At 69.1% G+C, this 57233-nt stretch carries 55 protein-coding genes, 1 tRNA gene and 1 pseudogene (1 of these 57 running past the window's edge); 35 read left to right on the forward strand and 22 right to left on the reverse strand.

Annotated elements, in window-relative coordinates; genetic code table 11:
- Window positions 1-281 precede the first annotated feature (281 nt).
- The 11 genes from D3230_RS05840 to D3230_RS05890 all read left to right on the forward strand — a co-directional run bounded on the left by D3230_RS05840 (window position 282) and on the right by D3230_RS05890 (window position 11585).
- Window positions 282-1055: a hypothetical protein gene (locus D3230_RS05840; RefSeq protein WP_202344105.1), complete on the forward strand. Its 774-nt coding sequence runs from the start codon at window positions 282-284 to the stop codon at window positions 1053-1055.
- Window positions 998-1972, forward strand: a complete 975-nt coding sequence (locus tag D3230_RS05845; RefSeq protein WP_337249110.1) for a hypothetical protein — start codon at window positions 998-1000, stop codon at window positions 1970-1972. The genes D3230_RS05840 and D3230_RS05845 overlap by 58 nt, the downstream gene beginning before the upstream one ends.
- Entirely contained in the window at window positions 1969-3009 is a 1041-nt protein-coding gene (locus D3230_RS05850) for an HAD-IIA family hydrolase (RefSeq protein ID WP_202344106.1), read from the forward strand. The genes D3230_RS05845 and D3230_RS05850 overlap by 4 nt, the downstream gene beginning before the upstream one ends.
- A 100-nt stretch (window positions 3010-3109) precedes the next feature.
- Window positions 3110-3295, forward strand: coding sequence for a hypothetical protein (locus tag D3230_RS05855; protein WP_202344511.1), 186 nt, complete (start codon window positions 3110-3112; stop codon window positions 3293-3295).
- Window positions 3282-4151 (forward strand): TlyA family RNA methyltransferase, encoded by an 870-nt coding sequence (locus D3230_RS05860; protein ID WP_202344107.1) that lies wholly within the window; start codon window positions 3282-3284, stop codon window positions 4149-4151. The genes D3230_RS05855 and D3230_RS05860 overlap by 14 nt, the downstream gene beginning before the upstream one ends.
- Window positions 4148-5074, forward strand: a complete 927-nt coding sequence (locus D3230_RS05865; protein WP_202344108.1) for an NAD kinase — start codon at window positions 4148-4150, stop codon at window positions 5072-5074. Before D3230_RS05860 ends, D3230_RS05865 begins: the two co-directional genes overlap by 4 nt.
- A complete protein-coding gene (gene recN / locus D3230_RS05870) occupies window positions 5071-6774 on the forward strand; it encodes a DNA repair protein RecN (RefSeq protein ID WP_202344109.1) in 1704 nt (567 codons plus the stop codon). Before D3230_RS05865 ends, recN begins: the two co-directional genes overlap by 4 nt.
- A gap of 112 nt (window positions 6775-6886) precedes the next feature.
- Complete coding sequence (locus D3230_RS05875; protein WP_202344110.1) at window positions 6887-8152, forward strand: AI-2E family transporter; 1266 nt, start codon at window positions 6887-6889, stop codon at window positions 8150-8152.
- Window positions 8153-8207: 55 nt separating this feature from the next.
- On the forward strand, window positions 8208-9902 hold the full coding sequence (locus D3230_RS05880) for a CTP synthase (protein WP_202344111.1): 1695 nt from the start codon (window positions 8208-8210) through the stop codon (window positions 9900-9902).
- On the forward strand, window positions 9895-10554 hold the full coding sequence (locus D3230_RS05885) for an NUDIX domain-containing protein (protein ID WP_202344112.1): 660 nt from the start codon (window positions 9895-9897) through the stop codon (window positions 10552-10554). The genes D3230_RS05880 and D3230_RS05885 overlap by 8 nt, the downstream gene beginning before the upstream one ends.
- Window positions 10555-10559: 5 nt before the next feature.
- On the forward strand, window positions 10560-11585 hold the full coding sequence (locus tag D3230_RS05890; RefSeq protein ID WP_420029018.1) for a site-specific tyrosine recombinase XerD: 1026 nt from the start codon (window positions 10560-10562) through the stop codon (window positions 11583-11585).
- Between the two features lie 174 nt (window positions 11586-11759).
- On the opposite strand, the gene D3230_RS05895 is transcribed toward D3230_RS05890, so the two are convergent.
- A complete protein-coding gene (locus tag D3230_RS05895) occupies window positions 11760-12296 on the reverse strand; it encodes a YbhB/YbcL family Raf kinase inhibitor-like protein (RefSeq protein WP_420029023.1) in 537 nt (178 codons plus the stop codon).
- Between the two features lie 242 nt (window positions 12297-12538).
- On the opposite strand from D3230_RS05895, the gene D3230_RS05900 reads away from it, so the two are divergent.
- From D3230_RS05900 to D3230_RS05935, 8 genes and pseudogenes are all read left to right on the forward strand, one after another.
- A complete protein-coding gene (locus D3230_RS05900; protein ID WP_202344113.1) occupies window positions 12539-13393 on the forward strand; it encodes a ParA family protein in 855 nt (284 codons plus the stop codon).
- A gap of 9 nt (window positions 13394-13402) precedes the next feature.
- Entirely contained in the window at window positions 13403-14257 is an 855-nt protein-coding gene (locus tag D3230_RS05905; protein ID WP_202344114.1) for a segregation and condensation protein A, read from the forward strand.
- Complete coding sequence (scpB, locus tag D3230_RS05910) at window positions 14250-15044, forward strand: SMC-Scp complex subunit ScpB (RefSeq protein WP_237467111.1); 795 nt, start codon at window positions 14250-14252, stop codon at window positions 15042-15044. Before D3230_RS05905 ends, scpB begins: the two co-directional genes overlap by 8 nt.
- Before the next feature lie 136 nt (window positions 15045-15180).
- Window positions 15181-15918: pseudogene (locus tag D3230_RS15895) on the forward strand (pseudouridine synthase); the annotation flags it as partial.
- A 1457-nt stretch (window positions 15919-17375) separates the two neighbouring features.
- Window positions 17376-18485, forward strand: a complete 1110-nt coding sequence (locus D3230_RS05920) for a prephenate dehydrogenase (protein ID WP_202344116.1) — start codon at window positions 17376-17378, stop codon at window positions 18483-18485.
- Complete coding sequence (gene cmk, locus D3230_RS05925; protein ID WP_202344117.1) at window positions 18485-19249, forward strand: (d)CMP kinase; 765 nt, start codon at window positions 18485-18487, stop codon at window positions 19247-19249. Before D3230_RS05920 ends, cmk begins: the two co-directional genes overlap by 1 nt.
- Before the next feature lie 152 nt (window positions 19250-19401).
- Window positions 19402-20817: a ribosome biogenesis GTPase Der gene (gene der / locus D3230_RS05930; protein WP_474197894.1), complete on the forward strand. Its 1416-nt coding sequence runs from the start codon at window positions 19402-19404 to the stop codon at window positions 20815-20817.
- Between the two features lie 273 nt (window positions 20818-21090).
- Window positions 21091-22095: a DUF817 domain-containing protein gene (locus tag D3230_RS05935; protein WP_202344119.1), complete on the forward strand. Its 1005-nt coding sequence runs from the start codon at window positions 21091-21093 to the stop codon at window positions 22093-22095.
- Here the strand turns inward: D3230_RS05935 and D3230_RS15900 are convergent.
- The 3 genes from D3230_RS15900 to D3230_RS05950 form a co-directional block, all read right to left on the reverse strand.
- Window positions 22019-22477 (reverse strand): DUF4190 domain-containing protein, encoded by a 459-nt coding sequence (locus D3230_RS15900; RefSeq protein WP_237467113.1) that lies wholly within the window; start codon window positions 22475-22477, stop codon window positions 22019-22021. The genes D3230_RS05935 and D3230_RS15900 overlap by 77 nt on opposite strands.
- Window positions 22478-22919: 442 nt before the next feature.
- The gene (locus D3230_RS05945; RefSeq protein WP_202344120.1) at window positions 22920-24467 is read right to left on the reverse strand and encodes an MFS transporter; all 1548 of its coding nucleotides are present in this window, start codon (window positions 24465-24467) and stop codon (window positions 22920-22922) included.
- A gap of 276 nt (window positions 24468-24743) precedes the next feature.
- Window positions 24744-25412, reverse strand: coding sequence for a TetR/AcrR family transcriptional regulator (locus D3230_RS05950; RefSeq protein WP_202344121.1), 669 nt, complete (start codon window positions 25410-25412; stop codon window positions 24744-24746).
- A 181-nt stretch (window positions 25413-25593) separates the two neighbouring features.
- On the opposite strand from D3230_RS05950, the gene rraA reads away from it, so the two are divergent.
- Window positions 25594-26064 (forward strand): ribonuclease E activity regulator RraA, encoded by a 471-nt coding sequence (gene rraA, locus D3230_RS05955; protein ID WP_202344122.1) that lies wholly within the window; start codon window positions 25594-25596, stop codon window positions 26062-26064.
- A gap of 293 nt (window positions 26065-26357) precedes the next feature.
- The gene (locus tag D3230_RS05960; protein ID WP_337249111.1) at window positions 26358-27071 is read left to right on the forward strand and encodes a lysoplasmalogenase family protein; all 714 of its coding nucleotides are present in this window, start codon (window positions 26358-26360) and stop codon (window positions 27069-27071) included.
- On the opposite strand, the gene D3230_RS05965 is transcribed toward D3230_RS05960, so the two are convergent.
- Window positions 27001-27918 (reverse strand): NUDIX domain-containing protein, encoded by a 918-nt coding sequence (locus D3230_RS05965; protein WP_202344123.1) that lies wholly within the window; start codon window positions 27916-27918, stop codon window positions 27001-27003. The genes D3230_RS05960 and D3230_RS05965 overlap by 71 nt on opposite strands.
- Before the next feature lie 148 nt (window positions 27919-28066).
- Between D3230_RS05965 and D3230_RS05970 the strand changes: the two genes are divergently transcribed.
- On the forward strand, window positions 28067-28504 hold the full coding sequence (locus D3230_RS05970; protein ID WP_202344124.1) for a pyridoxamine 5'-phosphate oxidase family protein: 438 nt from the start codon (window positions 28067-28069) through the stop codon (window positions 28502-28504).
- A gap of 230 nt (window positions 28505-28734) precedes the next feature.
- Window positions 28735-28808, forward strand: a tRNA-Pro gene (locus D3230_RS05975).
- Between the two features lie 231 nt (window positions 28809-29039).
- Here the strand turns inward: D3230_RS05975 and D3230_RS05980 are convergent.
- The 7 genes from D3230_RS05980 to D3230_RS06010 all read right to left on the reverse strand — a co-directional run bounded on the left by D3230_RS05980 (window position 29040) and on the right by D3230_RS06010 (window position 37715).
- On the reverse strand, window positions 29040-30230 hold the full coding sequence (locus tag D3230_RS05980) for a tyrosine-type recombinase/integrase (RefSeq protein WP_337249112.1): 1191 nt from the start codon (window positions 30228-30230) through the stop codon (window positions 29040-29042).
- A gap of 173 nt (window positions 30231-30403) precedes the next feature.
- Window positions 30404-31012 carry a hypothetical protein gene (locus D3230_RS05985; protein ID WP_202344125.1) on the reverse strand — a complete coding sequence of 203 codons (609 nt, stop codon included), beginning with the start codon at window positions 31010-31012 and terminating at the stop codon, window positions 30404-30406.
- 5 nt (window positions 31013-31017) lie between these two features.
- The gene (locus D3230_RS05990) at window positions 31018-31473 is read right to left on the reverse strand and encodes a single-stranded DNA-binding protein (RefSeq protein WP_202344126.1); all 456 of its coding nucleotides are present in this window, start codon (window positions 31471-31473) and stop codon (window positions 31018-31020) included.
- A gap of 43 nt (window positions 31474-31516) precedes the next feature.
- Entirely contained in the window at window positions 31517-33322 is a 1806-nt protein-coding gene (locus D3230_RS05995; RefSeq protein WP_202344127.1) for a TraM recognition domain-containing protein, read from the reverse strand.
- A complete protein-coding gene (locus tag D3230_RS06000) occupies window positions 33319-33858 on the reverse strand; it encodes a hypothetical protein (RefSeq protein ID WP_202344128.1) in 540 nt (179 codons plus the stop codon). Before D3230_RS06000 ends, D3230_RS05995 begins: the two co-directional genes overlap by 4 nt.
- Before the next feature lie 82 nt (window positions 33859-33940).
- Window positions 33941-34948: a DNA-processing protein DprA gene (locus tag D3230_RS06005; protein WP_202344129.1), complete on the reverse strand. Its 1008-nt coding sequence runs from the start codon at window positions 34946-34948 to the stop codon at window positions 33941-33943.
- A 121-nt stretch (window positions 34949-35069) separates the two neighbouring features.
- Window positions 35070-37715 carry a hypothetical protein gene (locus tag D3230_RS06010; protein WP_237467114.1) on the reverse strand — a complete coding sequence of 882 codons (2646 nt, stop codon included), beginning with the start codon at window positions 37713-37715 and terminating at the stop codon, window positions 35070-35072.
- Window positions 37716-38356: 641 nt separating this feature from the next.
- Here D3230_RS06010 and D3230_RS06015 point away from each other — a divergent pair.
- From D3230_RS06015 to D3230_RS06050, 8 genes are all read left to right on the forward strand, one after another.
- Window positions 38357-39436: a tyrosine-type recombinase/integrase gene (locus tag D3230_RS06015; protein WP_202344130.1), complete on the forward strand. Its 1080-nt coding sequence runs from the start codon at window positions 38357-38359 to the stop codon at window positions 39434-39436.
- Window positions 39437-39443: 7 nt separating this feature from the next.
- Entirely contained in the window at window positions 39444-39770 is a 327-nt protein-coding gene (locus D3230_RS06020) for a helix-turn-helix domain-containing protein (RefSeq protein ID WP_202344131.1), read from the forward strand.
- Window positions 39771-39829: 59 nt separating this feature from the next.
- The gene (locus D3230_RS06025; RefSeq protein ID WP_202344132.1) at window positions 39830-41542 is read left to right on the forward strand and encodes a hypothetical protein; all 1713 of its coding nucleotides are present in this window, start codon (window positions 39830-39832) and stop codon (window positions 41540-41542) included.
- A gap of 104 nt (window positions 41543-41646) precedes the next feature.
- Window positions 41647-42621, forward strand: coding sequence for a thioredoxin-disulfide reductase (gene trxB / locus D3230_RS06030; RefSeq protein ID WP_202344133.1), 975 nt, complete (start codon window positions 41647-41649; stop codon window positions 42619-42621).
- Entirely contained in the window at window positions 42618-42944 is a 327-nt protein-coding gene (trxA, locus tag D3230_RS06035; RefSeq protein WP_202344134.1) for a thioredoxin, read from the forward strand. Before trxB ends, trxA begins: the two co-directional genes overlap by 4 nt.
- Window positions 42941-44053, forward strand: coding sequence for an ACR3 family arsenite efflux transporter (gene arsB / locus D3230_RS06040; protein ID WP_202344135.1), 1113 nt, complete (start codon window positions 42941-42943; stop codon window positions 44051-44053). Before trxA ends, arsB begins: the two co-directional genes overlap by 4 nt.
- Window positions 44050-45051: a metalloregulator ArsR/SmtB family transcription factor gene (locus D3230_RS06045; protein ID WP_202344136.1), complete on the forward strand. Its 1002-nt coding sequence runs from the start codon at window positions 44050-44052 to the stop codon at window positions 45049-45051. Before arsB ends, D3230_RS06045 begins: the two co-directional genes overlap by 4 nt.
- 20 nt (window positions 45052-45071) lie before the next feature.
- Window positions 45072-45488 (forward strand): arsenate reductase ArsC, encoded by a 417-nt coding sequence (locus D3230_RS06050; protein ID WP_202344137.1) that lies wholly within the window; start codon window positions 45072-45074, stop codon window positions 45486-45488.
- A 63-nt stretch (window positions 45489-45551) separates the two neighbouring features.
- On the opposite strand, the gene D3230_RS06055 is transcribed toward D3230_RS06050, so the two are convergent.
- Window positions 45552-45872: a thioredoxin family protein gene (locus tag D3230_RS06055; RefSeq protein WP_202344138.1), complete on the reverse strand. Its 321-nt coding sequence runs from the start codon at window positions 45870-45872 to the stop codon at window positions 45552-45554.
- A gap of 81 nt (window positions 45873-45953) precedes the next feature.
- On the opposite strand from D3230_RS06055, the gene cmtR reads away from it, so the two are divergent.
- Window positions 45954-46328, forward strand: coding sequence for a Cd(II)/Pb(II)-sensing metalloregulatory transcriptional regulator CmtR (gene cmtR, locus D3230_RS06060; RefSeq protein ID WP_202344139.1), 375 nt, complete (start codon window positions 45954-45956; stop codon window positions 46326-46328).
- Window positions 46325-48298, forward strand: coding sequence for a heavy metal translocating P-type ATPase (locus D3230_RS06065; protein ID WP_202344140.1), 1974 nt, complete (start codon window positions 46325-46327; stop codon window positions 48296-48298). Before cmtR ends, D3230_RS06065 begins: the two co-directional genes overlap by 4 nt.
- Here D3230_RS06065 and D3230_RS16495 read toward each other — a convergent pair.
- Both D3230_RS16495 and D3230_RS06075 read right to left on the reverse strand, forming a co-directional pair.
- Window positions 48192-48869, reverse strand: coding sequence for an NAD(P)/FAD-dependent oxidoreductase (locus D3230_RS16495; protein WP_420029019.1), 678 nt, complete (start codon window positions 48867-48869; stop codon window positions 48192-48194). The two genes, D3230_RS06065 and D3230_RS16495, sit on opposite strands and share 107 nt — an antisense overlap.
- A gap of 53 nt (window positions 48870-48922) precedes the next feature.
- Entirely contained in the window at window positions 48923-50242 is a 1320-nt protein-coding gene (locus D3230_RS06075; RefSeq protein WP_202344142.1) for an FAD-dependent oxidoreductase, read from the reverse strand.
- Window positions 50243-50328: 86 nt separating this feature from the next.
- On the opposite strand from D3230_RS06075, the gene D3230_RS06080 reads away from it, so the two are divergent.
- Both D3230_RS06080 and D3230_RS06085 read left to right on the forward strand, forming a co-directional pair.
- On the forward strand, window positions 50329-50682 hold the full coding sequence (locus D3230_RS06080) for an ArsR/SmtB family transcription factor (RefSeq protein ID WP_202344143.1): 354 nt from the start codon (window positions 50329-50331) through the stop codon (window positions 50680-50682).
- Window positions 50682-51296 carry a GNAT family N-acetyltransferase gene (locus tag D3230_RS06085; RefSeq protein WP_202344144.1) on the forward strand — a complete coding sequence of 205 codons (615 nt, stop codon included), beginning with the start codon at window positions 50682-50684 and terminating at the stop codon, window positions 51294-51296. Before D3230_RS06080 ends, D3230_RS06085 begins: the two co-directional genes overlap by 1 nt.
- Window positions 51297-51309: 13 nt before the next feature.
- Here the strand turns inward: D3230_RS06085 and D3230_RS06090 are convergent, their stop codons facing one another.
- The 7 genes from D3230_RS06090 to D3230_RS06120 all read right to left on the reverse strand — a co-directional run.
- Window positions 51310-52803: an ATP-binding protein gene (locus D3230_RS06090; RefSeq protein ID WP_202344145.1), complete on the reverse strand. Its 1494-nt coding sequence runs from the start codon at window positions 52801-52803 to the stop codon at window positions 51310-51312.
- Window positions 52800-53615, reverse strand: coding sequence for a hypothetical protein (locus D3230_RS06095; protein WP_202344146.1), 816 nt, complete (start codon window positions 53613-53615; stop codon window positions 52800-52802). The genes D3230_RS06090 and D3230_RS06095 overlap by 4 nt, the downstream gene beginning before the upstream one ends.
- Before the next feature lie 31 nt (window positions 53616-53646).
- A complete protein-coding gene (locus D3230_RS06100; protein WP_202344147.1) occupies window positions 53647-55122 on the reverse strand; it encodes an SCO6880 family protein in 1476 nt (491 codons plus the stop codon).
- Window positions 55123-55126: 4 nt separating this feature from the next.
- Window positions 55127-56437 (reverse strand): TrbL/VirB6 family protein, encoded by a 1311-nt coding sequence (locus tag D3230_RS06105; protein ID WP_202344148.1) that lies wholly within the window; start codon window positions 56435-56437, stop codon window positions 55127-55129.
- 16 nt (window positions 56438-56453) lie between these two features.
- Window positions 56454-56726 (reverse strand): DUF6112 family protein, encoded by a 273-nt coding sequence (locus tag D3230_RS06110; RefSeq protein WP_202344149.1) that lies wholly within the window; start codon window positions 56724-56726, stop codon window positions 56454-56456.
- 83 nt (window positions 56727-56809) lie between these two features.
- Complete coding sequence (locus D3230_RS06115) at window positions 56810-57076, reverse strand: DUF6112 family protein (protein ID WP_202344150.1); 267 nt, start codon at window positions 57074-57076, stop codon at window positions 56810-56812.
- On the reverse strand, window positions 57073-57233 hold the 3' portion of the coding sequence (locus D3230_RS06120) for a M23 family metallopeptidase (protein WP_202344151.1). It continues 1012 nt past the right edge of the window; the window shows 161 of its 1173 coding nt (coding positions 1013-1173); its start codon lies off the right edge, out of view — the gene reads right to left on this strand; it ends in the stop codon at window positions 57073-57075. The genes D3230_RS06115 and D3230_RS06120 overlap by 4 nt, the downstream gene beginning before the upstream one ends.

The following is a 57233-nucleotide window of genomic DNA, read 5'->3' on the forward strand; positions in this document are numbered from 1 at the left end:
GAAGCTAAGACTGACTGCGCCGATGGTACTGCACTCGGGAGGGTGTGGGAGAGTAGGACACCGCCGGACACCTTTTATCGAGGGTCGTATCCTGGACACCAGTGATGGTGCCGGGATGCGGCCCTCGACTCATTTCAGGACCCTTTTTGAATAGCGTATTGCGGGAGGCACCAGTATGAACGAACGGGATCGACGAGAGCGCCCGGACGACGGCGCACCCCGGAAGAAGCGCGAAGGGTCCCCCTACCGGGGCGATCGCTCGGGCAACTCGCGACCGCAGCGTGACGACCGGTCGAGCCGGCCGGAGCGCCGCGATCGTGGTGACGAGCGTGGCGGTTACGCTCCGCGTGGCGGCAGCGATCGCCGGCCGCAGCGCGACGGTGATTCGCGCCCGCCGTACCGGGGCAACCGTGATGATCGTCCGTCCTACCGTGGCGGCGATGACCGTCGTCCGCAGCGCGATGGTGATTCGCGTCCCCCGTTCCGTGGCAACCGCGACGACCGTCGCCCCCAGCGCGATGGTGACTCGCGTCCTCCGTTCCGTGGGTACCGGGATGATCGTCCGTCCCACCGTGGCGGCGATGATCGTCGACCGCAGCGTGACGGGGATTCACGCCCGCCCTACCGTGGCGGAGATGACCGTCGTCCGCAGCGTGATGGTGATTCGCGTCCCCCGTTCCGTGGGAACCGCGACGACCGTCGTCCGCAGCGTGACGGTGATTCCCGTGCGCCGTTCCGTGGGAACCGGGATGCTCGTCCCTCGTACCGTGGCGGTGATGATCGCCGTCCGCAGCGCGATGGCGATTCGCGCCCCCCGTACCGCGGGAACCGTGACGACCGTTCCGAGCGCCCCCAGCGCGATCCTCGCGCCAACTACGGTCGCGGCGGCACCCGTGGCGGCGGGCGCAGCGACCGGGGCGGCAGCGACCGTGAGTTCACCGAGGCAGAGCGGCTCCAGCACGAGCTGCGTCCCGTTCGTGCCGAGCACCAGGACCCGGTGCTTCCGGACGAGGTCGAACCGCGCGATCTGCACCCGTCGGCCCGCAACGAGCTGAAGACGCTGCAGGCAGACGTCCAGGAGCGCGTCTCCCGGCACCTCGCTATGGTCGCGTTCCTCATCGATGACGACCCCGAGCTGGCGCACCAGCACGCGCTGTCGGCAAGCCGTCGGGCCGGACGGATCCCGGTCGCTCGGGAGACGCTCGCGATCACGGCGTACCGCACGGGCGATTTCGCCCTCGCGTTGCGCGAACTCCGCACCTACCGTCGCCTGAGTGGACTCGACGGCCACCTCGCACTGATGGTCGACTGCGAGCGTGGCTTGGGCCGCCCCGAGAAGGCGATCGAGACCGGCCTCGAGGCGGATCCGAAGACGCTCGAGACGGACCAGCGGGTGCACCTCGCGATCGCGATGTCCGGCGCGCGTCTGGACCTGGGACAGACCCAGCAGGCGCTCTTCGAACTCGAGATCCCCGAGCTGAACCCAAACAAGGCCTTCTCCTGGAGCCCTGACCTGTTCGCGGCCTACGCCGCCGTTCTGGAGGATCTGGGCCGTACCTCAGAGGCAGCGACCTGGCAGAAGCACGCCGATCGTGCCTTGGCCGCGCTCGCGGATCACCATGGTTCTCAGGACGAACTCGAAGTCTTCGAGATTTTGGAGTCCGAGCCGCTTGCGGAGCCGGTTGAGATGCAGGATCCTGCGTCAGATGCTGATGCTGATGCTGATGCTGATGCTGATGCTGATGCTGATGCTGATGCTGATGCTGATGCTGATGCTGATGCCTCGGGCGAACCGAGTGACGCCGCGGTCCAGCAACCGGCCGCAGACGCGCCGGGCGCAGACGCGCCGGGCGAGAATTCCGACGATGCACCGCTCTCCTTCGCGGAGTCCGTGGCCGCGGAGGTTGATGAGTTGCTGGCCGAGGCCGGTATCACCGAGACGTCGACGGAGGCGGAGGAGGAGTCCAAGTGAGTCTGTTCGGGCGGAAGGCAACACCGTTGGGCGCGGCGCCGATCGCAGATCGCGAGCTTCTGCTCGCGGATCTCGACGGTGTCGTGTACCGCGGCCTGGGCGCGATCCCGGGTGCCGTGGCGGAGCTGAACCGTGCGGCCGAGTCGGTGCGGCTCGGTTACATCACGAACAACGCCTCCCGCACGGACCGGGACGTCGCCGCTCACCTGAGCGAACTGGGTCTCCGAGCCGCCGCGGACGACGTCGTGACGTCTCCGCAGGCCGCGGTGACGCTGCTGCGTGAGACCGTGGCCCCCGGGGCTCGGGTGCTCGTGATTGGCGGCGAGGGGCTGACTGACGAACTGACGAAGGCGGGCTACGCGGTGACGCGTAGCGCGGAGGACGATCCGGCCGCCGTGGTGCAGGGGTTCGCCCCCGAAGTGGGGTGGGTGCATCTCGCGGAGGCCGCGTTCGCCCTCGCTGAGCAGCCGGGCCAGCCACCGCTGCCCTGGATCGCAACCAACACGGACTGGACGATCCCGGTCGCCCGTGGTCTCGCGCCGGGCAACGGGACGCTCGTGTCCGCGGTCCACACCGCCGTGCAGCGGCTTCCCGTGTTTGCCGGGAAGCCCGAGACGCCCATCTTTGAGGCCGCGTTCGAACGCTTCGGTACGCGAAACGCACTCATGATCGGCGATCGCTTGGATACCGACATGAAGGGCGCTCGTGCCGCGGGGATCCCGTCGCTGCATGTGCTGACCGGCGTCGATCGCCCGAAGCAGCTCGTCGCCGCGTCGAAGGACATGCACCCGGACTACATTGTTGCGTCGCTCGCGGAACTCCACGAACCGTACCCGGAGACCGTGCAGCGCAAGGATGGCAGTATGCAGGTGGGCACTGCGCGGGTGGGGATGGATGGGCACATCGTGCGCATCGACGCCGAAGGCGATTCGCCGATCAACCTGTTGCGTGCCGGCTGCGCCGCGATCTGGGGTTCAGGGCTTGCGATCTATGGATTGAAGGTTCCGGAGCGGTTGTACGAGGATCACTGGAACTAACGCACCGCCCACGCCCGCGGTCCCGATCCGCTCGCCCAGCGTGCGGATCGGGACCGCGGGCGTTCCTGGCTGTGTCAGGGGTCACGGATAAGCTGGGGACATGGAACGCCAGGACCCGCCCCCGAGCACTCAGCCGCGCGATGCGTCAGCTGACCCCGAGGCGAGCCTGCTGAGCCGCGTCGACGTGATCGAGGCGCAGCCGCTCGCGGAGCGGGCCGCCGGCTTCGAGCAGCTCCACGACGAGCTGCTCGCGGAACTCCAACGGGGTGACCATGGCGACGCCTAGCGCGGTGTGGGGCGGTGCCCCGGAGCGTCTCGATCGGGTGCTTCCCGAGCTCGGACTCGCGCGGTCGAGGAGCCGAGCGAGTGAGCTCATCGCCGCGGGCGGTGTGGTGGTGAACGGTGCCATCGCGGGAAAGCCCGGAGTCCGCGTGGCGACGGGTGCCCGCGTGGAGGTGTCGGGGGACGACCACTACGTTGGCCGGGCCGCGCACAAGCTGATCGCGGCGCTCGACACCTTCGGCATCGACCCGGCGGATCGCCTCGCCCTCGATCTGGGGGCGTCGACGGGCGGCTTTACGCAGGTCCTGCTCGAGCGTGGCGCGCGACTCGTGCAGGCGATCGACGTGGGACGCGATCAGCTGGCATCGCAGCTGCGCGCGGACCCTCGAGTGCGGCTCGTCGAGGGCCGCAACGCGCGCGAGCTGACCGCGGAGAACCTTGCCGTGGACACCGGCGAAGCGGCGTCGCCACAACTGGTGGTGGCGGATCTGTCGTTCATCTCGCTCTCCCTAGTTTTCCCCGCGATCGTCCGGGTCGCCGCGGCGGATGCTGAGCTGGTGCTGCTGATCAAACCGCAGTTCGAGGTCGGCCGGGTCCGCGATGGCGTCGTCACGAGTCCCGAATTGTGGGCGGACGCGATCCGGATCGTGCTGCGCGCCGCCGCCGAGAACGGCTTTGCCGCGTGCGGCCTGGCCCCGTCGCCGATCGCGGGCGGGAGCGGGAATCGTGAGTTCCTGGGATACTTCTCGCGCGCCGCGTCGCCGCATCCGACAGAATGGGAGGGGCGGATCACGGAGCTTATCGGCGCCCCGACGCGGCAGCACGGGGCGGATCCGGAGCGAGACGAGGGAGCGCGATGACAGCGGTGCACGAGGGGGAGCCCCGGCGGTTCCTCATTGTTTCTCACACGCACCGTGAGGAGGCGATCGCGGCGACGATCGCTGCGGTGTCGGCGCTGCAGAACGCCGGAGTGGTCCCCGTGTTTGTCGCGGAGGACCGTGACGAGTTCGCGCCGCATCTTGATGTCTCCCGAATCGGGGTGCTCGGCACCGACGCGGCGATCGCGGACCTCGAGGTCGCGATCGTGCTCGGCGGTGACGGCACGATCCTGCGGGCCGCGGAGGTGCTGCGCGGATCGGCATGCCCGATCGTCGGGGTCAACCTGGGGCACGTCGGGTTCCTCGCCGAGATGGAGAGCTTCGACCTTGCGTCGACGATCCATCGCGTGCTGCGGCGCGACTACACCGTCGAGGAACGCCTCACGCTCGAGGTCAGCGCGAGCTGCGACGGCGAGATGATCGCGGACACGTGGGCGCTGAATGAGGCGAGCGTGGAAAAGCGTCGCCGCATGCTCGAGGTCGAGATCGGCGTGGACGGGCTGCCGGTCTCGTCGTTCGCCTGCGACGGCATGGTCGTCGCCACTCCGACGGGGTCGACCGCCTACGCCTTCTCCGCGGGCGGTCCCGTGGTGTGGCCGGGAGTGCAGGCCATGCTGATGGTGCCGATCGCCGCGCACGCCCTCTTCAACCGGCCGCTCGTGACGGGCACCGACTCGGAGCTCAGCGTGCGGATCCTCCCCGAAAACATTGGGCCGGGCGTGCTGTGGTGCGATGGCCGCCGCCGCACGGAGCTGCCCGCCGGGTCGATCGTGCGCGTGCGGCGCTCCCCGCTGTCGGTGCGCCTGGCGCGGCTCAGCGCGGCCCCGTTCTCGGATCGGCTGGTGCGTAAGTTCCACCTCCCGGTGTCCGGGTGGCGTGGCAACGGACGGGAGGTGCGTGCATGATCGAGGAGATGCGGATCCGCGATCTCGGGGTGATCGCAGACGCGACGCTGCCGCTCGGCCCCGGCTTCACCGCGATTACGGGTGAGACGGGCGCTGGCAAGACGATGGTCGTGAGCGCGCTCGGCCTGCTCATGGGCGAACGCAGCGACGCGGGGGCGGTGCGCACGGGCGCACGCCAGGCGCGCGTCAACGGGGTCGTGCACACGGCGGATCCGGCGGTGGTGGATCTCGTTGATGAGCTCGGCGGCGACGTCGAAGACGGGGTGCTGATCCTCGGCCGCACCGTCAGTGCGGAGGGGCGCAGCCGCGCGAGCGTCGGCGGATCGAGCGCTCCCGTCGGGAGCCTGACCCGCTTGGCCGAGCGGCTCTTTGCCGTACACGGCCAGTCCGAGCAGCTGCGGCTGCGCTCGGCCGCCGCGCAGCGCGAGACGCTCGACCGCTTCGCCGGGGCCGAGCTCGCGGCCACCCTTGCCGAGTATCGCGACGCGCACCGCGCCCGGCGCGAGCTGGGGGAGCGCGTCGCGGAGCTCACAGCGGCCCGCGACGAGCGCGCCGCCGAGGCGGTGCGGCTGCGCGCGGAGCTCGACGAGATCGCCGAAGTCGATCCGCAGCCCGGCGAGGAGGCTGAGCTCGCGGCGCGGATCGAGCTGCTGAGCAACGTGGAGGCGCTGCGCTCCGCCACTGCGGGCGCGCATGAGGCGCTCGTGACCGAGTCTGACGATCCCATGAGCCAGGACGCGGCGAGCCTGGTCGACACCGCCGTGCGCGAGCTGGAGCGGGTTGCCGCACACGATGCACGGCTCAGCGGCGTGCTGGAAACGCTGCGCAGCGTGAGCTTCCAGCTCGCCGATACCGCGCGCGAACTCGCCGCCTATGTGGGAGATCTCGACGTGGAGGGCCCCGGGGAACTGGCCCGGGCCAACGAGCGGCTTGCGGCGTTGAACGGGCTCTTCCGCCTGTACGGGGTCGACTCTGCCGCGGTGATCGAGCACTCCGGCACCTCGGCGGCCCGGCTGACGGAGCTTGAAGGGGACGACGAGCTGATCGACCAGCTCGCCGCGGAGCTCGACGAGACGGGTGTCCGCGAGCGTACGCTCGCGGACCAGCTGAGCGCGCAGCGGGCCGCGGCCGCCGAGCGGCTCTCTGAGCTGGTCACGGTCGAGCTGCGGCAGCTCGCGCTGCCCGACGCCGACTTCATGGTGCGGGTGCTCCCGCTCGAGTCCCTGGGTGGATCCGGCGGCGACGAGGTGCAACTGCTCCTCAGCCCGCACCCGGGTGCCACGCCCCGCCCCATCGCGAAGAGCGCCTCCGGCGGCGAGTTGTCCCGCGTCATGCTTGCCCTCGAGGTCGTGGTCGCCGGCGTCGATCCGGTGCCGACGTTCGTATTCGACGAGGTCGACGCGGGCGTGGGTGGCGCGGCCGCCATCGAGATCGGCCGCCGGCTCGCCCGTCTCGCGCAGAGCTCGCAGGTGATCGTGGTGACCCACCTCGCGCAGGTTGCGGCGTTTGCCGGGAACCACCTGCGCGTCGTCAAAGACTCGGCGGGCGGCTTCACCGAGTCCAGCTGCCAGCGCCTCAACGGCGACGACCGGCTCGCCGAGATGGCCCGCCTGCTCTCCGGGCTCAGCGACTCCTCCAGCGCACTCGAACACGCTGCGGAGCTGCTAGAGCTCGGTGACGCCGCACGCGCCACCGGGTAACCCCAGCTCGGCTCGGGATTTCGGGCCGCAAGGCCGGGGTGTGTGACGCGCCGACGCGAATCGCACAAGCTTTCTCGCCGGTCACGCGCACCCGGGTGCTACGCTCCAACACATGGTGAAGATCTTCCGACGGCGTCGGCAGCAGGGGGTCCCCGCGATACCGGATGTGGGAGACGACGAGCAGACGAAAGCCGCCTACCTCGACAATCACCCGGACGTGGTGCACGCCGACGTGGAGCAGATGGACGCGGACACGCGCGAAATGTACCGCGACGCCCGTGAGGCGGCCTTCGACGCGCACGAGGAACGATCCAAGACGTCCGCGCGTGAGTTCGTCGTGCGCGCGCCGTTCCAGCTCGGCTTCACCGTGACGCTCGGCGTTCTCGTCGCCCTGCTGTTCGGCGACATCGTCGGACAGCTCTCCACCATCATCATGTACGTCGTGGCCGCGCTGTTTGTGGCGCTCGGCCTCGACCCGGTGGTGCGCTGGCTGGAACGCAAGGGCCTGAAGCGCGGCCTCGGCATCGGCGTGGTGTTCGGCGGATTCGTCGTCCTGATCGCGGCGCTGCTCGCCATCGTGATCCCGATGATCGCGAACCAGATCTCCCTGCTCGTGAAGAGCGCGCCCGCGCTGTTCCGAGACGTCACCACGCAGCAGTGGTTCATGGATCTGAACGAGAACTTCGGCCGCTTCGTCGACTTCGACGGCCTCCTCAAAATGGGGCAGGATCTCGTCAGCAAGCCGGAGAACTGGGCGCAGGTCGCGGGCGGCGTGTGGCAGGCGGGCATCGGCATCGCGAACGGACTCACGGCCGGGCTGATCGTGCTGATCCTCACCCTGTACTTCCTCGCCTCGCTGCGCACCATCAAGCGCGCGTTCTACTCGCTCGTGCCGCGCACCGGCCGCGCGAAGGTGATGGACATCACGGAGCAGGTCACGAAGTCCGTGGGTGGCTACGTGAGCGGCATGGTCGTGCTCGCCTTCATCAACGCGGTGCTCGGCTTCGTCATGATGACGATCGTCGGCGTCCCGTTCGCGGGCCTGGTCGCGGTCGGCGTGTTCCTCCTCGCGATGATCCCGCTGATCGGATCCGTCGTCGCGACGGTGCTCGTGTCCGCGGTCGCGCTGTTCGACTCGCCGATGACCGCGATTATCGCGGCGGGCTACTACCTCGTCTACATGCAGGTCGAGTCGTACCTGCTCACGCCGCGCATCATGAACCGCGTGGTGTCTGTGCCCGGGGCGCTGGTCGTGATCGGCGCGCTGGCGGGCGGCACGCTGCTCGGACTCCTGGGAGCCCTGATCTCGATCCCGGTGACCGCCATGGTCCTCATGATCGTCAAGCAGGTGTGGGTGCCACGGCAAGAACTCCGCTGAGCGCGAGCTGAAACCCGTCCCCCGCACCCCAACACTACTGATAGGATCGAAGCCCGTGGGAACAGAGCAGAGCACGGACCAGACCCGGACAACTAAGCACATCTTCGTGACCGGAGGTGTCGTCTCCTCGCTGGGCAAGGGATTGACCGCCGCGAGCCTCGGAAACCTCCTGACCGCGCGTGGGCTCCACGTCGTGATGCAGAAGTTGGATCCGTACCTGAACGTCGATCCCGGCACGATGAACCCGTTCGAGCACGGCGAAGTTTTCGTGACGGACGACGGCGCGGAGACCGACCTCGACATCGGACACTACGAGCGCTTCCTCGGCATCAACCTGTCGCAGGCCGCGAACGTGACGACCGGCCAGATCTACCAGCAGGTCATCGCCAAGGAGCGCCGCGGCGAGTACCTCGGCCAGACCGTGCAGGTGATCCCGCACATCACGAACGAGATCAAGCGCCGCATGCGCCTGCAGGCCGAGCAGGATCCGCAGCCCGACGTGATCATCACCGAAGTCGGCGGCACGGTCGGCGACATCGAGTCGCAGCCCTTCCTCGAGGCCGCACGCCAGGTGCGCCACGAGCTCGGCCGCGGCAACGTGTTCTTCGTGCACGTGTCGCTCGTGCCCTTCATGGGTGCCTCGGGCGAGCAGAAGACGAAGCCCACGCAGCACTCGGTTGCGGCGCTGCGCTCGATTGGCATTCAGCCCGACGCGCTCGTGCTGCGCAGCGATCGCCCCGTCACGGACGACAACCTCCGCAAGATCGCGCTCATGTGCGACGTCGAGGAGCGCGCGGTCGTGAACGCGATCGATGTGCCGAGCATCTACGACCTGCCGACCCTGCTCAACGACCAGGGGCTCGACAAGATCATCACCGAGAACCTTGGGCTCGAGGAGCGTGCGCACGACGTCGACTGGACCGGCTGGCAGCCGGTGCTCGACGCGGTGCACCACCCGAAGGGCGAGATCACTCTCGCGCTCGTCGGGAAGTACATCGACCTGCCCGACGCGTACCTCTCGGTCACTGAGGCGCTGCGCGCCGGTGGCTTCGCGCACTCGACCAAGGTGAACATCCGCTGGGTGCCGTCCGACGACTGCGAGACCCCCGAGGGTGCGCTTGCGGCGCTCGGCGACGTGCACGGCATCTGCGTGCCCGGCGGCTTCGGGATTCGCGGCATCGAGGGCAAGCTGGGCGCGCTGCGCTTTGCCCGCGAGAACGGGATCCCCACCCTGGGCCTGTGCCTCGGCCTGCAGTGCATGGTCATCGAGTACGCGCGCAACGTCGCCGGACTCGAGGGCGCCTCGTCGACCGAGTTCGACCCGGAGACCCCGGTCCCCGTTATCGCGACGATGGCCGAGCAGGTCGACATCATCGACGGCGGCGACCTGGGCGGCACCATGCGCCTCGGTCTCTACGAGGCCGCGCTGGCCGAGGGATCCCTCGCCGCGCAGCTGTACGGGGCCCCGACCGCGACCGAGCGCCACCGCCACCGCTACGAGGTGAACAACCAGTACCGCGAACAGATCGCTGCCGCGGGCCTGGCCTTCTCGGGCACCAGCCCGGACGGCGCCCTCGTCGAGTACGTGGAACTGCCGCGCGAGAAGCACCCGTTCTACATCGCCACGCAGGCGCACCCCGAGCTGCGTTCGCGCCCCGGCACCCCGCACCCGCTGTTCGCGGGGCTCGCGGGTGCCGCGATCGAGCGCCGCGACGCCGCACGCCTCTTCGAGGTCAACGGCGGTGAGTAACGAGCCCGGTTCGGCTGGCGCGCCCCTCGCGGACGCGCCAGCCGAGGTCGAGGTGCTCGACACTGAGCTGCTCGTGCGCGGCCACGTCTGGGACGTGCGCCGCGACCGGTTCCGCTTCGGCGACACCGAGCTCGTGCGCGACTACCTCGACCATCCCGGGGCGGTCGCGGTGCTCGCGATCGACGCCGACGATCGCGTCCTGCTGATCCAGCAGTACCGCCACGCGATCGGGCACCGCGACTGGGAGATCCCGGCGGGCCTGATGGACATGCCCGGCGAGTCCGGCCTCGCCGGCGCGCAGCGCGAGCTGGCCGAGGAAGCCGACCTCCGGGCCGAATCCTGGGGCCTGCTGCTCGACCTGTACCTCTCACCCGGCGGGACGAGCGAGGCGATGCGCATCTTCCTCGCGCGGGACGTGCACGCCGTCGAACACGACTACGTGCGCTCCGAGGAGGAGGCCGAGCTCGTGCCGCACTGGGTACCGCTCGACGAGGCCGTCGCTGCCGCGCTCGACGGCCGGATCCAGAACGCCGTCACGGTGAGCGCCGTGCTGGCCGCCGCCGTTGCCCGGGCCCAGGACTGGGCCTCGCTGCGCGATCCGGAACTGCCGTGGACGGCGCGCGCCGCCGCCCGGGGAGAGCGCTCGGCCTGATGGTGATGAGCGCGGCCCAGGGGGCGCAGCGCTTCCTGCGCCACGTCGCCCTCGAGCTCGGCCTGTCCGAGAACAGCCAGGCGGCCTACCGACGGGACCTCGTCGCCTACTCCGCGTGGCTTGCGGCGCGCGGGATCGAAGATCTTGCGGCGGTCACGCCCGAGACGCTCTCCGCCTATGTGGCCGAGCTGAGCGGAGCGGAGCCTCCGCTCGCGCCCGCATCGATCACGCGCCGCCTGTCCACGGTGCGCGGGATGCACCGCTACCTCTTCGAAGAGGGGCTGCTCGAGACCCACGCCGGCAGCGGGGTGCGCACCCCGAAGCGCGCGCAGCGCCTCCCCAAGGCGCTCTCCGTGGAGGACGTGGAAGCGCTCCTCGCCGCGGCCGGGGGGACCGTCGAGAGTGCCGGATCCGGCGCTGCGGCCGGCCCTGCCGCTGCGGCTGGATCCGGCGCGGCGGGTTCCGACGATCCGGTCGCGCTGCGGGATCGGGCCCTGCTCGAACTGCTCTACGCCAGCGGGGCGCGCATCAGCGAGGTGACGGCGCTCGATCTCGACGACCTGCTCGCGGGCACCGGCCAGGGGGAAGCCTGGCGGGCACCCGAGCAGGCGCTCGGCGAGGGCGGATTCCTGCAGGTCACGGGCAAGGGGTCGCGGCAGCGGATCGTGCCCTATGGGAGTTATGCGGGGCGCGCGCTTGCGGCGTACCTGGTGCGGGCCCGGCCCGTGATGGTGGCGGCGGGGAAGGGCACTCCGGCACTGTTCGTCGGGCCCCGCGGGGCGCGGCTCTCCCGGCAGAGCGCGTGGCTCGTGATCCGCGCCGCCGCGGAACGTGCCGGGATCACGGCGGAGGTGTCGCCGCACACGCTCCGGCACTCCTTCGCCACCCACCTGCTGTCCGGCGGGGCGGACGTGCGCACGGTGCAGGAACTGCTGGGCCACGCCTCGGTGACGACGACCCAGATCTACACGCAGGTCACCGCGGACACGCTCCGCGAGCACTACCTGCTCGCCCACCCCCGGGCCCGGTAGCCCCCGGGTGCCCAAACGCCGCCCAACCGTCGCCCAACCGTCGCCCAAGCTCCGCCCAATCGTCGCCCAACCTTAGGCAAATTATCCTGCCCGAGTGTTTTATCGCGGAGAATGACTCGGGCAGGATAATTTGCATCGGTTTGGGCGGCGGGCGTGGGCGGCGCCGGGGCCGCGCTAGTGCCCGAAGATGCCCGTGAGGCGGGCGCGGCCGAGCGTGTGGCCGAACATGTTGAAGCCCAGGAACGCGGGCGACGCCAGCTCGTCGAGCTCGAGCGCGTCCACGTCGAGCGCGTGCACCACGAACATGTAGCGGTGGTCGCCGTGACCCTCCGGTGGAGCGGACCCCATGTACCCGCGCACCCCGCCGTCGTTGCGGAGCAGGGAGAACGCTGACGCGTACTCGGGCGCGACCGAGTCGAGCATGATGGCACCTTCGGGCAGCGAGGTGAGTTCGGGGGACAGGTTGTAGGCCGCGAGATGCCAGAAGCCGCTCGCCGTGGGGGCGTCGGGATCGAAGCAGGTCAGCGCGAAGCTGCGCGTGCCCGCGGGAGCACCGCTCCAGCTCAACTGGGGAGTGCGGTCTCCGCCGCCCGTGCCGAGCATGGCGGAGATCTGGGGCAGGGGCATCCGTTCGCCGTCGGCGAGGGTGTCCGACGTCAGCGTGAACTCGGGAACCGCGGGCAGTGCCGCGTAGGGGTCGGTGCTCAAGATCGTCCTTTCCTGGCGGTGAGACGCGGATCGTGGCGCACACTGGTGCGGCGATCCGCGCGGCGGTACCGGCGGAGGCCGGTACCGCTCTGTGGATGATACCGGCGCGAGGTGAGCGCCCGACAAAGCGCGGTGTGCACCGCCGCCCCCGGCGATCCGCCCCCGCGCCGCAGCGCGCCCAGAGACCTACCCAAAGCCGCGATAGGATGGAGCGTTAGCGAGCACCTGCAGGAGGAGAATCGGGAATGGCGAACACACAGGTCGAGATCGGTCCCACCGGCCGACCCGAGCGCATCATTCCCGCGCCCCCGAAGCTGGACCGGCACGGCCCCGCGCGCATCATCGCGATGTGCAATCAGAAGGGCGGCGTCGGCAAGACGACGAGCACGATCAACCTGGCGGCCGCGCTCGCCCGCTACGGTCGGCGCGTGCTCGCCGTGGACTTCGACCCGCAGGGGGCGCTGTCCGCGGGCCTCGGCGTCCCCGCCCACGACGTCGTCACGATCTACGACCTGATGCTCGGCAAGTCGAAGGATCCCCACGAGGCGATCCAGCAGACGGGCACACCGGGACTCGACGTGATCCCCGCGAACATCGATCTCTCCGCCGCCGAAGTGCACCTGGTCTCCGAGGTGGCCCGCGAGCAGATCCTCGCCGGCGTGCTGCGCAAGGTCGCCGCCGACTACGACGTGATCCTCGTCGACTGCCAGCCCTCGCTCGGCCTCCTCACCGTGAACGCGCTCACCGCGAGCCACGGCGTGCTGATCCCGCTTGCCTGCGAGTACTTCGCGCTGCGCGGCGTCGCGCTCCTCGTCGAGACCGTCGACAAGGTGCGGGATCGCCTGAACCCGGCGCTCGAACTCGACGGCATCCTCGCCACGATGTATGACGCGCGCACGTTGCACGCCCGCGAGGTACTGGAGCGCGTCGTCGATACCTTCGGCGACAAGGTGTTCGACACCGTGATCGGCCGGACGGTGAAGCTCCCGGACGCGCAGATCGCGGCGCAGCCGGTGCTCGACTACGCCCCCACCAATGCCGCATCCGAGGCGTATCTGAAGCTTGCGCGGGAGCTCGTGCAGCGGGGTGTGGTCGCCTAAGTTCCGATCATGGCAGCGCTCGACACGAACCAGGAGCCGGGCGTGCGCGATGCGTCGTCCGGTGCTGCGGGCGCGCCCGAAACCGGGTTCCACGTCACCCTGGAAGTGTTCGACGGGCCGTTCGACCTGCTCCTCAACCTGATCGGCAAGCACGAACTCGACATCACCGAGGTTTCGTTGAGCCTCGTCACCGACGAGTTCATCTCGTACCTCGCGTCGATCGAGGGGCAGGGGCTCATCGAGCTGGATCGCGCCTCCGAGTTTCTCGTGGTCGCCGCGACCCTCCTCGACCTGAAGATCGCGAGCCTGCTGCCGCAGGGCGAGGTCGTCGACGCGGAGGACATCGCGCTGCTCGAGGCGCGGGATCTGCTCTTCGCCCGGCTCTTGCAGTACCGGGCCTTCAAGCAGGCCACGGCCTGGTTCCGGGAGCGCCTGGCCGCCGAGGAATCCCGGCATCCGCGGCTCGTGCCGCTCGACGCGAAGTACCGTGAGCGTGGACCGGAACTCGTGTGGACGCTTTCCGCCGCCGATTTTGGGGCGATCGCTGCGCTCGCGTTTGCGCCCCGGGAGCTCCCGACCGTGGGGCTCGACCACCTGCACGCACCGCTCGTGTCGATCCGCGAGCAGGCCGCGATCGTTGTTGCTCAACTGCGCGGCGACGGGGTGCGCAGCTTCCGCGAACTCATCGTTGGCGTGTCCGAGCGCGGCGTGATCGTGGCGCGCTTCCTCGCGATCCTCGAGCTGTATCGTCGCGCCGCGGTCACCTTTGAACAGGCCGAGCCGCTGGGCGAGCTGCTGGTGCAGTGGACCGGGGAGAGCTGGTCGGACGATGAACTTGCCACACTGGGGAATGACTATGACTGAGACTGATCCGGCACCCGCCGAGGCGCGCGCGGTACCCGAGGTGCCCGCGGTACCCGAGGTGCCCGCGGTACCCGAGGTGCCCGCGGATTCGCCGACCTTCGCGCCGGACGAGACCGCCAGCGAGGCCGCCAGCGAGGCCGCCAGCGAGGCCGCCAGCGCGGCCGACGCGCTCGCCGAGGTGCGCGCCGCGCACACGCTCGCGCAGCAGCTCGAGGCGCTGCTGCTCGTGGCCGATGAACCGCTGAGCGCGGTCGGCCTCGCCACGGCCACGGACCGCCCGGTGCGCGAGGTGCGCGCGGCGCTGACCGCGCTCGCCGCCGACTACGACGGCACGGACGTCGGTGCCGGATCCAGCGCGAGCGGTGCCGGATCCGGCACTCCCGCGCGTACCCCGCGCGGCTTCGAACTGCGCGAGGTCGCGGGCGGCTACCGCTTCTACGTGCGCGAGAGCCTGGACCCGCTGATCGCGGACTTCGTGCAGCAGCAGACCCCCGCACGGCTCTCGCAGGCCGCGCTCGAAACGCTCGCGGTGATCGCGTATCGCCAGCCCATCGCGCGCGGTGCGATCGCGTCGATCCGCGCCGTCAACGTGGACTCCGTGGTGCGCACCCTGCTCGCGCGTGGCCTGATCACCGAGGTCGGCCACGACCCTGAAACCACCGCAACGCTGTACGGCACGTCCGACGCGTTGCTCGGGCACCTGGGGATCGGAGACATCTCCGAGCTTCCCCCGATCGCCCCACTCCTTGATGATCCAGCAGAAGGGTTCGACCATGAGTCGCTCTGAGTCCGGGTTCGGCGGATCGTTTTCCGTCGACGGTTCCGATGTCGAGGTGGACCTCGCCGAGTTTGGCTGGCCGGGCGACCGCTCGCGCGCCGAGGACGCGTCGGATGATGCGCCCGAAGACGACGGCCGCGTCCGCCTGCAGAAGGCGCTTGCTCACGCTGGGATCGCCTCGCGCCGTGCGTGCGAAACGCTGATCACGAGCGGCCGGGTCACCGTCAACGGCGAGCCGCAGCTTGAGCTGGGCTCGCGGATCGACCCGGCCACCGACGAGGTGCGCGTGGACGGCGTCGTGGTGCAGCTCGACGCGAGCAAGCGGTACTTCGTGCTGAATAAGCCGACCGGGGTGGTCTCCACCATGAGCGACGAGCACGGACGCCCCGATCTGCGGGAATTCACCGACCGGGTCGAGGATCGGCTCTACAACGTTGGCCGCCTCGACACGGACACGAGCGGGCTGCTCATCCTCACGAACGACGGCGAGCTCGCCCACAAGCTGGCGCACCCGAGCTTCGGCGTGCAGAAGACGTACATCGCGAAGGTGCGCGGCCGGGTGACGGCCGCCGTGATCCAACAGCTGAAGGACGGGGTCGAGCTCTCGGACGGGCCGATTCACGCCGACCGGGCCAAGCTCCTGCCGGGCGGATCGGGCAAGTCGCACTCGCTTGTCGAGCTCACCATTCACTCCGGCCGCAACCGCATTGTGCGCCGCATGCTCGCCGAGGTGGGGCACCCCGTTGTTGAACTGGTGCGCCGCCAGTTTGGTCCGCTGCACCTCGGGACGCTCCGCGTGGGGGAGATGCGGGAGCTCGCGCCCGCCGAACGCGGCGCGCTGCTCTCCGCGGACTCCGTGGATGACACCACCGCGAACGGTGACGGTGCCGGGTCGGGGGAGCGTGGCCGGGGGACTGCCGGCGCACGCGGCGCACGCCGGACCGTCACCTCGGGGCGTCCGGGCGATGGCAAGGGCGCGCGCGGGATGCGCGGGATCGCCGCAAAGGGCAACCCGCACGGCCGCAGAAGCGCCGAGTCATCGGGCGACGACCGGGTCGGCGGGCCCCGCAGCGCGGGATCCCGCCCGGGCACTTCGCGCTCCGGCGGACCCCGCGAGGCCCGCGGCGGGCGCGGTGAGTGGGACGCACGCGGCGGGCGGGAAGACCGCGACGAGCGTGGTGGTCGCCCTGACCGTGACGAGCGTGGTGGTCGCGGCGGGCGCGGTGATCATTTCGACCGTGAGGAGCGCGGCGGTCGCCCCGTCCGTGACGTGCGCGGCAGTCGGGACGTGCGTGACGCTCGTGCCGGGCACGGCGATCGTTACGACCGTGATGCTCGGAGTGAGCGCGGCGAGCGATCGGCTCGCGATGGCCGTTCTGGCCGCGATGATCGTGGCGAGCGTAGCGAGCGTAGCGATCGCTTCGGCCGTGGCGGCGCTTCGGCCCGCGACGAACGTTCGACCCGTGATGCTCGCGGCGGCCGCGACGAACACTACGGCCGCGACGAGCGTTTCGGTCGCGAAGAGCGCCCGGGCCGGGAGCGTCGATCCGACGACCGTCGATTCGAGGCGGGCCGCGGGGGCCGGGGCGACGCGACGGCCGGCGGCCGCTCCGCGCGTGCGAATAATTCGCGCGCTCGCGGTGGGCGCGATGCGGGCCGCGAGGGCGGATTCCGCGGCGGCCGCGACGGTGGTTTCGACCGTGCGCGTGGTTTCCGTGAGGGTGGTTTCGACCGCTCGCGTGGCGAGCGCGAGGCTGGCCGTGATGGTGGTTTCGACCGTGCGCGTGGTTTCCGTGAGGGTGGTTTCGACCGCTCGCGTGGCGAGCGCGAGGCTGGCCGTGCCGGCGGGTTCGACCGCTCTCGTGGTTCCCGTGATGGCGGCTTCGACCGCTCGCGTGGCGAGCGCGAGGCTGGCCGTGCCGGCGGTTTCGACCGCTCGCGTGGTTCCCGCGACGGCGGCTTCGACCGTGCGCGCGGCGGGCGCGATGGCACGTCGTCCTCCGGCCGGCGTGATCTGGGGGCCCGCGGGTTCCGCGAGGGCGACCGCGACGGCGGGTTCCGCGGCGGCCGCGACCGTGGGTTCGACCGCTCGTACGGCGACCGCTCGCGTGACGACCGCGCGCATGGCTCGCGCGACCACGGCGACCGTTCGGGCCGATCCCGCACCGACGGATCTCGCACCGACGGATCCGGCAACACCCGTGACGAACACTTCCGCGGATCCCGGGACGGCGGCACCGCGCGCGGCCGCGGCAATGATTTCCGTACCGGTCGTGACGGGGTCCGCGATGGCGACCGTCACCGCGGACCCCGCGGCGGACAGCAGAAACGAGGCGACTGGTGACTGAACTCGCATCCCCGCAGCCTGCGAAGGCCGCCCGTACGCAGGGGCTCGTGCACATTATTGGCTCGGGCCTGTTGGGCGCGAGCGTGGGCCTCGGCCTGCGCGAGCGCGGCGTCGACGTGACCCTCGAGGACCTCTCGCCGACCACGGTCGCGCTCGCCGCCGACTACGGGGCCGGCCGCGTGCGCACGGCCGAGGATCCCGCGCCCGCGCTGGTAGTCGTGGCGACGCCGCCCGACGTCGCGGCCGACGCCGTCGAACGCGCGCTGCACGCATTCCCGGACGCGGTGGTCACCGATGTGACGAGCGTGAAGCTCGCCCCCTACCTGGAACTCACCCGTCGCGGCGTCGACCTCACGAACTACGTCGGTTCGCACCCGATGGCCGGGCGTGAGCGCGGGGGCGCGATCATGGCGCGCGCGGATCTGTTCACGGCACGCCCCTGGGTGATCTGCCGGGACGAGGCGACGCCCGCGTCCGCGCTCGCCCTCGTCGAGGACGTGGCGCTGGATCTCGGCGGCGTACTCATCGAGATGACCCCCGAGGAACACGACCGGGCGGTGGGGCTGGTCTCGCATCTGCCACAGGTCGTGTCGAGTCTGCTCGCAGCCCGGCTGGTGCCCGCCGCCGAGCAGGCCATCGGGCTCGCGGGCGCGGGGCTGCGTGACACGACGCGCGTCGCCGCGAGCGATCCCGAACTGTGGATGCAGATCCTCGATGCCAACCGGGAGCCCGTCGTCGAGCTGCTCGACGCGATCGGGGCGGACATCGCGGCGTTCGCTGATGCGTTGCGCGATCCGGCGCAACCGGGCGCGAAGCGGCGCATCGCCGACCTCCTCGCCGCGGGCAACAGCGGGGTCGGGCGGATCCCGGGCAAGCACGGCTCCTCGGAACGATTCACCACGATCACGGTGCTCATCGACGATACGCCGGGCCAGCTCGGCCTGCTGCTCACCGAACTCGGAGAACTGGGCATTAACATGGAAGACTTGCGTCTTGAGCACTCGCCGGGCGCACAAATAGGCTTTGCGGAGATCGCGGTGCTGCCGGAGGTCGCGGAGCGCGCGATTTCCGATCTCACCGGACGGGGATGGAGGACACTGTGATGCACGCTGCAACCGAGGAGAACCGGGACCACGGCGCCGCCGCCCCGATCCTCGTCGCGATCGACGGGCCCGCGGGCAGCGGCAAGTCGAGCGTGTCTCGCACCGCCGCCGAGCAGCTCGGCTTCGGGATCCTCGACACCGGTGCCGCATACCGCTCACTCGCGTGGGCGGCGCGCCGCCTCGGCCTCGACCTCGATAACGCTGCCGCGATGGAGAACCTCCTTGACGCGTGGGAGTACCGGATCACGTTGCGCGGCACCCAGCAGGTGACTGTCGCGGTGGCCGGGGGACTGGCCGCGGCCGATCCCGAGCTCGAGTCACCGGTGGATGTCACCGCCGCGATCCGCGAGCACGAGGTCAGCGGGCAAGTCAGCCGAGTCTCCAAGCACCCCGCGGTGCGGGATCGCCTGAACGCGATGTTCCGGACCATCGTCGCGGAGTCCGGCCTGCCGGGCGTCGTGATCGAGGGCCGCGACATCACCACGGTGGTCGCCCCGGACGCCCCGGTGCGGATCCTCCTCACCGCCTCACCCGAGGTGCGCGCCGCCCGCCGGGCCGGGGAACTGCCCGGGCTCACCCCCGAGCAGGTCCTCGCGGATCTGCAGGCACGCGACGCGAAGGACGCCCTCGTGGTGGACTTCATCACCCCCGCCCCGGGGGTCACGCTCGTAGACACGAGCGATCTGAACTTCGAGCAGTCGGTGCAGGCTGTTATCGATATCGTACGAGCGGCGCAGAACGCTGCGGAAGAGAGCACAGTATGAGCACGGAGCAGAACGGCGCAGTGAACGCCGACGCGAACGAGGCGGAGGTGTTCGATCCCGCAGCGGTCGAAGCGTCCGAGGTGATCACGGGCGAGGGTTTCAGCCCCGAGGGAGACGACTTCACCCTGAGCGACGAGGAGCGGATGCGCGCCATGCGCTCCAACCTCGACGGCTTCGACCTCGAAGAGGACGACCTGGTCATCGTGAACGAGGACGGCGAGTTCCTCGGCTTCTCGGAGACCCCCGCCGAGGCGCTGCCGGTCGTCGCGATCGTGGGACGCCCGAACGTCGGCAAATCCGCGCTCGTGAACCGCATCCTGGGCCGGCGCGAGGCCGTCGTCGAAGACCTCCCCGGAGTGACCCGCGACCGTGTCAGCTACCCGGCCGAGTGGACGGGGAAGCGCTTCACGCTCGTCGACACCGGCGGCTGGGAGCCCGACGCGAAGGGGCTCGACGCGTCCGTCGCGCTGCAGGCCGAGGTCGCCATCGAGCTCTGCGACGTCGTGATGTTCGTGGTCGACTCCCGCGTGGGCCCGACCGCGACCGACGAGCGCGTGGTGCAGCTGCTGCGCAGCACGAAGAAGCCCGTCTTCCTCGTCGCCAACAAGGTGGACGACATCGTCCAGGAGCCCGAGGCGGCGCAGCTGTGGTCGCTCGGCCTGGGCGAGCCGCACCCCGTCTCCGCGCTGCACGGCCGGGGCGTTGCCGACCTGCTCGACCAGGTCATCGCCGCCCTGCCCGACGAGTCCGCCGTGGCACAGCCGAAGCTGCAGGGACCCCGCCGCGTGGCGCTGCTCGGCCGCCCGAACGTGGGCAAGTCGAGCCTGCTGAACAAGGCTGCCGGCGAAGAGCGCGCCGTCGTTTCCGATGTCGCGGGCACCACCCGTGACCCCGTGGACGAGCAGGTCGAGATCGCGGGCCGCGTGTGGACGTTTGTCGACACCGCCGGTATTCGCCGCCGCGTACACCTCCAGAAGGGTGCCGACTTCTACGCCTCGCTGCGTACCGCCGCCGCCCTTGAAAAGGCGGAGGTCGCCGTCGTTCTGATCGACGTGACCCAGGAGATCAGCGACCAGGATCTGCGCATCATCGACCTGGTCCTCGAGTCGGGCCGCGCCCTCGTGCTGGCGTTCAACAAGTGGGACCTGCTCGACGACGACCGCCGTCGCTACCTCGAGCGGGAGATCGAGCAGGACCTCGCGCACGTCGACTGGGCACCCCGCGTCAACATTTCGGCGCGCACCGGCCGCCACCTCGAGAAGCTGGTCCCCGCGCTGGAGACCGCCCTCGAGTCCTGGGACACCCGAATCCCGACCGGCAAGTTCAACGCCTTCGTGGCCGAGCTCGTGCAGGAGCACCCGCACCCGCTGCGTGGCGGCAAGCAGCCGAAGATCCTGTTCGGCACGCAGGTGCAGAATCGGCCGCCCACGTTCGTGCTGTTCACCTCGGGCTTCCTGGACCCCGGGTACCGCCGCTTCATCCAGCGCCGCCTGCGCGAGACGTACAGCTTCGAGGGCTCGCCGATCGTGATCAACATGCGCATCCGCGAAAAGCGCCAGCGCGCCTAGCCCGGGCCCCGGGCCCCGGGCCCCGGGCCCGGGCCCCCCCCGGGCCCAGACACCGCATCGATGGTTGGATTTTGGTTGCTTCCCGGCCCGGGAAACAACCAAAATCCAACCATCGATGGATCTTCGGAGTGTTGGACGCCCCCGCGGACCCAGCCTGGGGTCGCGGGGGCGTTCGCGTGGGCAGGGCAGGCAGGCTGGCAGGCAGGTAGGCAGGCGCGCAGGCAGACCCCAGCCACCCCGGAACGTTCAGCACGGTTGGAATAGGGTATTCGGATGCAGAACGAATCCGTGCCGGGGGAGCAACGCATGACCCCGCTGGAGCGCACGATCGACCGGGCCGCCCACCGGATTCTCGCCACTGCGCCGCAGTGCGGGGTCCGCGCCGTGCTCGTCGAGAGCGCGGTGTTCCTCCTGAAACAGGCGTGGGCGTGCGTGTTCGGCGCGCTGCTCCTCGTCGTGATCGTGGCGGCGCGGCTCTGGTACCCGGACGACGCGATCCTGGCCCGCAATGACGCGCTCACGATCGCCGCGGTCCTGATCCAGATCGGCATGCTCGTGTTCAAGCTCGAGAGCGGGCGGGAGCTCTGGGTGATCGTGCTGTTCCACATTGCGGGCACCACGATGGAGATCTTCAAGACGGACGTCGGATCCTGGGCGTACGAGGCCGAGGGCGTGCTCCACATCGGTGCGGTGCCGCTGTTCAGCGGCTTCATGTATGCGGCGGTCGGCTCGTACATGGTGCGCGTGTACCGCCTGCATCGGCTCCGCTTCTCGCACTATCCGCGGGTGTGGCTCACCACGGTCGTGGCCGCCGCGATCTACGTGAACTTCTTCTCGCACCACTTCATCGTGGATCTGCGCTGGGTGCTGCTCGCGCTCGTGGTGCTGCTGTGGTGGCGCACCGTGATGCATTTCCGGGTGTGGCGGGTGACGCTGCGGGTGCCGCTCCTGCTCGTGTTCGCGGGCGTTGCCGTGTTCATCTGGATCGCGGAGAACATCGCCACCTGGGGCGGTGCGTGGCTGTACCCGCACCAGGAGGGCGGCTGGGAGCTCGTGTCCCCGCAGAAGCTCATCGCCTGGTTCCTGCTCATGATCATCTCGGTCGTGATGGTGACATGGGTGTACCCGCCCCGTCCTGTGGACGAGGCGGGTACGGGGCCGACGAACGGCGGGGACGCGGTGCCGGATCCGACACCCCGGCTTAGAGCCAGGCGAAGGGCATCGCGAGGAGCCCGACCCCGAGAACCGCGACGCCGATCAGCACGGCGATCGCGGTGAGCGCGAGCATGATCGCGTTCAGCCAGATGCCCCACAGCGTGAGGGTGCGCTCCGTGGTGCCGCGGCGCAGCGCGAGGATGCCGAACACGAGGCCCGTGATCGGGGCGATGAAGGTCCAGCCGCTCACGATCGAGGCGATGCCGAGCACGAAGCTCACGATCGAGAAGATGCGGGTCGTCTCCGGGTTCGGGGCCGCCTGCGGGCCTCCCTGCGGGGCAGGCTGCGCCCACTGCTGCGCGGGATCCGGCGCGCCCTGCGAGGTGGCACCCGGTGCCGTGTTCGGGGCGGCGAAGGTTGTCTCGCCGGGGATCACGCTGGTGGTCTGGTCGTCCTGACCGTTCGGGGTGGGAACGGCGTCGGGGAGGATCGCGGTGGTGTTCATGGGGCGCTCCTTTCGCGCAAGAGGCGGGTCTCCGGGTGGGGCCCTGTCCTGATGCTTCAACGGTATGCCGGTACCCCGGTGCGGCGCGTCCTGCCCCGGTATTGTCCCCGTCATACCCGGGTACTGTCCGCGGTCGGGGTATTCCCTGACGCGAGCGGTACGCGGGTCTGATTCGGAGGTCTGGCGTAGGCGTTCGCGCGGTGCGCCGCGCGGCGGGCACCTGGGGAGCGTCGCGCGGCCGACGCAAGCGGCACCCGGGACCGCGTCGCCCAGATACTCGGAGATTCTCGGGCGAAGTGCCGGATCCGGCACCAGATCTCCGTGTTGTTCGTGAATCTCCGAGCGTTTGGTTGCTGAGCAGGCGGTGTTCGGGAGTCGGCGAGCGGTGGCCAGTGGCGGGCGGCGACCGGGAATCGAACCCCGGCCACCGCCCGCGGCGCGACTAGTGCGCGGCCTCCGAGACGTCGGTGCCCTTGGGCGTCAGCACGAACACGACGGCGGCGACCACCAGCATGATGATGCCGCCCGTAATCCCGGTCGTCTGTAGCGCGTGGGTGAACGCGACGCCCGCCTCGCTGGCGAGTTCGGGAAGGCGCAGCTCCTCCGCGATCGACACCGCCGCGCCGAGGGATTCGCCGGCCTGGCCCGCGAGCTCGGGATCGAGGCCGCCGGTGATCCCGGAGGCCACGAACTCGGCGCGGTAGAGCAGCGCGGCGATGCTGCCGAGGATCGCGACCCCGAGCACGGCGCCGAGCTCGTAGGAGGTCTCCTCGATCGCGCCCGCGCTGCCGGCCTTCTCCTCGGGGGAGCCGTGCATGATCATCGCGGAGCCGATCGCGAGCGAACCGCTGCCCATGCCCACGAGGATCAGGGCGATGGTGACGGTGAGCTGCGTGAGGGCGCCGGGCTGGATCCCGACGATGATCATGCCGATTCCGGCGAGGCCGATGCCGCCGGCGAGCACCGCCCGCGCGCCGATCACGCGGGCGACCGGGGGTGCGAGGAGCGAGGCGATGGCACCGGAGATCGCGATCGGGATGAGGCGCGCCCCGGCCTCCATGGGGGAGGCACCGTCGACGAGCTGCAGCCACTGGGCGATGAGGAGCAGCGCGGCGATCATCGCGAAGGTGGAGCCGAGCGCGGCGATCACGCCCGCGGAGAACTCGCGGTTGCGGAACAGCTTGAGGTCCAGGAGCGGCGCGTCGCTGCGGATGCAGCGGAGCACGAACCAGGCGAGCAGCGCCGCACCGGCGGTGAACGCGATCAGCGCATCGGGCACGAGGAACGTTGCCTCCTTGCCGAAGGTCTTGATCGCCCACACGAGCAGGGTCATGCCCACGAGCGACAGGAGCGCGGCGAAGGCGTCCCAGCGACCGGGGTTCGGGACCCGCGACTCGGGGAGCAGGATGGTGCCCGCGATGACGGCGACCAGCATGAGCGGCACGTTCACGAGGAACGCGGCGTGCCAGGAGAAGTGCTCGAGCAGGAACCCGCCGATGAGCGGCCCCACCGCGGCACCGAGCCCGGAGACCGCGGCCCAGATGCTGAGCGCGGTGGCGCGCTCCTTCGGATCGGTGAAGATGACGCGGATCAGGGACAGCGTGATCGGCATGATCATCGCGCCGCCGACGCCGAGCAGGGCGCGGACGCCGATCACGGATTCGGCGCTGTTCGCGAACAGGATCAGGAGTGATGCGCCGCCGAAGATCGTGTAGCCGAGCATCAGCATGCGTTTGCGGCCCCAACGATCCGCGATCGCCGCGAAGGAGACGAGCAGGCCCGCGAGCACGAGCGAGTACACGTCGATGATCCAGAGCTGCTGATCCGAGGTCGGGTGCAGCTCGGCGGCCATCTCGGGCAACGCGATGTTGAGAATGGTCATGTCCATCGTGATCACGAGCAAACTCGCGGTGAGCAGGGCGACGGCCGCCCATCGGCGACCGCGGCTGAGGAGCTGCGCGGGGGCCTGGGGTGCGGGAGGGGTGGACATGGGTCCTACCTTTCGGTGTTCGGGTGGTGACGGATCGTGACGGGGAAGAAAGTGAGGGGGACTGGGGGCGGCGCCTGCGACTGCGGGGCCGGTGGGTGCCGGATCCGGCCTGCGGTGCCGGTGAGCGGAGTGCGTTGGTTTCCGCGGTGGTGCTGCGGCCGTCCCCGGTTCAGAAGCGATCCGGGAGCGGGTGCGCGTCGGGAGCGGCTGCGGGGCGGGACCGGCTGCGCGAGTGCGGCGGTGCTGATCCTGGGGTGGGGAGGGGCGGGAGTGCGGCTACGCTGCGGGATCCGGCGCGTGCCGCGACCCAGAGTCCCCGGAGAGATCAGGCCGGTCCGCCGGCCGTCGGTCTCGGGTGCGTCGCTCCGGATCCGCGGGGGCGTCGCCGCCGACCAGTGCGTGGAACACGCGCGTGAGGTGGGCGTGTGAGAGCGGTTCGTCGTGCAGGCCGGCGTGGATCGTGGCGCCGTCGAGGTAGACGGAGAGCGCGAGCGCGGCCTCAGCGCCGATGGGTTCGGTGAGCATCTCGATCAGGCGGTCGTTCCAGCGGAGCGCGAGGGCGCGGAGCCGCGGATCGGTGGTGCCGCTGGTCATGAGCGCGATGTCGGAGAGCACGGCGCGGCGATCCTGCAGGAAGGTGAGGACCTCGGCGGCGGCCCGGGACGGATCCCTCGCGAAGTCCGCGGCGAACGGCTCGATCGCGGCGAGCGACTCGTCGATCTCCTCGGCGAGCTGCTGCAGGGCGGCGTCGCGGAGCTCGTCGATCGACGCGAAGTGCTGCGTAGTGGACCCGAGCGGGACCCCCGCACGGGCGGCGATGGCACGGTGGGTGAGGGCTGCGGGGCCGTGTTCGGCCGCGAGTTCGGCGGCGGCGGCGAGGATCTCGCGGCGGCGTGCCTCGGGGTCCCGGCGACGAGGTGCCGCGGTGTCGCGCGTCTCAGCCATGTCCCGGCCCCTTCCCCACAGCCCCAAGTGTACTTTTGTACATGTACTTTTGTACATTAACTTGCTGTGTGACGCAAGGTGTCGACTGTGCAGAGAAATCGCCCCGTTTGTCAGAGGTTGCCGGTAGCGTGGTTCGTGTCCGGCAGCCGCGCCGCGGCACAGCCCGAGGAGGAAACCTGACATGGCTCAGATCAGCACGGCCGACCTGTACGACGAACGTGGGGACCAGCTGCAGTCCGTCGCGCTCCAGTTCCAGAACATTGGGGGCATGACCGGTTTCACGGGCATCGTGCGCACGGTCCGCTGCTTCCAGGACAACGCGCTACTCAAGCAGGTCCTCGGCACGCCCGGCGACGGTGCCGTGCTCGTCATCGACGGTGCCGGATCCCTCGCCACCGCGCTCGTGGGCGACGTCATCGCGGGCCTCGCCGTCGACAACGGCTGGGCCGGCCTCATCGTGCACGGCGCGATCCGCGACCGCGTGGCGATCGGCACGCTGCCCTTCGGCGTGAAGGCGCTCGGCTCCAACCCCGCGAAGTCCACCAAGACCGGCGCGGGCGAGGTCGACGTCGACGTGGAGTTCGCGGGCGTCGTGTTCCGCCCGGGCGCGACCGTGTGGTGCGACGAGGACGGGATCCTCGTCGAGGCGTAACGCCGACCGGCCACCGCCTCGGGGTTCGCGTCGGGCTTTGGCTCGGGCTTCGCCCTCGGATTGGGCTTTCGCCTTCGCACTGCCTTCCGTCCTTACACCGGCTTTCGCTTCTGCGTCGGCTTTCGTTCTTGCGCCGGCTTTCGCTTCTGCGTTGGCCTTCGTCCTCCCACTTCCTTCCGCTTTCGTGTCAGCCTTTGCGCCGCATTTGCATTCGCGTTTGCCTCGGCCATTGCGTCACATTCGCGTTTCTCGCCTGCCGAGGTGGCGGCGGCACCGCCACTAGGATCGGCAGTGTGAAGACTCGCATGCGGGCGCTGCTGCCCTTCCTGCCCTACGCGATCGTGTCGATCGTGCACGTCACCGCACGGTTCGCGGAGCATCCGCTCGACGCTCCCAGCAAGCTGTGGCTCATGCCGGCGCTCGCGCTTGGCGTGCTCTGGGCGTCCGCCACGATCCGGCCTTGGCCGCGCGGGGTCGTCCTGCTGCTCGTGGCGTCCGTGCTGTTCTCGTGGCTGGGGGACGGGTCCGGCACCTTCTTCCCAATGTTTGACGACGAGCTGCCGATGATGCTGCTCTGTTTCGGGCTGGCGCACGTCGGGTACCTGCTGCTCATGTGGCGGGCGCGGGGTGTCGCCGTGCAGCGAATCCCGCGCTGGGCGCTCGTCTACGCGCTCGCGTACGCCGTGATGATCGCGGTCCTGATCCAGCACACCGGGGCGCTCACCGTGCCCGTGATCCTGTACGGCCTGCTGCTCGCGGGCACCGCGGCGATGGCCTCGCGCTGCGGGCCGGTGATCGCGTGGGGCGGGGCCTGGTTCCTCGTCTCCGACGCGATCCTGTCGTTCCGCATCTTCCTGCCCGAGGCGATGCCGGCATGGACCAGCGGCATGGTGATGCTCACCTACACGCTGGGCCAGGGCCTGATCGCGGCGGGGATTATCGCTGCGCTGCGCCGTCGGGCAGCGGCGGAACCGCCTGCAGCAGTTTCTGCGCGCCCCGCGTCGTAGTCGCTCCGGCCGCGAGCACGCGGGCCTGCAGCTCGACGTCGCTCGTCACCACGGTCACGACCGCGCGCGCCGCCGACAACTGCTCCACCGCCTCGACGATCGTGTCGTCCCCGAGGCGCGGGGCCTCCACCACGCGCACGTGCGCGCCGTCCTCGACGCCGCGCGCCGCACCCTCGACGACCATGACCCAGTCCGGGAAGGCGTCGACGAGTCCGGGGACCTGCGTTTCGGGGAGATCGAAGAACCCGGACCGGATTCCCGCGCCGCTGCCCGCGTGGGCGTCGATCCGATCCCGCAGCCGCACCGCGGCCGCGTGGCGATCCTTCCACCAGCCGTCCGGCACCGACCCCACGACGTTGGCGGCGTCCACCACCACCGTCGGGGTGCCGCGCAACAGCGGGCGCAGGATCTGCCAGCTGTTCGCGAAGGCCGGGTGCAGCGCCAGGTTCTCGACCTCGGCCACCGGCACCCAGGCGAGTGCGTGGCTCTCTGGGTCCGTGATCTCGGGCGTGAACGGCGTCGCGACGTCCGCGATCAGGGTGGTATACGTCCAGCCGCCCCGATCCAGCACGTGCGTGAAACGGGGCGCCACGGCGTCGTCGGGGACCCCGGCTTCTTCCTGCGATTCGCGGATGCCGGCGTCGATGGCTGATTCGCCTTCGTGGCGCGCGCCGCCGGGAATGCCCCAGGTGTCGCCGTGGTCGCTCCAGGTGACGCGGTGCTGCATGAGGATCGCGTCCAGGTCGCGGTCGTAGGCGAGCAGCCCGGCCGCGCCGTAGCGGCCCCAGTAGCGGCCTCCGTCCTCGGCAGTGACCCACGCGTCGCCGGGGTCTCGAAGGTCGCTCATGCCTCCAGGGTATCCCGGGGTCCGGGGCGCGCGCCTGGAAGTTCCCGTTCGTTACGGCCCTGGGCGCAGAAGCTGCGGCGGCTGGATGCCCGGTGAGACTTTTCGCGACGGCCTTCCCCGAGCTCGCCGCGGGGGAGAGGATGGGAGCATGGAGACACACGCAGACGGAGTGGATGTGCTCGATCCGGGCGAGTGTTGGGAGCTCGCCGCGACCGCGTCGGTCGGCCGACTCGTCACCCGGGTCGGCGACATCATCGACATCGCCCCGGTGAACTACGTCGTAGACGGCGGCACCCTGGTGTTCCGCACGGCCGCCGGCAGCAAGCTCTCCGGGCTAACAGTGAACAGTTCTGTGGTCTTCCAGATCGACCGCTTCGACGCGCTGGGCGGCTGGAGTCTCGTGTTCCACGGCGACGCGCGTGCGCTCGAGTCGGAGTCCGAGATCGACGCCGCAGCACAGCTTCCACTGCAGCCGCTGATCCCGACACTGAAACCCACCTTCGTGCGGATCAGCGTGGCGTCGGTGACGGGCCGCGCCTTCCGATTCGGCGAGGAGCCGCGCCGCGAAGACGTGCAGCACGGCTGACGCTCTGTGCATGCCGCGTAGCCGAGAGACGCGCCCGGGAAACGCGAAGTTCGCCCCGTGGTCTTCGTGTGCCGCGGAGTATGGGTAAGATAGAGGGGTTGCCATGATGGTGGACCTCCTCGCGGAGGCCTCGCGATCGCGATGACAACGGGCTGTGGCGCAGTTTGGTAGCGCACTTGACTGGGGGTCAAAGGCAATAGCCCTCAGCACGAAGACTTACAACTGAATAACGGGATGTGGCGCAGCTTGGTAGCGCACCTGACTGGGGGTCAGGGGGTCGCAGGTTCAAATCCTGTCATCCCGACGGAAAAGCCCTGATGAGAACCCATTTCTCGTCAGGGCTTCCTTCGCTTCTGGTGACCTCGGGAGCCCTCGGCTCGAGGGTCGCGATGGACCGGGATCGCTGGCCTCGGCTCGAGCTGCTTGGTCGCTCGATACGGTTCTAGTGGGCCAAATAGTGGAAATCTAGTGGGCCAGAATCCGGGCACAGTGATATCTCGACCCCATACGGGGCCGAGTGAGATGGCGCGGTGGGTTAGAGCTGTGGTCCGTGTCGGCGGGGTTCCTCCTTCCTGTTCTTGGGGCGTGCGAGAAACTGGTTTGCGAGCTTCGCAGCTTCGTTGAGCTGTCGATGGTCGGGATGCAGGTATCCCTTCGTCGTCTCGATCGACGCATGCCCGAGGATGCGTTGCAGAACGTGGAGCGGCACCCCTGCGTCTGCGAGCCAGGTGGCTCCCGTATGACGGAGGCCGTGCCTGGTGAGGTTCGGCAATCCGAGCTCGTCCACGAGCTGATCCCAGTTCGTTGCATCCCGGACAGTCGCCGTGGTGAGCACTCCACCTCTCGGGCCTCGCAGGAGCGGATCTCCGGGCTGCTTCCCCGCAGACAGGCGGATGAGTACCGGTTCGAGTGCATCGAGGATCGGAACGTAGCGCACGTTGCGGCCCTTGGTCTGCTTGCGCACGAGACCGCCCTTGCCGGGGTAGATTTGCCGTTCGATGGTGACGATCCGGTTCTTCCAGTCGATGTCGCCGACTTCCAATCCTGCGACTTCGGAGCCTCGTGCAGAGAGCAGCGCACAGAGCATGACGTGGTCCGAGTAGCTCTGGTGCACCTCCGCGCACTTCTCAGCGAGCCTGGTCAGCGTCTCGATGTCGGAGATCGCATAGGCACGCAAGGCTCCGGGCTTGAGCGTTGAGTCGTGATTGAGCGTGCGACGCGCCCGATTCTTCGCCGGGTTCGAGGGAATCACCTCGTCCCGCACCGCCACGTCAAGGACTCGCACGAGCGGCCCAATGGAGTTCTTGATCGTGGAGGGTCCGTATTCGGTCTCCCACTGGTCGATCGTGCGGTCGATGACTCCCGTCGTGATCTTGCTCACCTTCAGATGGCCGAGCGCGGGCAGAACTCGGAGCCTGAGCCCTGCGTCGTATCCCGAGACGGTGGAGGTCACGTCGAGCCCTCGTTGCCAGCGATCGCCGATGGACTCCACATAGTCTGCGAGCGTCACCAGGAGGTTCGCGCCGGTCTCCGTCGCTTGCCGCATGGTTTCGAAGAAGGCCTCGGCCTGGTCCGTTGTCTCGACGAACTCGGAGCGGCTGGGGCGTTTCTTCGTCTGCGGATCGGTCCATCGCACTCGGGCGAGGTATCCGTTTCCGCGGCGCTCGACGCTGGTGGAGAGCTTCACGCCGACGGGAGGCATCTTGTGCTGGTGCGGGTCAGCCACGATCGCGCTCGCGTTCCAGTACCCAGGACCGCACGGTCGGCGGGTTATAGCGGGCAACCCCTCCGACGCTGACGAAGGGTGGGCCTTCGGACTGGCGCCGCCAGCGAGAAAGGGTTGCCTGCGAGACGTTCAGGAACTCGGATGCCTCACGCGAGTTCCACAATGGTTCCACCTCATCTGGCGTCGCGCACACGATCAGCCGCTCGCTTCGCGCGAATGAACTCGTCTTCGATGTCCTGCCGTGCCTGGACATCGGCAGCCACGAACGCAACGAAGTCTTCGTCTCGGTTTGGTATCACCGCATCTTCGATGGGCGGCTGAGGGTTCTCGCCCGGCCATGTCGTCTGCCGTGTCGGGCGATCGCGGTCGATCCGAGTACCGCACGTAGCGACCCACTCGCGCAGCCGTTCCCGGGCGAGCGCAAAATCCGTGTGCCAGGCGATGGGCCCCGATCCTGACTGCTCGGGATCGTAGCTCGCGACCCAGTGCAGATGCAGTGCCGACAGCTCCCACAGGAGCTCTGGGTGCCGGTACCAAAACGGCGGCACGACGCTGGCCGGCAGGCCGTAGGTCATCCTCAGCCAATCGACCCACTGGTTGAGCGCGAGCCATTCGGCTTCCGCGTCGCCCGAGGAGAGAAGGTTCCAGTTGATCGGGCGGGGAGGCTCTGGCAGCGTCGTGCCGGCCATGAGGCGGTCGTAGAGGTCGTCTTCCTCGAACTCGGCGTCGAGGTCGTCGTTGGGTTCGACTTCGGGGTTGCCAGCAATGGAGAGGTCGTTCATGGCAGTCACAAGCTGAACGCGGCCGGCCGGGCTACCGGCGGTGTACGGAACTCGACGGCGGCCGCAGCAGTCGGCGGCTCGTGCTGAGCCGGTGCAATCGTTCGGGGTGTGCGTTCGACCGTGTAGCGGCGGCGTGAGGTATCGAAGAGGAGCTTGGCGGTCAGGAACTGCTGTTCCTCGATCTTGTTGCCGCGATGCTCGTAGGTGCGGGTCTTGAAGTCGCCGAGGGCGACAACGTCGTCGCCTTCCGCGAAGTCGTTGAAGGCCTCCTCGGCGTTCTCGCCGAGCATCACCAGCTTGATGTAGCTGGTGCCAAGGAGGGTGAAACTGCCGTCGTTCTCGTTTCGGTAGTGCTTCTGTCCGAGCTGGGCGATGAACAGCGAGAGATCGTCGGGCAGGCGCTTGAGCTGTGGCCGGCGAGCGATGTATCCCTGGATCGACTTTCTGGTTCGAATGTCCATCTCTGTGTCCTTTGCAGTCACCGTCGCGCACGGTGCGCGACCTCTACGAATCAGGTGCGCTCGCCCCGCATCCGGTCGCATCGCGCCGAAGACTGGCCTCAACGGCTGCTCGGTCAGCTACGAGCTGTGAGCCGTCTGCCCGTTGAGTCCAGCGGCGCAGCCGGGTGACGATGGGCGGCGCGGAACGCAGCAGCACGAGGCCGGTGCCGAATGGGAGCCTGCGGATGGTGTCTGGCGGCATGATCGCGACGCGGCGGATCGAGCGCTGCGCGGATCGTGAACCATGGTCGCCGACGGTCGTGGAGTCTGTGATCTCGTCCCGCTCGCCGATGAGCGTCGAAAGGTCTTGGAGATCGCGACTATTGGAGGCTCCGCCGAGGATGATCTTCACGATCGCGGCATCCCAGATCGCGGATGCCGCGTTGTCCGACCATTGCTCCCGCGCCTGGGCGAGCGACTGCAGAACCGGCATCGTCGTGATGCCGGTGCCGCCGCCCTCAGCCATGAGCGTCGGCAGCGAGGGAAGCGGGCTGAGATTCGCCACTTCATCGAGCGCGAGCAGTAGGGGCGGGTCGAGTCTTACCCCCGGGCTGCGAGCGGCTAGGCGGCGGGCTGCTTCCACGACATCTTCGATGAGCGCGGCAACCAGCGGGGCGCTGTTGTTCGCGCCGGCGGCTGTCGCCAGGAGGTAGAGGGTGCCCTTCTGTTCGAGGAACGATTCGGGATCGAACATTTCATCCGGGCCCGGGGTGACGGCGTCGAGCACGCGTGGGTCGGCGAGGGCGGCGAGTGCGAGGGAGACGCCCTGCCAGATCGAGTCTCTGGTGCGCGGGTCTGCTTCGAGCATCGCCTGCAAGGCCTCTGCCCAGCCTCCGGCAGCGCGCGGGTGCGTGCCGAGGATGGAGACGGCATCGCCTGCGGCGGCGGGGTCGAGCGTCCAGCGGAACAGATCGGCTGGTTGCCGGCCGTCGAGGGCTGCGGCGTGTAGCAGGCATTGGAGAGCGACGCGGGTTTTCGCTTCCCAGAAGTCACCACCCTCGACGCCTCCCTTCCCGAGTCCAGTGGCCGAGGCAAGGCCCGCAGCCCGGATCATCGCCGTCAGCGGCGCATCGCATCCACGGACGGGCGACCAGCGCAACCCAGCCGGGATGCCTGCTGCGAGGCCTTGCGGGTCGAACACCGCGACCGGGCCGATGCGCTCGCGCGCACGGATGGTCGCGGTCGCATTGTCAGGCCGCGTCGAAGTGGTCACCACGGCACCTGGGGCGGAGAGGATCGAGTTGATGACGATATGCACCCCCTTGCCGCTTCGGGGCGGCCCGATCAGCAGGATCGAGTCTTCGACCGAGGCCCACACCTCGACCCCACGCGAGACCCCGACCCGGTAGCCGACATCAGCCGGTTCCGGGTGTTCGAGGGAGGAGCGCAGGTTGCCGGCGCGTGCGAGCAGGGCGCGCGGAGATCCGGATCTGGCGACTTCGGCCCGGGTGGCGATGCCTGCGATGCGGTACGGGTCCATCGCCTGACGCCGGCCGTGATGCCGGATCGCCGACCATACCCACCAGCCAGCCGCTCCGGCGGCGACGATCAGCACGCCTGCGACGAGCCAGTAGACGACCGGGTTCAGGCCGGGCGCATCGAGTGCAGTGGCTGGGTCGCCGGGATGCAGGATGACCCCGGCACCAGCACCGATCCCTCCGGCGGGCGGCGCCGAACCGGTGAGAAACGCAGCGACGCTTCCCGCGCCACGGAGGATCGCCGCCAGGATCGCAAGCGCGGCAAGCCCGACGAGTGAGGCGTTCGTGAGCTCGTCGCCGAGGCTGCCGGTCGGGCGGATCGGGGAACTCATTGCGGTTGCCCGAGGCAGACCGTTGCGGAGATGCGGCCCAGCAGCACGGCTTCGCCCGTGGGCGAATGCTCAAGGTAGCGGGAGTCGATCAGTGCACGGGCGATCCCGTCCGGCCCTGACTCGGCGTGCGCGATGATGATCGCCACCGCGACCTCTTCGCCGGGGATCATCCCGGACCCGGCGAACTGCATCAGACGCGACGGCGCCGGGGCTGGCACCACTGCGGCCGCAACCTGCTCAGAGGGCTCAGCGGCGGGCGTTTGCGGGTCGGCCCTGCGGGGCGTGCGTGGGGTGTAGAAGTCGGTGATGGTGCGGCCGTCGGTTTCGATCACGTCGACGCGGAGGGTGCGGCCGGTCTGCTGGCTGATCGCGTCGACGATCGCGGGGAACGACGCACGGCGCCAGGGCGGCGAGAACTCGGGCGGCAGGTAGGGTGCCCCATCGACGGTGACGGTCAGTGTGCCGTCGTCTGCGACGACGATCCGCACCATCACGGCCGTTGGGTCGGAGTGCTTCGAGTGATCGCGTTTGGGCATGCGGGAATCTCCTTCGTAAGTGGTCGAGGGCAGAGCTCGGCCCTGACGCGCAGGCACGCCAGGGCCAGGACTGGAATGAGGGTCAGAGGGCGGCCCGACCCGCCGTGCGGCTCGCATCCGGTGCGGCGCGGCGGGCAGCCTGTTGATAGGCCGGCGGGAGGCGGTACGGCGTCGGGGTGGGATCGAGCATTGATTCGATGCCGCTCGCGTTCGTGACCACCTCTGCGAGGCCTTCGGCGAGCATCCGGTTGCAGCCGGCCGAGGCTGCGGAGGTGATCGGGCCCGGCACCGCGCCGACGCGGCGGCCGAGATCGTGGGCCTCGACCGCGACCCGCAGGCTGCCCGAGCGGAATCCGGCTTCGGGAATCACTGTTGCTGCGCTGAGTGCGGCCATGAGCCTGGCACGGGCGACGAAGCGATCCCGGTTCGGTGCGAGTCCGGGCGGCACTTCGGACAGCAACAGGCCGCCGCTGTCGGTGATGCTCTGGAACAGAGAAGCGTTCCCGGCCGGATAGGGGCGGTCGACGCCGCCCGCGAGCACCGCGATCGTCGAGCCGGAACGCACAGCGAGCGCGGCACGATGCGCTTCGGCATCAATACCGTAGGCACCCCCGGAGATGAGGATGCGCGGAGCCTCGGCAAGTTGGCCGGCGAGCTCTCGGGTGACGTGCACGCCGTAGCCGGTGGCTGCGCGTGCGCCGGCGATCGTCACCCGGGAGGTGAGCGACGAGGTGAGCAGTTCCGGGTTCCCCTTCGCCCACAGCACCAGCGGTGCCGAAGGCCCGAGATCGGTGAGGTCTGCCGGCCACCCCGCGCGCCCCGGCGTGAGCAGCCTGAGCCCGCCCCCTTCGGTGAGGGTGATGAGTTCGTCTGAGAGGGCGTCTTTCTGCCGTGAAGCGGCTTCCTGCCGCCAGCGGATGCCTTCGAGCGGGTCGACCTGGGCGGGAATCGCAGCGCCAGGGTCTCGGAGCAGCGCGAGGGTCTCGGTGAGGCCGATGGCCTGCACGAGCTTCCCTGTGACCGGGTCTCCCGGGTCGGTGAGCGCCGCGAGCGTCATGCGCGCGATCATGTCTTCCGTGTAGTCGGTCACCGTCGCCTCCTGAGCCTGATTGCTGTCAGAGGGCAGGTGCACCGGGCAGGCATGACGAAGCGGGCGGAACCGCAAGACCTGGGGGTAGGGTCTGCCGGTTCCGCCCGCTCAGTGGGGGTGTCTAGTCGTTCATGAGTTCTTCGATACCTTCGTCCTCCTCTCTGAAGTAGCCGTTGCGCTCCCGGTAGAGCGCGAGCCGGCGCCCGAACCACAGCGTGAACCCAGCCGCGAGAAGCGCGACCGCACCACCTGTGGCGATGATCCACGGGAACCCGGACCCGCCGGTGACCGCGAGCCCAGGCGGGAGCTTCGGCAGATCCGGCACCTCATGTGTCGGCGGTACCTTCGGCGGGGTGCCGGTCACGACCGTGGTCTCGCCCGGTGCACCGCAGCGCCCTTCGGCGAGCACCCTCCCGTCCTTCCCGTAGAGGGTCTCGACCCAGTAGACGTGCCCGGCCCGGTCGACGCTCGTCTTCCCGGAACGGTAAATACCAGCCTGGGTAACCGGGATCTTCTCGGAGGTGAAGAACGGCGTCTCGCACACCGGCTCAGCCTCGGGGTCGTGGGGGCCGTAGGCGCGGAACACGAGATACGAGTCCTTGGGGATCTTCGATCCCTGCACGAGCGCGGCATCGTCGAACTCCTCGCCGACGCCCGCGGCCGGGGTGGCCTGCGTGATGACCGACAGCGGCTGCTCGTCGTCGGGAACATAGAACCGCTCCCAGATGTCCGAGGCAGAACTCTTGAAGGGCTGCACCCGGTCGTCGCCCGCGAAGATGGTCACCACGACGTAGTAGCCGGGGTCTTCCGGCTGGATGCGATCCTCGTTGGTGTAGCCGATGTCGTAGACGCCGTTCTTCGCGGGCGTGGTGATCCGGGTCAGCATCGGCGCATCCGACAGATCGAGATCGTCTGTCAGCTCCGCATCGGTCTTGAAAGGTCCGTAGACGGTGTGCTCGAGTTCTTTCGTGTCGGGGCCCCAGTAGCCGTCGCCCTCGAACTCGGGGTGATTGTCGGGGAACCCGGTGACGGTGATCCGGTCGAACGCTCTACCTTCGGGATGCACGTTGTACTCGCGCACCTCCGAGGTGATCGTCAGCGGCCAGCGCACCGAGTGCGACTCGATGTTGATGCCGTAGTCGTCCTGCCAATCGGAAGCGATGTAGGGGCGCACCCACTCGGGCTGCGACGCCTTCTTCACCTGCCACACCCAGGTCACGAAGCCCGCATCCGGGAGGATCACCTCGGGCGACTCGTAGGTGCCCGGCCCGGTCGCGGTGACCTGCACCGTGCCGATCGGCACCGCACCCGCCGGAACCTCAGCCCCCTGCGCGGGCGGCAGAGTGCCGGGCGCCTGATAGGCGGTGCCCTCGAACACCACCGGGATCAGTTCGCCGTTGTGCTTCAGCCACCGGCCGTTGCTCGACTCTACGGTGATGGTGTCGGTCACGGCATCGCCGGGCTTCACGAGCCGTCCGTTCGCCTTCGATACTGCTTCGGGCTGGAACGGGGTGATCGAGGTCTCAGCGACCCTGCCGAAGCGATCCGTGAAGGAATCGGTGAGGTACTTCGCGTTGCCGCCTTGCTGCTGCTTGTCGATCTTCCACACCCACGTGTAGTAGCCCGACTCCGGGGCGGTGAGGGTGCCGGGCGAGACGTAGTCGCCTGGCCTCGTGAGGGTGAGGGTTTCGGTGCCGAGAACGGGCGCGCCCTGCGGGGGCGCGTTCGCTTCGGCCGGCTGCGCATCGAACGGCCCGTACAGGGTGCCTTCGGCGAGCACCGGCACCGGGTTCCCGTTCACCTTGATCCAGGAGTGCTTCGTCGCCGATACGGCGAGCTTGTCGGTGAACACGTCGCCGGCCTGCACGAACTTCGCCGAGACGACCGTTTCGATGACCGGCTGGAAGTCGAGCGGGATCACCGGGGACTTCGCGGTCGCAGACAGCGGTTCGAAGGAGGCGGCCGCGAGAATGCGCTGCTCGCCGGGCGTGTAGAAGAGATCGACGCCCGCCCCGTACCCGATCGCGGGAGCCTGCATGGCAGCGGTGATCTGGTAGTCGGGAGCCGACTCTGGCGGGGTGCCGACGATCTGATGCGTACCCGCGCCGAGCGTCGCGGTGGCCGACCCGTTCGCGAAGGTGGCATTGGTGAGGGTCACGGTGCCCGTCGCAGACGCGGGGTTTGTGCTGACCGTGACCTGCCCATTGTATTGGTCGCTCATGCTGATCGACAGCGACACCGACGGGTTCGCGACTGCGTTCGCTGCCGCAGCGTCGCGCATCGCGCCCAGGTTCGCGATCACGGTGCCCTGCGCGCCTGCCGGGACGCGGGTGATGAAGTGCGCATCCCCGCCACGGTCGGCGTAGTTGCCGTGATCGGCGACATCCCACACGTACATCTGCACCGCCGCCGTCACATTCGGGTCCTGTGACTCGCCCCAGCGGCCCATGACGTAGTTGAGACGAGCCAGCTCGGTATCGCTCAGACTTTCGAGCGTGGTCTTCAGCTCAGGATGCTGGGTCGTGCCATACGGCGGCAGCGAATCCAGATCCATGCAGTACGCCTGCCGGCCATGAGAGGAGAACGACCCCAGCCACAGCGACTCGTTGCCGTAGCCGACACCGAGGGTCGCCGCCTGCGCCGGGGGCGCGGTGAAGAACAGACCGCTGATGAGCATGAGCAGGATCGTGAGAAGCGCCGCCGCACGAGCGGCGGCGCGGCTGGGCGGTCTCGCTACGCCGGGCGGAACGAGCACGGTATTCGACATGGGAACTCCTGACTGGACGATGGAAGACCACCGCCAGAAATGACGGCAGCCAACAGCCAGGTGCACACCGTCATGCCTGAGTCCCGAACGCCGCGTGTCCCGAACGCCGCGGCTCTGAACCTGCGGCACACGCGTAGACGCGAGCCGCAGACGGCGGCAGAATGGGTATGTCGTTGGTTCAAGGTGCTAGCGAGCCCTCCATGTGGCTCGGCACAGTGTGGCTGGCGGTGGCCCTGCCCCTGGCGTTCGTCCGCCTCCTCAGTGAGATTCCCGCAAGGAACAAGCGAAAGGAGAATCGAATGAAAGCTATTCCGGTGAGTGCCCCCGTGAGTCAGTCCGCAACGCAAAGGAGGTTCTGGCAGTACCTGCTCGAAACCATCTGGGCGGCGGGCGCTGGGGTCCTTGGGACCTCGCTAGCCACCTTGGATCAACGAACGAGCGGAGCCCCGTCACGGGGCTCCGCTTAGTCTTTTTGTCTCTAGACCCGCATGTTCCTGATTGATCTTCATGCCGCTTAGGTGCGTCTCCCCAGCCCCCGAGCTGGACCCCTCGGTGGTCAGGAATCCTGACAAATCATCATGATTCCTGAAGCTTTCGCGGTATTCTTGATGCATGGTCACGATTCCTGAAGCTGCGAGGCGATGAAGCTCGCCGCGTTGCGGAGCATCGGGACTGCCAGGGGGTGGCGGTCTGAGGAAGATGCTGCGGACTTCGAGCAGGAGATCATCGACCAGTACGCCCTCGCGATGGCCGCAGCGGGACTCAGTGACAGCTACATTGCGCAGTCCAGAGCAGTCGTCTTTGAGTTCCGGCACCACCTCGATGCCCCACTCTGGCAGGCGAGGCCTTCCGACGCGGACGCTTTCCTTGCCGGGCTGCGCCGGGCAGGTCTCGCGGTCACGACCCGTGCGAGCAAGGTTGGGGTGATCGCGCAGTTCTACGACTTCGCCATTGCCCGCTACCAGGGCGATATCAACGCGCTGACCGAGTGGGTGATCGAGCAGCCCGTCGACGAGTACAACCGACAGTCCGGCGCATCGCTGGGCAAGGTCAGGGTGCCGCCATCGGATGCGGAGATCGATCGGCTCTTCGGCGGCTGGGCAGCCTCCCTTCAAAACGAACGGCGTTACCTGCCCGCTGCCAGGAACTACTTCGCCGCATCACTCTGGCGACGGGTCGGGGTGCGTATCACTGAGAGCACGAAGCTCGACCTTCGTGATTGGCGACCCGATCTCGGCGCGCTTGGCAAGTTGCATGTCCGGTTCGGGAAGGGCTCGCGCGGCCGCGGGTCGAAGCAACGGCTGGTGCCTGCGATCAATGGCGCGGACAAGCTCATCGACTGGTGGCTCGGCGATGTGCGACACCGCTTCGGCCCCGATTGGGACAACCCGGACGCCCCGATGATCCCGTCCGAACGGTTCGATCACGAGCTCGGCCGCTCGTGGCGAGCCAGCGACGATGTGCTCCGACGCGGCCTCGCCCTGGCCACTGAGCGGTTCCTACCTGCCTGGGCCGACGGGCGAATGACGCCCCATGTGCTCCGGCACTACTGTGCGTCATCGCTGTATCTGGCCGGCATGGACTTGAAGGCCCTGCAAGAACTGCTCGGCCACCAGTGGCTGTCGACCACGACGCAGTACATCCACGTCTCGGACCAGCACATCGAGGACTCGTGGAGGCAGGCGAACCAGCGCCTGGAGACCCGATTCGAAGGGATGTAGTGACACGATGAAATGGAACCTGCGCGTCCAAGCCGCCGAACGCGGCATCTGGAAGTCGGCAGAGCTGCGACGGATGCTCGCCGATGCGGGGCTGGAGATCAGCGTCGGCAAGATGTCCGGGCTATGGACGGGCAACCCGACCACGATCCGCCTGGACGACCTCGACGTCATCTGCCACGTCCTCGACTGCTCACCGACCGACTTGCTCGTGCCCGAACCAGAGAAGGTCACCGCTCGTAAACCGGGCGCCAAGCAGCAGGAAGCGAACGGGGGCCCGAACATCGTCACGCCCCGGTTCGGACCGAAGAATGATCGGCCGGCTCCGCCGTTATGAGCCCAGCGCGCGGCCCGAACGGACCTCTGAGTCCGCCGCTGCCCTGCACGGGGTGCGGAGTGAAGCCAGCCGCGTGGCTCACACCCCGCATCGACTTCTGCTACGACTGCATCCCTGGCGGCCCGTTCACCCCGCCGACCTGTAGCATGTGCGGGTCGACCGAGTATTACAGTCAAGGGCTCTGCGCCCACTGCCACCCCGGCAGCCCAGGCTTCACCGGCTCCTGCCGTGACTGCCTGGCCTGGGGCGTCTACCGTGGGCGCAACTGGCGCTGCTGGAAATGCCGCTGGTGGTTCACCCACTACCCGCAGGGCGAATGCGTCTCCTGCCATCGCGAGGTCACCATCGGCGAGCAGGGCTACTGCCGCCTTTGCCTCGAAACCGCCCGTTACCACCAGTCGCCCGGTGAGCCCCTCGACCTCGACGCGGCCGACAAGTACGGCCAGCAGCTCTTCCTCGCCTCGATGAACGACTCGCGCCGGCCGGCCGAACTCCACCTGCCGATGGCGATGAGCATCAGCGAAGCGATCCGGGTCATCAACACCCCGCCGCCGATTCCCACCAGCTACCAGCCGGTGCTGTTCCACATCGACCCTGACCCCGAACTGCTCCGGCAGCGCTCCAACGAGATCCGGCTGCGCGATATCACCTCCCGCACCGATCACTTCCTCTACGCCCGAGCCGGCGAATACGCCTGGAGCAAGCGACAGACCAACCAGGTCCGGCGCACCCTGAAAGTCCTGCAGCTCGTGTTCCCCGGCGCGAATCTGCGCTTCCGCGCCTCGGATATCCTCGCGATGCGCTCATACGACGACGATGGCAACATCCGCTCCACCATCGAAGTCCTCGAAGACGCAGGTCTCCTCATCGATGACCGCGTGCCCTCGTTCACCAAGCTCTTCGAACGCAAGACCCACGCCCTTCCCGAGCCGATGCGTTCCCAGCTCGAGCTCTGGCGCGACATCATGGTCGACGGCTCCAAGACCCCGCCGCGCCGCCAGCCCCGCGACACGATGACCGTCAAGGGCCAGATGTATGGCATCCTCCCCGCGATCACCCGCTGGGTCGAAGGCGGACGCACCAGCCTCGTCGGCATCGACACCGAGGACATCCTCGCCGCGCTTCCCGACGATCCCTCGCCCCGTCACACCATGATGCTCGGCTTCCGCAGCCTGTTCACGATTCTGCGCGGCCGCAAGCAGATCTTCCTCGACCCGACGAAAGCGATCCCGCTGCGCGGCCCCAAGCGCAACATGCCGCTGCCGATGGAGCCCACCGCGATCCGCGACGCCCTGGTCAACCCTGATCCGGCGGTCGCGCTGGCCGTCTCACTCGTCGCCTTCCACGCCCTGATGACTTCGCAAGTGCAGCACATCAAGCTCACCGATATCATCGACGGGCGGCTACGGATGCCTGATGGCCGCTTCATCCCGCTCGCGAAACCCGTGCTCGTCCGCCTCGCTGCCTGGCTCGACCACCGAGCCAAACGCTGGCCGGAGACGAAGAACCCCTACCTGCTCGTCACCATCCAGACCGCGCCCCGTCTCTCACCGCCCAGCCGGAACTTCCCCTGGAAGAAAGCCGGCGTGACCGCGCAAGCACTCCGCACCGACCGGATTCTCTACGAAGTCGAACAGACCGGCGGCGACGTCAGGCGCATCTGCGACCTCTTCGGCATCGGCATCGAGACCGCGCTGCGCTACTCCGCCACGATCCTCGAACCACCCAGTCCGTTCGAACCGCCGATCCCGACCGCGCCGAGTCACCCCTGAGCGCCCACCCCGGGCGCACTCCGTGATTGAACAGCGGATGAACACTCGCTCCGATACCTGCTCAGGGCTTGCGTACCTGTTTCGATGGGTGTCAATATAGAAGTATGTCGATGCAAGAGGTGGAGTTGGTGATCGTCGGGTCTGGCCCTGCGGGGTACACGGCGGCGATCTACGCGGCGCGGGCGGGGCTGGCCCCGGTCGTGGTGGCGGGATCGGTGACAGCCGGTGGGGCGTTGATGACGACGACGGAGGTGGAGAACTTCCCTGGCTTCATCGACGGTGTGCAGGGGCCGGAGTTGATGGCGTCGATGCGGGCGCAGGCAGAACGGTTCGGCGCGCGCATCCTGATGGATGACGCGACCGGTCTGGACCTGGCAGGCCCGGTGAAGACGATCACGACCGGCAGCGGTGAGACCTACCGGGCGAAAGCGGTGGTCCTGACGATGGGGTCCGCGTACCGCAAGCTCGGCCTCCCCGAGGAGGAGCGCTTGTCGGGGCACGGCCTCTCGTGGTGCGCGACGTGTGACGGGTTCTTTTTCCGCGACCAGGAGATCGCGGTGGTCGGCGGTGGGGATTCCGCGATGGAGGAGGCTCTGTTCCTGACGCGGTTCGCGTCGAAGGTCACGCTCGTGCACCGTCGCGATGCGTTCCGGGCGTCGAAGATCATGGCCGAGCGGGTGCTGGCCGATCCGAAGATCGAGATCGCCTGGAATAGCGAGGTGGCCCAGGTCCTCGGTGACGACCGTGTGACGGGGCTGCGGCTGCGGGACACGGTCACCGGTGCCGAACGGGTGCTGGATGTGACCGGGGTGTTCGTCGCGATCGGGCATGACCCGCGCTCCGAGCTCATCACCGGGCAGATTGACACCGATCCGGACGGGTATGTGCGGGTCGCGCACCCGTCGACGGCCACGAACCTGCCGGGCGTGTTCGCGGCCGGTGATCTGGTCGATCACACGTACCGGCAGGCGATCACGGCCGCGGGCACCGGATGCGCCGCAGCGCAGGACGCCCAGCACTATCTCTCTCATCTCGCCCCCGCCGCCCAGCGGGCTCTCGTTCTGGAGGTCTCCGCATGAACCCCGTCACCCATGTCACTGACGCGACGTTCCAAAGCGAGGTGATCGAGGCCGAGCTGCCGGTCGTGGTGGATATCTGGGCGTCCTGGTGCGGGCCGTGCAAGGCGATCGCCCCGATCCTCGACCAACTCGCCGCCGAGTACGCGGGCCGGGTGAAGATCGTGAAGGTCGACGCCGATGCGAATCCGGAGGCCGTGACCGCGGCCGGGGTCACCTCGATCCCGACGCTCGGGTTCTATCGGGCCGGGGAACGGGTGGACGTGCTGATCGGCGCGCACCCGAAGCCCGTCTACGCTGCGAAGATCGAGGAGTTGCTCGCATGACCCAGACGAACACTTCCCCCGTCACGGCGGCCCCGAAGCGGCTGTCCACGCTGGACAAGTGGCTGCCGGCGTGGATCGGGCTCGCGATGGTCGCGGGCCTGCTGCTGGGCCGCTTCGTTCCCGCGCTCTCCGACGCGCTGTCCGCGATGGAGATCGGCGGGATCTCCGTGCCCATCGGACTGGGCCTTTTGGTGATGATGTACCCGGTGCTCGCGAAGGTCCGCTACGACAAGGTCGCGGCCGTCACCGGCGACAAGCGCCTCCTCGCCTCCTCGCTCGTGCTGAACTGGATCGCGGGCCCCGCGGTCATGTTCGCTCTCGCCTGGATCTTCCTGCCCGACCTCCCCGAGTACCGCACCGGCCTCATCATCGTGGGCTTGGCCCGGTGCATCGCGATGGTCGTGATCTGGAACGACCTCGCCTGCGGCGACCGCGAAGCCACCGCGGTGCTCGTCGCGGTCAACTCCGTGTTCCAGGTCGTCATGTTCTCCGTGCTGGGCTGGTTCTACCTCACCGTCCTGCCCGGCTGGCTCGGCTTGGATACGCAGGGTCTGGAGATCTCGGTGTGGCAGATCGCGCTGAACGTGCTCGTGTTCCTCGGCGTCCCGCTGATCGCCGGGTTCGCGTCCCGCTGGATCGGTGAGAAGCGCCGAGGCCGGGAATGGTACGAGGAGACGTTCCTTCCCCGGGTCGGGCCGTGGGCGCTGTACGGGCTGCTGTTCACCATCGTGCTGCTGTTCGCGCTGCAGGGCGACGCGATCACCCAGAACCCGCTCGACGTGGCCCGGATCGCACTGCCGCTGCTCGTCTACTTCGGCCTCATGTGGTTCGCCGGGCTCCTGCTCGGCAAGACCCTCGGCCTCGGGTACGCGCGGTCGACGACGCTGGCGTTCACCGCGGCGGGCAACAACTTCGAGCTCGCGATCGCGGTCGCGATCGGCACCTTCGGCGCCGCCTCCGGTCAGGCGCTCGCCGGCGTGGTCGGCCCGCTCATCGAGGTGCCCGTGCTCGTCGGCCTCGTCTACGTCTCCCTCTGGGCCGCGCGCGCCTGGTTCCACACCGACCCCTACACGCCGACCGCTGTGCCGACCGGATCGAGGACGTCATGACCGACACGACCGTCATCCCCGACGTCGAGGCGTGCGCACCGTCCTCGACGCACGCGATCGGACAGGATGCCGCCGCGACCGTGGCCGGCGCACTCAAGTCGCTCGCCGACCCGCTCAGGTTGCGGATGTTGTCCGTGATCGCCACCGACCCGCGGGGCGAGTCGTGCGTGTGCGACCTCGCTGAGCTTGCCGAGGTGTCCCAGCCGACCGTGTCCCACCACCTCAAGGTGCTCAAGGAGACGGGGATGCTGCTGTCGGAACGGCGCGGCACATGGGTCTGGTACCGGATCGCCCCGGCCCGGCAGCGCGCCGTCGCCGCTCTCCTGGACGCGTTCGCGCCGGCCGCGGTGGCCGACGAGCCGGAGCAGACCGAGGACCGTGCTGAGGCGCTGCGTGACATGGACGCCCGCGTCACCCGTCTCGCCGAGGAACTCGCCGACGAGCTCACCGGCCTGAACCGGGACCTCGTGATCGCGATCGTCCGGGAATCCTACGCGGGTCTGGTCCGCTCGGCGAAGCTGACCCGGCACCTGATCCCGCTCACCGAGCGGTTCGCCCGGCAACGCCTGGCCGATCTCACCCGGAACTGGGAAGCCGGGGTGCCGCAGGTGCTGTTCGTATGCGTGCAGAACGCCGGCCGCTCCCAGCTCGCCGCCGCCCTCGTCAACCAGCTCGCCGGCGGCACCGTCATCGCACGCTCAGCCGGGTCGACCCCCGCGGCCGACGTGCACCCGCACGTGCGGTCTTTGCTGACCGAGATCGAGGGCGAACCGGAGGCGGAGACGGCGTTCCCGAAGCCGCTCACCGACGACGCCGTCCGCGCTGCCGACGTCGTGATCACGATGGGGTGCGGCGACGTGTGCCCGATCATCCCGGGGGTCCGCTACGAGGACTGGGCCGTGGGCGACCCGGCCCTCGCCTCCCCGGAAGGGGCCGCGGCGATCCGCGACGACATCGAAACCCGCGTCCGCGCACTCCTCACCACCCTCACCCACTGAACGAAAGAAGCGAACCGAACATGACCGATCAGAAGCCCTCCGTGCTGTTCGTCTGCGTCCACAACGCCGGCCGCTCCCAGATGGCCGCGGGCTACCTCCGCCACCTCGCCGCAGACCGGGTCGAGGTGCGCTCGGCCGGGTCGATGCCCGCCGACCAGATCAACCCGGTCGCCGTCGAGGCCATGGCTGAGGAGGGCATCGACATCACCGCCGAACAGCCCAAGATCCTCACCACCGAGGCCGTGCAGGACTCCGACGTCGTGATCACGATGGGCTGCGGCGACGCGTGCCCGTTCTTCCCCGGCAAACGCTACGAGGACTGGAAGCTCGACGACCCCGCCGGGCAAGGCATCGACGCCGTGCGTCCGATCCGCGACGACATCAAGACACGCGTCCAGACCCTGATCGACAGCCTGCTCACCCCAGCGGCACCGTAATCCGGCGGGCGCGGGCATGACCGCAGGCTTCGGACTCGGGCCGTTGGCGGGGAAGGCCGAGGGCTATGTCTGCGCGTCCGTGCGGGCACGGATCGCGTGGACGATCTGCGTCCGGCTCGGGTATCCGGCCGTGCCGGTCTCGGTGCGATAGATACGGCAGGCGAGATTCCCGGTCGGCATGGTCCCGGGGATCACATCCGCGCCGTCGATGAGCACGGTCGGCGACCCGGCGAACGCGATCGCCGCAGCGTCCGCGGGTGATGTCACGCGGCGCTCGATGACCGGGATCGCCGAAAGTCCGAGCGATGCCAGGGCGGCTTCTGTCTCTGCGAGGGCCAGCCGGGAGTTCGGGCAGTCCTCGATGCTCAAAACTTCGATCCGCACAGCGTTCCTTTCGCCCGAGTTCACACTCCCACTATAGGTCATCGATTGCTGACTGGTCAGCATTTGATGTATGGTCAGTGCATGCTGACTCTTGCTTCTCGTGTGGATGTGATGAATCGTCTCGGGCGGGCGATGGCCGATCCCACCCGGTCTCGTATCCTGCTGTCGCTGCTCGTCGCGCCGGGGTATCCGGCGAAGCTTGCCCGGGAGCTGGAGCTGTCCCGCACGAACGTGTCGAACCATCTGGCGTGTCTGCGCGGGTGCGGGATCGTGGTCGCCGAGCCCGAGGGGCGGCAGGCGCGGTACGAGATCGCCGACCCGCATCTCGCGGCGGCGTTGACGGCTCTGGTGGATGTGACGCTCGCGGTGGACGAGCAGGTGCCGTGCATCGACCCGGAGTGTTCGGTGCCCGGCTGCTGCGGCACGGCCGCCGACGCCGACGAGGATGCCTCGTGAGCGACGACTGCTGCGCCCCCGACGCCGCACCTGCTGCCTCCGTCGGGGATGAGAGGGATGAGCCGTCGCGGTCATGGTGGCGGGATCCGGGAATCCTGATCCCGATCCTCTCCGGTCTCGCGTTCCTCACCGGCCTGATCCTGGAATGGTCCGGGCAGGACACGGTGGCGCTGGGGGTGTTCTGGGCGGGTCTGCTGTTGGGCGCGTACACCTTCGCGCCCGGCGCGCTCCGCGCTCTGGTGACACGCCGGAAGATCGGGATCGCGCTGCTGATGACGATCAGCGCGATCGGTGCGGTGGTCCTCGGCTACGTCGAGGAAGCCGCCGCTCTCGCCTTCCTGTACTCGATCGCCGAAGCCTTGGAAGACAAGGCGATGGATCATGCCCGCAGCGGCCTGCGCGCCCTGTTGAAGCTCGTGCCAGACACGGCGACCATCCGCCGGGACGATGCGACGGTGGAGATTCCCGCCGCCGAGCTCACTGTCGGGATGGTCCTCGTCGTCAAGCCCGGTGAGCGGGTCGCGACCGACGGGATCGTCCTGTCGGGCCGGTCGAGTCTGGACACCTCGGCGATCACCGGCGAGTCGATTCCCGTCGAAGTCGCTCCCGGCGATGCGGTGTCTGCCGGGGCGATCAACACCGCCGGCGCGCTCGAGGTGCGCACGACGGCAGGCGGGGCAGACAACTCGCTGACCACGATCGTCGAACTCGTCGAACAGGCCCAGGCGGAGAAGGGCGAACGGGCGCGCCTGGCCGACCGCATCGCGAAACCTCTCGTCCCGGGCGTCATCATCCTCGCCGTCCTCGTCGGCGTCCTCGGATCTCTCCTGGGCGACCCGGAGACGTGGATCACCCGCGCCCTGGTCGTCCTGGTCGCAGCCAGCCCGTGCGCGCTGGCGATCGCGGTGCCCGTCACCGTGGTGTCCGCGATCGGCGCAGCGAGCCGGTTCGGTGTCGTCATCAAGAGCGGGGCCGCGTTCGAACGCCTCGGCACGATCCGCCGCCTCGCCGTCGACAAGACCGGCACCCTCACCCGCAACCAGCCCACCGTCACCGCTGTCGTCACCGCCCCCGACGTGGATACGAGCGACGCCGAGGTGCTCCGTCTCGCGGCGGCGATCGAGCAGCACTCCACCCACCCGCTGGCGACCGCGATCACCACGGCCGCATCCGAGATCCCTGCCGCGGCCGATGTGGCCGAGGAGGCCGGGCACGGCATCTCCGGAACCATCCACGGCCGCCGGGTCACCGTGGGCAGCCCCCGCTGGATCGCCCCCGGTCCGCTCGCCGCCGATGTCGCGGCGATGGAGGCCGGCGGGCAGACCTGCGTCCTCGTCGCCCGCGACGACATGCTGATCGGCGCGATCGGGGTTCGCGACGAGCTCCGTCCCGAAGTCCCCGACGTCGTCCACACGCTCACCGGACAGGGGGTGGCCGTGTCGATGCTCACCGGCGACAACACCCGCACCGCAGATGCTCTTGCCGCCGAGGCCGGCATCACCGACACGCACGCCGAGCTCCGCCCCGAGGACAAAGCCCGCCTCGTCGCAGCATTCGCGACGGAGCGGCCGACGGCGATGATCGGCGACGGCATCAACGACGCCCCCGCCCTGGCCGGAGCGACCGTCGGGATCGCGATGGGCGCCACCGGCTCCGATGCCGCGATCGAGTCCGCCGACATCGCGTTCACCGGCCACGACCTGCGCCTCATCCCACAAGCCCTGCAGCACGCGAAACGCGGACGGGCGATCATCAACCAGAACATCGTCCTGTCCCTCGCGATCATCGTCGTGCTGCTCCCGCTCGCGATCACCGGCACGCTGGGCCTTGCCACCGTCGTCCTCGTCCACGAAGTCGCCGAGGTCATCGTGATCGGCAACGGCCTCCGCGCCGCCCGTACACGCCCCACCCAGATCCCGTACACCACCACCACCACTGCGCAGTCGCACGCCGCCACCTCCATCCGGTAACTGCGCAGCAACCTAGAGCAGCGTGTTCGAGGAGAACGACCGCTGGAACTTCACCCCGAAACCGGGTGCCCGTGACGATCCGGTACAAGACCGCCGGTGGCAGCAGGACGACGCGCGTGCGCGTCAGCCACCAGTGCAGGTCCCGCCCCGCGATCACCTGGGGTGCGAACCGGATCCGATCCCGCACCACCAGCGACACGTTCGCGGCCTCAGTGAGCTCGTAGGCGTCCTGGATCGCGGAAATGCCCGCCCGGATCACCAGCACCCGCTGACCGGCGAACACCTCCCGCGACCGGTAGTCGACAACATGCAGCACCCGGCCCCCGAACCCGTCCCGCCCCAGGGTCTGCGGCAGACACGGATTCCGGAACGAACCCATTGCCGCGATCACTGCCTCCCTGGCCACCCAGCCGCCGTCTTCGAACCCCGCAACGAGTCCGTTGTGCGCTCCGCGCTGATGTCGGTGACACGATGGTTCGTGCGGATTTCGACACCGAGCCGGCCACGACCCGACCGGTTCCTGGCCAGCCTCCAGCACGACCGGCTCCCACCCGCGATCCCTGGCCGGCACAGGCGGCAGCTAGGCCGGGCTGGTCCCCGCCGACGAGCAGCAGCGCCCGCGACTCACCCCGCCGTCCTGGTACCGAGCTGGAAGAGCTGCGGTGCAGGCGCACAGCACGACCCCGTGCTGGCGGCCTCGTCCGGGGCGTCGAACAGTCCCGTCCCACCGCACACGCCGGTGTCCGGGAGGACCAGGTCGACCCGCTCGGCGCCCTCGCGGTCGCCGGCGATCGCGGCGACGACGCTGCGGACCTGTTCGAACCCGGTCAGAGCGAGGAACGTCGGCGCGCGCCCGTAGGACTTCGCCCCGACGATGTAGAACCCCGGCTCGGGGTGCTCCAGGTCCGCGGCCCCGGTCGCCCGGACCGAGCCGCAGGAGTGCAGGTTCGGGTCCACTTCGACGGCGACTCTCGCCGGCGCCTGCAGCCGCAGGTCGAGATCGAGACGGATCTCGGACAGGAATGACAGGTCGGGCCGGAACCCGGTCGAAACGAACACCTTCGCCGCCGGGTCCAGCCTGCGCCCGTCTTCGGCGACGAGCACCGCCTGCCCGTTCTCGACGACGACCTGGTCGGTGCGGAACCCGGTGACGAGGTCCACGAATCCGTCCTCGACGGCCTGCTTCGCCCGCTGACCCAGCGCGCCGCGCTCCGGCAGCTCGTCCGCGGTCCCGCCCCCGAAGGTGTTCCCGACCGTGCCGCGGCGCAGCACCCACGTGATCCGCGTCCCCGGCTCCCGTTTCGCGACCCGCGACAAGATCCCGATCGTGGTCGCAGCAGAGTGCCCGTTGCCGACCACGACGACATGCCGGCCGGCCAGACCCGTGGCGTCCTCGATCGCGGGCATCCGGTGATCCAGGAGTCCCGCATCGGCTGCGGCCCGCTCGCCCAGCGCGGGAAGGCCGTCAGCTCCGGCAGGGCTCGGGGTGCGCCAGGTGCCCGACGCGTCGATCACTGCGCCCGCCTCGATCCGCTCCTCCGTGCCGTCCGTGCGGCGGACGTGCACGACGAACGGCTGCTCGGCACGTCCGGCATCGACCGAGAGATCTCGCCCCTTCCGGCCCACGCCCACGACCCGCACCCCATACCGCACCCGGTCGCCGAGCACTGCCGCGAGAGGGGCGAGATAGCCATCGATCCACTGCGCCCCGGTCGGATACCCCTTCTCCGGCGCCACCCACCCGGACGGCTCCAGCAGGCGACGAGATGCGGCGTCGGTGAGCTCCGACCACGGCGAGAACAAACGCACATGCCCCCACTCAGCCACCGCCGCCCCGGGACCATCGCCGGCTTCCAGGACGAGCGGTTCGAGCCCGCGCTCACGCAGATGAGCCGCAGCGGCCAGCCCCTGGGGACCGGCCCCGATCACGACGACGAGTTCCATACCAACCTCCACACATTGACAATCTTCGATGGATCAAGCCTGCCCAACCCATCGACAACTGTCAATACGTGATGGAGAATAGGAGCATGACCGCTCTCCCCGTGACGCTCGACACGACATCCGCGCAGGCCTCGTGCTGCCCGCCTCCGGTCGACGCCATGGTCGACGACGCGACTGCGCTGGAGCTCGCGAAGGTGTTCAAAGCGCTCGGGGACCCGAACCGGGTCAAGCTGTTCTCGCTGATCACCGCGAGTGCGAGCGGGGAGATGTGCGTGTGCGACCTCACCGCCCCTGTCGGCCTCTCCCAACCGACGGTGTCGCACCATATGAAGCTGCTCGTCGAAGCCGGGCTCGTCACCCGTGAGCAGCGCGGCAAGTGGGCGTACTACCAGCCCACGATCGGCGCCCTCGCCAACGCCGCACGGGCATTCACCGCCTGATGCAGCCGCTCCGGTTCCGGCCGATGATCGAGCCCGACTGGCCCGACGTCGCGACGATCTACCAGGCGGGGATCGCCACCGGGCACGCGACCTTCGAAACAGCCCCACCCGCAGACTGGGTGGCCTTCGCCGCAGGCAAGCACCCGCATCTCAGTGTCATCGCCGTCGATTCCGCCGACCGCACCCTCGGCTGGGCTGCCGCATCTCCTGTGTCGGCGCGGACGGTGTACGCGGGCGTCGTCGAACACTTCATCTACATCCACCCCGAAGCCGCAGGGCACCGCGTCGGCACCCAGCTCCTGAGCACGTTTCTCGATCTCGCGGATCAGGCCGGCATCTGGACCATCCAGTCGTCGATCTTCCCCGAGAACACCGCGAGCCTGCGCCTCCACGAACGCGCCGGGTTCCGTGTCGTCGGTCGACGAGAGCGCATCGCCCGCATGACGTATGGACCCCACGCCGGCCGCTGGCGCGACACCACCCTCGTGGAACGCCGCACCCCCGACGCCGACGAGCAGAGTGAGGGCGCATCTTCCACGAACACGCAACCTCACACCACGCCCAACGACACCTCAACCCGCATCTTCACACCGATCCGGCTTCAGAATTCCTGAACTTGCGGGGAATTCAGAGCATGCGTGCGCGGGTGTCGAAGAGTTCGAGTTCGGCGGGGTGGAGCTGGTGCTGCACGACGAAGCTGCGATCTTTGATCTTCCACAGGCCCTGCCCGATGCCGAGGCCTGGGAGCAGGGATCGCTCAGTGCCGGTGAGGCCGAGGGTCTGTGCGGTGGCGCCGAGCTGGTCGGATTCCTGCCGGTAGACGATGCGAGTCTCTGCGTTTGCGAGGAGCGACGAGGCGAGGCCCCGCATCCGTGAGCCCTGGTCGCCGACGTTTTCGAGGTCTGAGAGCTTGTGGAAGACCAGCAGGTTCGCGAGCCCGTAGTGCCTGGCGAGCCGCCATTGCGCATCCATGCGAGCGAGAAGGCTCGGGTAGGACATGAGGCGCCATGCCTCGTCGTAGACGACGAAGCGTTGCCCGCCGTTCGGGTCTTGGAGTGCGGCTTCCATCCACGCGGCCGCGCAGGTCATCAGCACCGCGAGCAGCGCCGAGTTCTTGGCCACTCTTGAGAGATCGAGCGAGAGCATCGGCAGGGTGGGGTCGAACTTCTCGGTGCTGGGACCGTCGAACATGCCTGAGAGGTCGCCGGCGACGAGTCGGCGGAGTGCGTGCCCGGCCATGCGGCCGTCTTCGGCGAGTCGGCCGTCGGGGTCGTCGGTTTTCGCGGGTGCGAGGATGCGGTCGACGACCATTGGCAGGATCGGCACTTCCGCGCAGCGCACCGCATCGGCGAGGGCGACGTCGATCGCGGTGTGCTCCACCGGTGTGAGGCGGCGGTCGAGCACGGTCTCCGCGAGCGCCCCGATGAGATCCCGGCGGCGGGCTGCGACCTGTGCCGCCCAGTCCTCATCCGGGATGCCAGCCGCGCGGTAGCCCTCATCCAAGGGGTTCAGGCGGGTCGGGAGCGAGGGGCCGAGCACGATGGCGCGCCCGCCGACGGCGCGAGCGACGGAGGTATGCTCGCCTTTCGGGTCTCCCGGGATGTAGACGCGGCGCCCGAACGGGAGCGCCCGCGTGTAGAGGCTCTTCGCGAGCGAGGACTTCCCGGAGCCGACGATGCCGGCGAGGATCATGTTCGGGGCGGTGATGACCCCTTGCTTGTAGAGCTGCCAGGGATCGTAGACGAAGGAGCCGCCCGAGTAGAGGTCTTGCCCGATGAAGGTTCCAGCTGAGCCGAGCCCGCCTTCCGCGAGGAACGGGTAGTGCCCCGACAGCGTGGCGGAGGTGTCCTGGTGGCGTGGGAGCCGGAACCGGCCAGGCGTCCGCAACGCCGCGGGCCCGTCTTCGCCGGCCCTTGGTAGGTAGCGGGTCGCGCGGCGAGCTTTGCGTTCCTCGTCTGCTTGTGCTCGGGCGGCGGCGATAGCGGCGGCTCTCGCTTCGGCTTGGAGGCGGGCTGCGGCTTGCGCGCGGGCTCGGCGATGCCTGCGCAGCTCTCCTTCCGGGCCGACGAGCACCGAGGTATGGAGCCGGCCGGGCTCGGCCTCGCCTGGTTCGTGACTCATCGTCCGAGGCCCCGAATGGCGGGGTGGTTCACGTAGTTTTGTCGGTTGATCGTCGGGGTTCCGAGACGTTCCCGCCGCGCCTGCCGCGACTCCGCAACAGCACCGTCGTGCTCCGGGGTGCCGGCTGGTGCGGCAGGACGGGGGTCAGCGATGCCGAGCAGTACGGGGCTGGGCAGGCTGTCTTCGGCCCGGTAGAGGGCGATGTGGCGGTGGTCCTGGTTATAGACCAGGGTGTAAGCGTTGAGCGTCGCTATGCGGTCGAGCTGCGCGACGGGCACTGAGTCGTAGACGTACCCGTTCTCGAGCGCGGCTTCGACGGTCTCGTCTCCGAAGTCGTAGCCGGCGAGTTCTTGGATCGCGGCATCCGCGCCCCCGGCTTCGATCAGGTCGAGGGCGTGGTCGGCTTCGCCGCCGTGCAGGAACACCACGTTGATGAGCCGCGAAGGGGCTTCGCTCGTCTGAACGGCGGGCTGCCAGGCGATCCGGCCGGCCGCCGCCTTACCTGCGTCGAGTCGCCGCTCTGCCTCGCCGATGAGGGCGGCGGCCTGGCGGAGCTCGGCCGCTGCGGTGAGCGCGTCCTGGGTGCCGGCGGCACGATCACCTGCGTCATTCGCTGCGCGCCCGCGGGCGTCGGTGTGGCCTTTCGCGAACTGGCTGAGCACCTGTTCGAGGGATCGCACCGCGCCGAGGAGGTCGCCGAGCATCCCGTACATGCGCTCGGGCTGGTCGAGCACGATGCTCGCGTGGGCGAGGCCGCGCATCGCCTCGTACATCTCGGCCGCGTCGGCGGCAGGGTTGGTGAAGGTCGGCATGATCGGGACTCCATTCAAGAGGGTGCAGTGGTCAGATGGATCGGCACAGCGGCAGTGCCGCTGCGGTGAAGGCCTGTGCTTGCTGGCCGACGAGCCTTCTTGTTTCGCAGGAGGCCTGGATCGCGGCCTGTTCGATCTGCGACACGGCCGCATCGAGCTCGCTCGCGGTCGGTGCCGAGACGGAGACGAGGCCGACGACGCGCAGGACGCCGTGACCCGCGGTGAGCTCGGATTCCTGTTGCAGGACATCGCTGTACTCGGCGGAGGCTTGCGTGTCTTCGACCTGGCCGATCTTCCGCCGTTGCGCGGCGTCGGCGATCATCTCGGTCTTCTTCTTCCGCAGATCCCGTGCCGCCTGATCCGCCCGGACCGGGAGGTAGTGCAGCGAGAGCGAACGGAGCACGCCGCCGGTGAGAACGAGCGGAGCGAGGAACCCCGGGAAGGTCTGCGCTCTGGGCCACTCGCTGATCCACAGCACCGCGTGGTGCGCGCTGTCGGAGCGCAGCCGATCCCATGATTCGTTCACCGCGACTGGGCCCGCGATGGCGAGATCCCGGCCGAGGGCGCCGTGCCGTTCCAGGGCGGGGCCTGCGGCGGGGTCATAGGCGGTGCGGAGGATCAAGGCGACGTCGCCCGGGGTGAGCCAGCCGGTCATGTGGAGCTCGGCGCTGCGGAGCGCGGTCTGGAACGACTGCATTTCCTGACGCAGCACCGCGGCCGCGCCCTTCATCCCGCCGCCTGCGGAACGAATCTGCCTGGCGGCGGCGCGCATGTCGATCGACAGCGACACGGTGGTGGCGTGGCGCTCGCCTGCGGGGCCGGCCCGCTCGATGAGTTCCCGGTAGGTGGTCGCCGCCCAGGAACCGTCGTCGGTGCCGTGCGCCCGCCACCATTCGGTGAGCCCGGACCCGGAATCGGGGAGGGTGCGCTCCATGACCTGAATGCGGGCGATGCGACCTGAGCGGCAGGCGGCGGCGAGCACTCGGCCCCAGCCGGTGACGCGGCGCTGCTGCTCGGCGGGGTCGAGGAGCACGAACGCCGGGTGCTGCACCCCGCATACTGCGGTGAGGGTCTGCGCGTGGGGATCGTGGATCATCGCCGCATCCGTTTCGGGATCGACCCATTCCCGGAGCGCGGCCATGTCGCCTGGGAGCGCGAGCGTGCCCGCTGGGCGGGGCTTCACGACGCGGCGGCGGTAGCGGGTCTGCTTCGCCCGGGTGCGGAGCATCCAGCGGGTCACGATGGGCGCCCACTCGATGAGCTTCCGTCCGCCGACGGGCACCCAGGCGACCGCGACGAGCGACGCCCAGGCAGGCGACGACCACGCGAGGCCCGCGCCGCCGTTCGTGTAGAGGCCCGCGACGACGATGAGGAGCGCCACTGCGAGAACGATGAGCTGTGAGAGGGAGAGGCCGAGAAGGATGCCGCGGCGCGTGAGGCGCGAGAACTGCACCGGCCGCAGCTCGAACCGCTCTGGTGCGGAGGCCGTAGACGCCTGCGAAGTCACGGGGCTACCCCTTTCCGGTCGGTGCGGGCGGGGTCTTCGGCGTCGGTGGCGGGAGCACCGCCGGGGGCTGCTGCGCCGCGGATGCTGGTGGTGGGGATGCCTGCTCGGAGGCGTTGCCGGCGTGCGAGTCTGCGGCATCGCCGATCGCTCCGCCGAGCTTCGGCCCCGCAGTCGCGGTCTCCTTCACGACGATCGCTCCCGCGACGATGGGTGCGGCGACTCCCGCAGCGCCGCTCGTGCCAACGGACGCAGTGCCGCCTTCAACAGCGCCTTCGGCAGCCGGAGCCATCGCAGGAGCCTCGGCGGCGGGTGGAGGCGCGGCCGGAGCAGGCTCCGACGGAGCGCTTGCCGAGTCGTCGCGGCTGAGCACCTGCTTCGGCGCAGGACCATTTGGCTGCGACGGGAGCGGGACCGGCCGGTTGAGGGCGTTCTTCGCTTCCTGCTCCATCGAAGCGGCCTGGTACATATCGAAGCCGACGAAGCTCAGGAACTTGTACGCCATGTACGGTGCGAAGGCTGCGACGAACAGCAGCACGATCCCCGCAATCGGTTCCGACAGCGACTTCAGGTCGAGACTGATGGGAGCGGCGACCTGGGCGGTGGCGATCAGGAAGATCACCACGATCACGAGCTTCGACGCAATGAGCGCGACCACGAAGGTTGCCCACTTCCCGAACCAGCCGCGAGACGCCTCCCAGGTCAGGCCTGCGAGCGCGATCGGCCCGAACACGATTGCCACCAGCAGCAAGGCCTTCCGGATAAGGAGGGAGAACCACAGGATGAAGATCGCCGCGATCATCAAGCCTGCAAGGAAGATCGTGAGCAATGCGCCTGCGCCGCCGGCGACGGAGGTGATGGTGACGGCGCCGATGAGAAGGGCGAGCCGGCCGCCCATGCTCTCGATGGTCTGCCCCGTGGCCTGGATGACACCGACGCAGAGCTGGTCGGTGATCTCAAGGAGCAGCGCGGTGCAGGTGATGAGCACGAACGAGCCGAGCACGCTCTTCGCCACCCCGAGCGCGGCACGAGAGAGCGCGGAGGGGTCGCGGCGGGCGAGACCCGCGATGAGCTGGAAGCAGAAGAACAGCAGCGTCACGAGCACGGCGATGCCGAACAGGATGTTGTAGACCTTCACGTAGCCGTCGCTGGTGACATCGACCGAGGTGGAGGTGGAGAACACCTCCCACATGCCCTGGAACATGGTGGACACGCCGAGGCCCATCGCCGATGCGATCCACCCGAAGAAGAGCCCGGCGGGTCCTTCACCGATCGCGGTGCAGACTGTTGAGATGCCGGGGATGTCGCAGATACTCACCCTGGATCACCGCCGGTTAGTTGACGGCCTGGCCGACGGTCCAGAAGAAATTAATCAAGGTGACGGCCGCACCGCACAACACCGCCGCGCCACAGGACACCAGCACGCCCGTCTTCCCGCGTGAGGCGAGGTGCGGGTTGGAGGAGTTCGCGCCGAAACCCCAGACGATCGCCGAGACGATCAACGCCAAGACGCTGAGAATCAATCCCACGGTCATCACGGCGCCCACGATGTCGCGCAGTTGCGCGATCCCCGGAAGCCCGTCGCTGTTCGGGTCGATGTCGATCATGAGGTGCTGCTCCTTGCCGGTCGATGGTCGGACGCGAATCGTCCGACAGGCAGGTGCACCGGCCAGTGACGGCAGCGGTGGGTTCAGAGGGTGTCGCCGACGGTGAGGAGGAAGTTCACCCACGCGACCCCGGCCCCCGCGAGCGTGGCAGCCCCGAGCGCGACGAACACGCCGACTCGGGCTTTCTGCGCCGTGTACGGGTTCCCGGCCGATGACGACACCGCCCACACGATCGCGGAGACGATGAGGGCGAGCACGGCGCCGATGAGGATGATCGTGAGAAGCGCGCCGATCACCGAGGCGAGTCCGTCGGATGCGCCGACGCCGCCGAAGTCGGGAAACACGTTCATGCGGCGCTCCCGAAGTTCGCGCGGCACCCGACCGCGGTGGTTGTGCCGTCGCTCGGCACGGCGCCGTGCTGGGCGAGCCATTCCATCGCGTTCACGGGCGGCTGACCCTGCCCGCTAGGATGGATTTCAAGATGCAGATGCGGGCCCGTCGAACGGC

The organism is Leucobacter chromiireducens subsp. solipictus, from assembly GCF_016758195.1.
Classification (GTDB): Bacteria; Actinomycetota; Actinomycetes; order Actinomycetales; family Microbacteriaceae; genus Leucobacter; species Leucobacter solipictus.

Bases quoted from the DNA above. Each gene is read 5' to 3' on its own strand.
- D3230_RS05855 (WP_202344511.1), top strand. From the start codon at position 3,110: ATGGAACGCCAGGACCCGCCCCCGAGCACTCAGCCGCGCGATGCGTCA.
- D3230_RS05860 (WP_202344107.1), top strand. From the start codon at position 3,282: ATGGCGACGCCTAGCGCGGTGTGGGGCGGTGCCCCGGAGCGTCTCGAT.
- D3230_RS05865 (WP_202344108.1), top strand. From the start codon at position 4,148: ATGACAGCGGTGCACGAGGGGGAGCCCCGGCGGTTCCTCATTGTTTCT.
- recN (WP_202344109.1), top strand. From the start codon at position 5,071: ATGATCGAGGAGATGCGGATCCGCGATCTCGGGGTGATCGCAGACGCG.
- D3230_RS05875 (WP_202344110.1), top strand. From the start codon at position 6,887: ATGGTGAAGATCTTCCGACGGCGTCGGCAGCAGGGGGTCCCCGCGATA.
- D3230_RS05890 (WP_420029018.1), top strand. From the start codon at position 10,560: ATGAGCGCGGCCCAGGGGGCGCAGCGCTTCCTGCGCCACGTCGCCCTC.
- D3230_RS05900 (WP_202344113.1), top strand. From the start codon at position 12,539: ATGGCGAACACACAGGTCGAGATCGGTCCCACCGGCCGACCCGAGCGC.
- D3230_RS05905 (WP_202344114.1), top strand. From the start codon at position 13,403: ATGGCAGCGCTCGACACGAACCAGGAGCCGGGCGTGCGCGATGCGTCG.
- scpB (WP_237467111.1), top strand. From the start codon at position 14,250: ATGACTGAGACTGATCCGGCACCCGCCGAGGCGCGCGCGGTACCCGAG.
- cmk (WP_202344117.1), top strand. From the start codon at position 18,485: ATGCACGCTGCAACCGAGGAGAACCGGGACCACGGCGCCGCCGCCCCG.
- der (WP_474197894.1), top strand. From the start codon at position 19,402: ATGCGCTCCAACCTCGACGGCTTCGACCTCGAAGAGGACGACCTGGTC.
- D3230_RS05935 (WP_202344119.1), top strand. From the start codon at position 21,091: ATGCAGAACGAATCCGTGCCGGGGGAGCAACGCATGACCCCGCTGGAG.
- D3230_RS15900 (WP_237467113.1), bottom strand. From the start codon at position 22,477: ATGAACACCACCGCGATCCTCCCCGACGCCGTTCCCACCCCGAACGGT.
- D3230_RS05945 (WP_202344120.1), bottom strand. From the start codon at position 24,467: ATGTCCACCCCTCCCGCACCCCAGGCCCCCGCGCAGCTCCTCAGCCGC.
- D3230_RS05950 (WP_202344121.1), bottom strand. From the start codon at position 25,412: ATGGCTGAGACGCGCGACACCGCGGCACCTCGTCGCCGGGACCCCGAG.
- rraA (WP_202344122.1), top strand. From the start codon at position 25,594: ATGGCTCAGATCAGCACGGCCGACCTGTACGACGAACGTGGGGACCAG.
- D3230_RS05965 (WP_202344123.1), bottom strand. From the start codon at position 27,918: ATGAGCGACCTTCGAGACCCCGGCGACGCGTGGGTCACTGCCGAGGAC.
- D3230_RS05970 (WP_202344124.1), top strand. From the start codon at position 28,067: ATGGAGACACACGCAGACGGAGTGGATGTGCTCGATCCGGGCGAGTGT.
- D3230_RS05985 (WP_202344125.1), bottom strand. From the start codon at position 31,012: ATGAACGACCTCTCCATTGCTGGCAACCCCGAAGTCGAACCCAACGAC.
- D3230_RS05990 (WP_202344126.1), bottom strand. From the start codon at position 31,473: ATGGACATTCGAACCAGAAAGTCGATCCAGGGATACATCGCTCGCCGG.
- D3230_RS05995 (WP_202344127.1), bottom strand. From the start codon at position 33,322: ATGAGTTCCCCGATCCGCCCGACCGGCAGCCTCGGCGACGAGCTCACG.
- D3230_RS06000 (WP_202344128.1), bottom strand. From the start codon at position 33,858: ATGCCCAAACGCGATCACTCGAAGCACTCCGACCCAACGGCCGTGATG.
- D3230_RS06010 (WP_237467114.1), bottom strand. From the start codon at position 37,715: ATGTCGAATACCGTGCTCGTTCCGCCCGGCGTAGCGAGACCGCCCAGC.
- D3230_RS06015 (WP_202344130.1), top strand. From the start codon at position 38,357: ATGAAGCTCGCCGCGTTGCGGAGCATCGGGACTGCCAGGGGGTGGCGG.
- D3230_RS06020 (WP_202344131.1), top strand. From the start codon at position 39,444: ATGAAATGGAACCTGCGCGTCCAAGCCGCCGAACGCGGCATCTGGAAG.
- trxB (WP_202344133.1), top strand. From the start codon at position 41,647: ATGTCGATGCAAGAGGTGGAGTTGGTGATCGTCGGGTCTGGCCCTGCG.
- trxA (WP_202344134.1), top strand. From the start codon at position 42,618: ATGAACCCCGTCACCCATGTCACTGACGCGACGTTCCAAAGCGAGGTG.
- arsB (WP_202344135.1), top strand. From the start codon at position 42,941: ATGACCCAGACGAACACTTCCCCCGTCACGGCGGCCCCGAAGCGGCTG.
- D3230_RS06045 (WP_202344136.1), top strand. From the start codon at position 44,050: ATGACCGACACGACCGTCATCCCCGACGTCGAGGCGTGCGCACCGTCC.
- D3230_RS06050 (WP_202344137.1), top strand. From the start codon at position 45,072: ATGACCGATCAGAAGCCCTCCGTGCTGTTCGTCTGCGTCCACAACGCC.
- cmtR (WP_202344139.1), top strand. From the start codon at position 45,954: ATGCTGACTCTTGCTTCTCGTGTGGATGTGATGAATCGTCTCGGGCGG.
- D3230_RS06075 (WP_202344142.1), bottom strand. From the start codon at position 50,242: ATGGAACTCGTCGTCGTGATCGGGGCCGGTCCCCAGGGGCTGGCCGCT.
- D3230_RS06080 (WP_202344143.1), top strand. From the start codon at position 50,329: ATGACCGCTCTCCCCGTGACGCTCGACACGACATCCGCGCAGGCCTCG.
- D3230_RS06085 (WP_202344144.1), top strand. From the start codon at position 50,682: ATGCAGCCGCTCCGGTTCCGGCCGATGATCGAGCCCGACTGGCCCGAC.
- D3230_RS06090 (WP_202344145.1), bottom strand. From the start codon at position 52,803: ATGAGTCACGAACCAGGCGAGGCCGAGCCCGGCCGGCTCCATACCTCG.
- D3230_RS06095 (WP_202344146.1), bottom strand. From the start codon at position 53,615: ATGCCGACCTTCACCAACCCTGCCGCCGACGCGGCCGAGATGTACGAG.
- D3230_RS06110 (WP_202344149.1), bottom strand. From the start codon at position 56,726: ATGATCGACATCGACCCGAACAGCGACGGGCTTCCGGGGATCGCGCAA.
- D3230_RS06115 (WP_202344150.1), bottom strand. From the start codon at position 57,076: ATGAACGTGTTTCCCGACTTCGGCGGCGTCGGCGCATCCGACGGACTC.